Source organism: Arthrobacter sp. 260 (assembly GCF_013116745.1).
Taxonomy (GTDB): Bacteria; Actinomycetota; Actinomycetes; order Actinomycetales; family Micrococcaceae; genus Arthrobacter_D.
In genome coordinates this window covers 57,159-114,829 of record NZ_JABFOE010000009.1, presented here as the reverse complement: position 1 = coordinate 114,829, position 57,671 = coordinate 57,159, and the positions used below count along the sequence as shown (strand labels likewise).

Genomic DNA, 57,671 nt, shown 5'->3' with positions numbered 1-57,671 from the left:
GGCTGACCTTATTGATCGCGCGCCCTCCCAGCTTTCGGGAGGCCAGGCGCAGCGGGTGGCCCTGGCCCGCTCGTTGGCTCCGCGCCCGGACCTGATTCTCCTCGATGAGCCCTTCGCCGCACTGGACCCCCAGCTGCGTTCGACGCTACGGCGCGAGGTCGCCGACCTGCTGCGCGGGCAAAGCAATACCAGTCTGCTCGTCACCCACGATCAGGAAGAGGCGCTGTCGCTCGCCGACTATGTAGCGGTGATGCGCGACGGCCGGATCCTGCAGTGGGGTACGCCGTGGGAGGTGTACGAACGCCCGGTCAGCCGCTGGGTTGCGGCATTTGTGGGAGACACCGTGGAACTTGATGGCCACTGGAGCGGTGGGCAGGTGCTGTGCGGCCTCGGGCGGGTGGACGCAGAGAGCGCAGACGGCACCGAGCCGGTGGAGGGGGCGCCGGTTACCCTGATGCTGCGGCCGGAATGGCTGCAGGTCGCCTCCGGCGGGTCCGATGCCACAGTCACTTCCGTTGCCTACGCGGGCCACGACGCCCTGGTCAGCCTGGAGCTTGTCTCAGGGGCGACGGTGCGGGCGCGGATCGCAGCCCCCGACCTGCCCCGGCGGGGTGAGAGCGTGTCGATCGGGATCAAACACCGCGCGCTCGCCTACCCACGCCCGTCCGCCGCCGGGCAGGTGGCGCCGGCAGTCACCCGGTAGCTGGCTTCAAGGATCATCCAGGCCTGCAACTGCGTGGACAGTTGGGCGCCGTCGGACCTGGCAGACTCCCCCGTCCCGGTCGGGAAGCTCAAGAGGTCAAGGCCACCGCCGGGACGACCTTCGAAAGGGTTGGCACTTCGCCCGGACCAGAGATCATCCGCCGTCGCGGTCACCAGGGTCGCGGCGGTCCGCCGGGCGGAATCCGGGAGCAAGGGGCTCAGCGCTGCGAGGGCCAGATATCGGGTAAGGATGCCGGTGAACAGTCCGCCGTCCCCGGCTCCGTGGGTCAGTAGGACACCCTCCGAGGCCAGCTGGCTGTCGACGGCGGCCACCAGGTTCGCAGCGTCGGCAAGGTTGGTCGTCCCTCCGAGTTCCAGCAGTGCCCCCAGCACCGGACCCTGGTTGTAGGTGTAAACATCCGGGACCACCGTCTCTTGCCCGGCGTTGACCCTGATCCCGTCCAGGTAGAGACCGGTCGCGCCATCCCGCAGGCGCTCGCCGAGCCAGTCCACGAGCTCCTGCGCACGCTCCGGCTGTCCACGGCGAGCGAAGAACAACGCGGCGGGACCGGTGGCCGGGGTGTTCTTGAAGTCGCGGGAGGAATTCCAGTAGAGTCCGCCGCCCAGGTCAGGGGTGTGAGCTGAGCACAGTGCCCTGTCGAGCGACGCCAGGGCTCGTCCGCCTCCGTCCCGGACCTGGGCCAGCCGGTCGACGGCGAGGGCAAGCCAGGCCATGTCGTCGTAGTAGGAGTTGGTCCACCGCAGCCCATTGCGCAGGCGGATTCCCCGCAGCAGCCGACGTGCCGTGAGAGCAGACCGGTCCGCAGCGCGGGACGATCCCTGCCCTGCCTCACGGAGCGTCTCGTCCACCAGGACGTCCAGGTAATGTGCCTGCCACCAGTAGTGCCAGGGGGAGCCAGCACCCTCCCGCGGGTGGTGCACGGCTCCAAGATGGGTAAAGGGAAGCCCGAACAGGCGGTGACCGAACCGGGACCTGACGGATTCCGCCGCAGCCCGTGCACGATGGTCAGCCGTGTGGACGGGGTCATCCTGGCGCGAAGTGAGCATAATTCCACCCTAGCCGGACGGCCCAGCGCCGGTATTGAGCACTCTGCCAACCCCCGTGGGCCCCGGATGCGGTATGGGCTGGGTCACAGTAATGTTTGGTGGGCACCAGGTTCACGCTGCGCACCGATTACCTGCAGATCGGCCAACCCCACCAAGAAGCTCAAGGAGACACCATGGACATCACCAACACTGTTGCCCTGATCACCGGGGGTGCCTCAGGGTTGGGACAGGCGACCGCCAGGAAACTCTATGACGAGGGCGCGACGGTGGTCCTCGTCGACCTGCCCCACTCGTCAGGCTCGGAGGTTGCCGCCGAACTCGGCGACCGGGCCGTTTTTGCCCCGGCAGACGTCACCGATCCGGCGCAGGTCCAGGCCGCCGTCGACACCGCCGTCGCGCTGGGCCCCCTCCGAACCGTCGTCAACTGTGCGGGGATCGCCACCCCCGGCAAGGTCCTCGGACGTGACGGTGTGCTCCCGCTGGAGGACTTTGCCAGGGTCATCAACATCAATTTGATCGGCACCTTCAATGTGATCCGGTTGTCTGCGGCGGCGATCGCTGTGACCGAGCCGATCAGCCCGCCCGACGGGTCGCAGGAGCGCGGGGTTATCGTGAACACTGCGTCGGTGGCGGCGTTCGACGGCCAGATCGGCCAGCCAGCCTACGCGGCGTCCAAGGGGGCGGTGGCGGCGATGACCCTGCCAATCGCCCGGGAGCTCGCCCGCTCCCTGATCAGGGTGGTTACCATCGCGCCGGGGATCTTCGAAACCCCGATGATGGCGGGGCTTCCCCAGGAGGCACAGGACTCCCTGGGAGCCCAGGTACCGCACCCGTCCCGGCTCGGCCGCCCCGATGAATACGCTGCCCTCGTCTCCCACATTGTGCAGAACCAGATGCTGAACGGCGAGACCATTCGCCTCGACGGCGCCATCCGCATGGCACCGAAATAGCTGCTCCCGCAGCCCACGAAAGGAACAGCTCAATGGAGAGCACCCTCCCCACCGCCGACTTCATGGGCTTCGAGTCCCTGCTCAGCCCGGCCGAGAGCGCCAAGCTCGCCGATGTCCGGGACTTCCTCGACAAGGAGGTGGCACCGGCCGCCGAAGACTGGTGGAACCGTGCCGAGTTCCCCATCGATGTGCTGCCCAAGCTCGCCGCCCTGAATCTCAGTACCCCGGTGCAGCAGGGGTATAGCTACCTGTTCGGTGGCATGGTGATCGCCGAAATGACCCGGGCTGACACGTCACTGGCGACCTTCTTCATGGTCCACCACGACCTGTTCGTCGAGGCCCTGCACGAGTTCGGATCCGAGGACCAGAAGGCGCGGTTGCTGCAGGACGCCATGGACCTGAAAATCACCGGCGCGTTTGCGCTCACCGAGCCCCTGCACGGCTCCGACGTCGCTGGCGGCCTGGCCACCACCGCGACCCGCGACGGCGATAGCTGGATTCTCAATGGGGCCAAGCGGTGGATCGGCAACGGAACCTTCTGCGACTACATGCTGCTGTGGGCACGGGACACCGCCGACGGGAGCATCAGGGGGTTCATCCTCGATGCCACCCTGCCCGGAGTGACCAGGACCCGTATTGAGAACAAGATCGCGCTGCGTACCGTCCAGAACGCTGACATCGTGCTGGACGGTGTGCGGGTCCCCGAAGCGGACCGGTTCGCGGGGATCAACACGTTCGCTGACACCCGGACGCTCCTCCGTGGGTCCCGGATCCTGGTGGGGTGGCAGGCGGTGGGCCAGCAGCTTGCCGCGTTCGACGTCGCCCGCCGGTACGCGGTGGAACGGCACCAGTTCGGCCGCCCCATCGCCGGGTTCCAGCTGGTGCAGGACCAGCTGGTGCGGATGCTCGGCAACACGACGGCGAGCCTGGGAATGATGGCGCGGGTCGCTCAGCTGCAGGAGGATGGTGGCGGGGACATGCCGCAAGCGGCACTCGCCAAGGCGTACACCACGGCACGGATGCGTGAGACAGTGGCACTGGGCCGAGGGATCCTCGGAGGGAACGGCATCACTACCGACTTCCGGATGGCCAAGATCTTCGCCGACGCCGAAGCCATCTACACCTACGAAGGCTCCTACGAGATCAACACCCTGATTGTCGGGCGTGCCATCACCGGGCTCTCTGCCATCAACTAGAGCCCACCACACCGGTACTTCCCCGGGTGCGGGTATATCCTCAGGGCCGTTCGAAGACCCCACCACGGCGGTCCAGGCCATCGACCGGATCCATGACATCCTGCGGCAGATCAGTCGCCGCCCCCTGCATTCGGGGCACTACGACGACGACGGCGGTACCCTCCGGCTGACGGTCCCCACCATGCTCTGGGACGGGTACGTCCGGCTCGGGTTCGGCGAAATCCGGATCGCAGGGTCGGGCTCCCCCCAGGTGGCCAGACGGCTAAGGCTGGCCCTGGACGACCTGAGGGCGGTGGCCCCCGCCGACCGTCAGCAGCCGTTGACGTACCAGCACGAACTGCTGGCTGGCAGCGCCCGCGCCGCAGCCGCGTCGAAAGCGGAGGGAAAAGCGGCACTCGTGCCCGACGCGTCCGGAATCGGGTCCGCGGAAGACCTTGTGACCGCTCCACATCAAGATCGGCGTTGAAGCAGGCCTGACCGGACCCGACGGCGCCGTCGATGGCAGACTGTGGTCATGCCCTCCTTTCGCGCCCAACTCGACATCCTTGGTCTCCTTCCAGGGCACGCACCCGGAGCCGTGATGGAGTCCGCGGAGACGGCCCTTGGCGCAGCCCACCTGGTGGAGGCCAAGCAACTCGATGTGGTCGCGGGGGTTCCCCGGATCACCCTGCGTTTCCTGGTGGAGGAAACCGACTACGAGACCGGTGCCGGTCAGGCCGTGCAAGCGGCCGTGAACATGCGGCACGCCGTCGAGAGGGTTGCTACTGTCGGGCCGTTGCGGGTTCTTCGTCGTCGAAGAAATCGATGGGAGCGACTGTAGCCATCTGGCGGGCCCGCAACGCGCGGCGGTAGGCGTGGTCCACCCGGTGACGACGCGATCCGGCGGAGATGATCAGCAAAAACGCGCCCAGCCCGGCAGCGAACGCCACTGGGATCGACTGGGGGTCACCGATCAGCCGCGCGGGAACGATCAGGATCAGCCCCCAGAGGACGGCGAGCGCGACGGCGATCCGGCCCCGGTCGGTCATGCACACGGCCATCGCGGCGAGGGTCAGCAGGACCACCCCGATGATCGCCCAGCGCTGGGCGCCGAACTGCAACCAGTCAACGCCCTGGATGGTCAGTACCGCAGCGGTGTGCATGGTCGCGGTGACGCCGGTCCAGCCGAGAAAGAGGCCCAGCGGTATGTCCACGAGGAGGCCTTCCGACCGGGTCTGCGCCGGGTAGTCGTTAAGCCAGCGCAGGGAAGCCAGCAGCGTGGCCAGCAGCAGGAAGATCAGGACCAGGCTCATCGTGGGCATGCCCCGCTGGACGGCAACCGCCCAGCCGAGGGTCAGCAGGACGGCGGCTGCCACGATCCAGCCAAGCCCCCGGTGCCGGGGGCTCCGGTGATGGGCGGGTAGCCACTGGTGGATGGTGTACCCGATCAGGCCTACACCAATCAGCAGCCAGGCATAGGCGGCCGGGGTGGCCGGCGAGACCAGGGTGGCGGCTGGGTCAAAGGTCCCCAGGGCAGCCTCCCGGAGGTCCGGTCCGCCGAAGGCGCCCGCGACGTGTGCGGTTCCCAGGGTCGCGCCGAGAATCACCAGGGTGACTACGATCCGCCGCACCAGATCCGGGTCCCAGGAACCGATCTGCCGGATCATTGACGACCCACCCCCTGCTGCGCGGGAAGCCGTCACGCGCACCGCCGTCGTCGTGCGGGTGGGTTTCGCTCCGGCCGGTTTCGGTGCGGGATGTGGTGGTGCTGCACGTGGTGTCTCGGGCGGTGTCCTAGCGGGGGAAATCGAAGCTGGGGAGGCACTGGCTGCCGTGGCAGGTGGTGGCGTAGGGCGGGAGCTGCCGGGTCTGGCGTCGTCGGAAGGCGCCGCTGGGCTGGCCTCTTTCGGTCGCGCGGCACGGAGCCGCTCCAGCACGGGGGAGGGCGCCTCAGCTGGTGCATCGGATCCGCTGGGCGCGGGTGTCCCGGCAGGCAACCTAGTCGGTTTGTCTGGCAGCCGGGGGGTGGGCGGCGTCGGGGTGCTCATCAGTTGTCTTACCCTTCCGGCGTTGCTTGAGCGCGAGGAATGCAGCAATTACAAGTCCCACCAGAGTACCTACCCCCATTCCGAGGAGGGCACTCACCCACAACGGGAAGCCCGTGGTGGCATCGGTGACATACCCCAACATCACCAACCAGCAGGACCATAGAATACCGCCGACGGCGGCGCACGCGAGAAAGGGCCGCAACGGAAGGTTGGCGATCCCGGCCGCCGCGACTCCGGCGGTCCGGCCCGCGGGAAGGAATCTGAGGGCGATGAGACCGGCGTAGGTGGGGGACTTGCCCGCCTTTTCCACTGCGGTGCGGATGCTGCGGTGGACGGCACGGCCCCATTTGAATTTGTCCAGCCACGAGGTCAACCGATTGCGGAACAGCAGATACAGGATGATGTCGCCCAGCCAGCTTCCCAGCGTGGCCGTCAGCAGGGCGATGGGCAGGAGCAGTGTCCCCTCGGACGCCATGGTGCCCGAGGCGATCACCAGGAACTCGGAGGGCACAGCAGGGATGAACACGTCGACGACAACGACTATGAAAGTCAGGGGATGGAACAGCGGCGACCATGCTCCGAGATCGGTGAGATCCACTTTTCCAATCTACAGGTGACCGGTGGGGTGCGGTCTAGGGGCCGGAATGGCTCCTAGCCGAAGTCCTGGAGGCTCAACCGGCTGTCGAAGCGCCGGTGGACGCCGCTCAGCGGGTCGGTGAAGGCGATGCTTTTGGCCAGGAGCTGCAGCGGCTTGTCGTAGTCGTCAGGGGCCTGGGGGAGCAGCACCGGGTAAAAGGGGTCGTTCAGGATCCCCAGTCCAAGCCCGGCCATGTGCAGGCGCAGTTGGTGGGTCTTTCCGGTGTGCGGAGCGAGGCGGTAACGGCCCCGGCCGTTGCGTTCCTCCACCAGGTGCACCAGGGTTTCGGTGTTCGGCTCCCCGTCCACCTCCTGGGCGAGGAGGTAGGTACGGCTTTTGACGATGCGGCTGCGGACCACCCGCGGCTGTGCCATCAGGTCCAGACTCGGGTCCACCGGGGCGGCAGCCTCATACTCCTTGGAGATGAGCCGGTTCTCGAAGAGCAACTGGTAGTTTCCGCGGGTCGCCGGGTTGGTGGAGAAGAGCAGAATCCCAGCCGTCAGCCGGTCCAGCCGGTGCATGGGGATCAGGTCGGGCAGGTCCAGCTGGACGCGGAGCCGGACCAGCGCCGATTCCGCGACATACCGGCCGCCCGGTGTGGTGGGTAGGAAATGCGGTTTGTCGACCACCAGCAAGTTCTCGTCCTGGTGCAGGATGCCCACCTCGACGGGGAGCCGCTCCTCAACCGGGAGCTCCCGGTAATACCAGACGAACGTGTGCTCGGTAAGGGGAGTGGTCCGGGTCAGCCGCTCTCCGTTCAGGGCGACGACCTCCCCGCGGTCGAACCGGGTGGCGATGCCTTCCGGGTCCACGTGGTCCCAGCGGTCCAGGATGTAGTCGAGCGCGGTCCCCCAGGGGCCCTCGGAGGGCAGGCGCAACCGGGTGGCGTTGACGCCGTTGCGGACGGGAAGGGGGGATTGCATCACCTATCTAGGGTACGCGTGCGCTGTCCCCAGACTGCCAGCCGTTAGTTGCACCCCACAATTCGGTACAGTGACGCGTTGCCTTCCTGGTCCACCAACTCAAAGCCGGCCGCCAGGGAGAGGTCGTTCAGGCCAGCGAAGGGAACCGCCCGCCCGCCGTGGACGGAGGCGGTCCCGAAGTCCAGCACATAGGCCGTGTTGGTGCTGCGCACCGCTTCGCAGACCGAAGGGTTCAGCCGCATGGTGTCCAGATAGTCGAAGACGACGCGGGCCTCCTCGGTGGCGGGATTGGTTCCGTAGGGGAGCAGTGACTGCCGGCCGGCGAAGGCGTAGGACAGTGAGGCGCCGGTCAACGGGTTGCCCGCGATCACCGCGTCTGCTGGCACGTGCTCCGGGAGCCGTTCCAGCAGGGTCAGCTCGTCGATGGTCAGCAGCCGGGAATCCTCGGTGTACCGGTAGTGGAAGGCCGCCTCATTGACTCCCCGCTGCACCGCGAACAGCGGCGCGACGGCCAGGCCGATCACCACCAGGACTGCTGACGCCGCTGGCAGGAACCAGGCGGGTTCGGGGGTGCCCCGCCGGGCACGCAGGCTCTGCAGACCCAGGATCAGGGTCTGCGCCAGGGCGACGCCGCCGATACTGGCCACCAGGATTCCGGCTGGTGCGAGCATCGCACTGATCCGAAAGTAATCGTTGTACCAGGCACCCGCGACAATCCACCGCAGCGTGGGGACTTCCTGCCAGCTGCCGAGCACAAACAGGGCGCCAGCCACGAGGTACATCGCGATCACCCACCGGTGGCTGCGCAGGTAGAGGACGACGGCGGCACCGACCGCGGTGAGCACCGTGACCAGGAGCGCGACCGGGCGGCCCAACGGGCCGTGGAACAGCACCTCCGAGACGGCTCCTCCGGCATCGCCCATCTGTGCCCAGTTGTCGGCGCTGCTCCGGGCGGGGCGTACCGTCATCCACAGCACGGCGGCGAGCACCAGGAACGCCGCGGCGCCGGACACCGCAACCAGCCGACGTCGGCCGCCGCTGGTGCGAATCCTGGCGAACGTCACCGCCAGAACGGCGGGGGCCGCCAGGGCGAGGAGCCCGAGCAGGGACGAGGGGTGGGCCAGCAGCAGTCCCGGCAGGAGACCGAGGAGTAACAGGGCACTCCCGGAACGGGTCAGTGACACCTCGGTACCGGCCCGCACCAGCTGGATCACCAGCCCAAGCGCTGCGGGAAGGATAGCAATGGACAGCATGAACGGGTAGACCACGCCGAACTCGAGGAGCAGATAGGGGAAGGAGCTGTACGCGGTGGACAGCACGCCAGCGACCAGGAGAGGCAGCCAGCGTTCGCCGGTGAGACGGCTGACCAGGAACAGGCAACCGACGCTCCAGATCCCGGTGATGAGCACCAGGTTCGTGACATTGATGGCGGCGGTCAGGGGGATGCCCGCTGTGGCGATCACCAGGGAGACCACGGCGTGCCACCCTGCCGGATAGAACGTGCCCTCCCGGGTCCCCAGATACCCCAGGGTCAGCGACGACGAATTGCCCGTCTCGGCAATGTAGCGCAGGGCATTGAGGTGAAAAATGTTGTCGTGGGACTGGGCGATGTTTTCGGGTACACCGAACATCCAGAACATCACCGCTGCCACCGGCACTGCAGCAACCGCCCACGCGGTGAACACCAGACGCCAGCGGGCCGGCGGCTCGGCAGGCACCGGGGCGCCGTGAATCAGGTGCCCGAACTGGCGGCGCAGGATCCAGAGGGCTCCGGCGACCACCGCGGTAACCGCCAGCACCGGCGGTAGCGACCACCGCACCCCAGCGAAAGCTGCGACCTCGGCGGACAGCACCACCGCTGTGACGCTGAAAGGACCGGCGAGGGCCAGCAGGGTCAACCGTCGCAACCCCAGCGCGGCACCCCAGGCCAGGCCGGGCCCGAACACCACCGCGAGTGCCACCACGAACGCAGGGAGGGTCGCTGCCCAGCTCATAGGCCCCCTCGGGTGATGGTAGGTGAAATCATTCGGCGGCCAAGGTGCTGGCGGGCTGACAGTACGGGCAGTAATACAGGTCGCGCAGTTCCAGTTCGTTGTCCCCGAGCTGTTCCAGTGTGACCCGGGTGCCGCAGCGCAGGCAACCGCGGTGCTCCCTGCCGTACACCCACAGGGTGTCGCCCCTCAGATTCCCGGTGGTCGCCCGGGTGGACCGCGCCTTGTTCGCTTCCAGCAGTTTCTTCGCCAACGTCACCATCCGGGGGAGGTTCTTGACTTCCGCCACCGGGGTCAGCGGGTGCGCCCCGGCGAGGAAACACAGCTCACACCGGTACACGTTTCCGATCCCCGCCAGGTTCCGCTGGTCCAGCAGGGCCAGCCCAATCGGGCGGTCCGGTTGGGAGCTGAGCCGTCGCAGTGCCTCCTCGGGATCCCAGTCCGGTCCCAGCAGATCCGGGCCCAGGTAGCCGACCGCTTCTTCCTCCCCGGAGCGGGGCAGGACCTTCAGGAAACCCAGTTCAAAACCGACGGCGGCGGCGTCGGGGGTCTCCAGGATGCAGCGCGCCTTGAACGCCGGACGCCGCCACTTGGCACCCTTGGCGTAGATGTGCCACAGGCCCTCCATCTTCAGGTGCGAGTGGATGGTCCACCCGTCATCGCCGCCCACCCGGATCAACAGGTGCTTGCCCCTGGCCACCACGTTCTGCACTGTTTCGCCGGTGAAATCCACAGTCGCGAACTTCGGAACCCGGATATCGCACCGTGTCAGGGTGCGGCCGGCGAGGGCCGCGTTCAGCTCCCGGGCCGCCCGCCAGACGGTATCCCCCTCAGGCACGAATCCTCAGTCCCCGCGGGGTGGAGTAGAACCCCGCAGCGGTCAGCGCGCGGCCCACCTCCGAGTCCAGTACCGGTTCCCCGTTCACCTTCTCGATCGCCATCTTTTCGGCCGCGCCCCGGCGGATAATGGCAACCAAGGCGCCGGCCGCGGCGTGCAGCGCCGCCGAATCATCGGTGAACGCCAGCACAGTCTTCCCGCCCCGCTCCACATACAGGGCCAGGTGCCCGTCCTGAAGAATCACCAGCGCGCCAGCCTTCCGGCCGGGACGGTGCCCGCCGTCGGAGGAAGGCCACGCCAGCGCGGCCCCGTAGGGATTGGCTGGATCCGTTGCGGCGAGGGCGATCGAGGACCGCACGACGCCGGGGTCCTCACCGGGGCGTCGTTCCTGTTGTGCGTCGGCGCCGAACGAGCGCAGCCGGTCCACCGTCGCGGGGACCGCGAACTGGGCGGCGCCGAGGTGTTCGATGAAGTACCCGCGCCGGCACCGGCCCATCTCCTCGAGCCGGGCCAGGACCTTGTACTGCAGGCCGAACCCACCGGGGGTGCCCTCGCTGCCCACCGAGCCCCGGGTGACTACTCCATACCGGTCCAGCAGCAGTTCAGCAGTGGCATGCGCGTGGACTGTGGTCTCCGCCTCCACGGGCGGCAGCATGGTCCACCGTCCCGCCGCCATCGGCGGGGTGCTGCGCTGGTAGCCGCGGGCGCCGTCGTCGGCCCCTGACATCCGCATTGAGGAACCGGTCAACGACGCCCCGGGGGCACGGCCCAGCCGGCCCAGCCGGGAGGAGCGGGCGCGGGGTGGGGCGGCACGCTGTTTGTGCGCGGTCTTGCCGCCAGCGAGCAGGCTGCGCACCGGCGTGAAGGTGTCATTGCTGATCCGCCCGGCCCACACCAGTTCCCACAGGGCGCTGACCACCTCGGTGTCGTTCAGCGGCGCCGCGGAGTCCAGGGACTCAACGAGTTGCCGGAAGAAGTAGGCACCGCCCCGGTCCAGCAGTTCGAGCAGGTTCAGTTGCAGTGTTGACGGGTCGAACACGGGATCGGGTCGGAGGGTGAGCGGCGCGTTCTCCGCCAGGTGCAGCGCGATCCATCCGTCGTTGCCGGGCAGGGATCCGTCTCCGGACCAGACCACCTCGCCGGTCGCCGTCAACTCGTCGAGCATCGCCGGCGTGTAGTTGGCCACCCGGGAACCGAGAATCAGCGGTTCCCAGGCGGATGCCGGGATGGGTACCCCCGAGAGCTGGTCGACGACGGTGGCCACACCGTCGAGTCCGCGCAGGGTGGACCCGACATGCTGCCAGGCGGGAAGGAACCTGCCATAGGCGGCCGGATCCACAGGTTCCACCTCCTGCCGGAGGGCGGCCAGGGACCGGCGACGGAGCCTGCGGAGCACTTCGACGTCGCACCACTCGCTGGGCGACGCGGTATGGGTGGTCTCCGAGGTTGTTTCCGGGAGGGAGGCAACCGGGCGGAACTCGCCCTCCACCACCCGGCCGTCGGCGGCGAGCCGCTGCAGGGCGGTCAGCACCACGGCAACGCCAAGGCCCAGGCGCTGGGCCGTTTCGACGACGGTGAACGGCCCATGGGTGCGAGCGTAGCGCCCCACCAGGTCCCCGAGGGGATCCGCGACCGGTTCAATGAATGCAAGGGGGATCCCCATCGGCAGCGGGACCCCGAGTGCGTCGCGCAGCCTGGCGGCATCCTCGACCGCTGACCAGCGTTCCTCGCCGGCGACGAACACCTGCAGTGCCCGGTTGGCTTGCACCAGTTGGGTGAGTAACGGGCCCACCAGGTCGGTGGCCGGGGTGTCGCCGGAGTCTTCGGGTGTTTCGAAGCGCTCCGCCACCTCGCGGGTGGTCAGGGGCCCCAGAAGCCTCAGCAGGTCCGCTACCCCCTCAAGCCCGCGCACCAACCGGTCCGGGGCGAGGCGCTGCAGTTCGCTCTCCGTGGAGGCGATGACCCCCGGATCGAGAAGTTCACGCAGTTCGGCCCGCCCCAGCAGTTCGTTGAGCAGGGTGGGGTCCAGGGAGAGGGCGGCCGCCCGCCGTTCGGCCAGCGGCGAGTCCCCCTCATAGAGGAACGAGGCCACGTAGCCGAACAGCATGGAGCGGGCGAACGGCGACGGCTGGGAGGTGGTGGTCTCCACGATCCGCAGTTCCCGGCGTTCGATGCTCGCGGCGATGTCCTTTAGGGCGGGCAGGTCGTAGACGTCCTGCAGGCACTCGCGGACCGTTTCGAGCACGATCGGGAACGTCGGATACTTCCGGGCGACGTCGAGCAACTGCGCTGAACGCTGCCGCTGCTGCCAGAGCGGGGACCGTTTTCCCGGGTTCTGGCGGGGGAGCAGGAGAGCGCGGGCCGCGCATTCGCGGAACCGTGAAGCGAACAGTGCCGAGCCACCCACCTCGGTGGTGACAATTCCGTCGAGTTCCTCCGCGTCGAACAGGAACAGTTCCGCCCCCGGCGGCTCGTCCTCCATCAGTGGTACCCGCAGCACGATCCCGTCGTCGGACGCCATCGCCGAGCCGTCCATGCCGTACCGCTGCTCGAGGCGGGCTCCGACGGCGAGGGCCCAGGGAGCGTGAACCGGCATGCCGAACGGGCTGTGCAGGATGACCCGCCAGTCGCCGAGCTCGTCGTGGAACCGTTCGACCACCAGCGTCCGGTCGTTGGGCACTATTTCGGTAGCTGCCCGCTGCTCCGAGAGGTAGGTCAGGAGGTTGCCCGAGGCCCAGTCGTCCAGGCCGATCGCTTTGCACCGTGCCTGCGCGTCCTCGGGCGAAGCGAGGGACGTTTCGCGGACGAAGGCGCCAACCGCGCGGCCCAGTTCCACGGGACGGCCAAGGGAGTCTCCTTTCCAGAACGGCAGTCTGCCCGGCTGACCGAAGGCGGGGGAGACGAGCACCCGGTCGTGGGTGATGTCCTCGATCCGCCAGCTGGTGGCGCCGAGGGCAAACACGTCGCCCACCCGTGACTCGTAGACCATCTCCTCGTCGAGTTCGCCGACCCGCCGTCCGCCCTGTTTGCCGCCCGTCCCAGGTTCGGCGGAGCCCACCAGGAAGACCCCGAACAGTCCGCGGTCGGGGATGGTGCCGCCGGAGGTGACAGCCAGACGCTGGGCACCGGGCCGACCAGTAATGGTGCCCTCCACCCGGTCCCAGATGATCCGGGGGCGCAGCTCAGCGAACTCGTCCGAGGGGTACCGGCCGGCCAGCAGGTCCAGGGTCGCGTCGAACGCCGATCGGGGCAGCGTGGCAAACGGTGCGGAGCGTCGGACGACGTCGAACCATTCCTCCACGTCGATGGTGCCCAGGGCTGCCGCTGCCACCGTCTGCTGCGCCAGGATGTCCAGCGGATTCGCGGGAATATACAGGGGCTCGATCTTCCCTGCGAGCATCCGTTCCACAGTGACCGCAGTGTTGACCAGGTCCCCGCGGTGTTTGGGGAAGAGCACGCCCTGGGATACCTCACCCACCTGGTGGCCAGCGCGGCCCACCCGTTGCAGGCCGCTGGCCACCGAGTAGGGCGATTCGACCTGGACCACCAGGTCAACGGCACCCATGTCGATGCCCAGTTCCAGCGAGGACGTCGCCACGACGCAGCGCAACCGGCCGGATTTGAGGTCATCCTCGATCAGCGCCCGCTGGTCCTTGGACACCGAGCCGTGGTGGGCCCGAGCGAGGAGCGGCTCGGCGCCGTCGGTCTGGCCAGCCTGGCCCATCAGCTGGGCGGGGGGCGCCTGCCCTGCCCGCTGCCCAGCGGGCTGTCCGGAGACGGGGTCCGCTCCGTCTGGTCCTGCCGCCCGCAGCGCGGCAGCCTCCAGTCGTTCGGCATGGATTTCGTTCAGGCGGGCGGTCAGCCGTTCGGCCAACCGACGGGAGTTGGCGAACACGATCGTCGAGCGGTTCGCCTGAATCAGGTCGACAATCTTCTCCTCGACGTGGGGCCAGATGCTCCCCTGGGGGACTGCTTCGGCGCCGTAGGTGTCACCGTCGGTGTCATCGCCACCGTTCTGGGTGGGCGGTCCGCCCAGCTCGGTCATGTCCTCCACCGGCACCGTGACAGTCAGGTCCCACTGCTTCTTCGACGGCGGGGCGACAATTTCCACCGGCGCATTGCCGCCGAGGAAGCGGGCGACCGTTTCCTGGGGTTCCACGGTGGCCGACAGCCCGATCCGCTGCACCGGTTTTTCCAGGAGCGCATCCAGCCGGGCCAGCGACACCGCAAGGTGCGCGCCGCGCTTGGATCCTGCCACCGCATGGACCTCATCGACGATGACCGTGTCGACGTCGGTGAGGGTTTCCCTGGCCTTGGACGTCAGCATCAGGAATAACGATTCCGGCGTGGTGATGAGAATGTCCGGCGGGCGGGTCAGCAGAGCGCGCCGGTCGGCCTGCGAGGTATCACCTGAGCGCACCCCCACCGTGATGGAGGGGGCTGGCAGTCCCAGTCGTTTTGCCGTTTGGGTAATCCCGATCATGGGTGCGCGCAGGTTGCGTTCGACGTCGACGCCGAGGGCTTTCAACGGCGATATGTACAGGACCCGGGTGCCGCGCTTTTTCGCCGGCACCTCCTTGCCCGCTGCCTTTCCCTTGGCTGTTGTCCCCTTGGCGAGGAGACCCGTGTCGTCGGCGCCGGCGGCGATGAACTTGTCCAGGGCCCAGAGGAACGCTGCGAGGGTCTTGCCGGAACCGGTGGGTGCGATCACCAGGGCGTTGGAGCCCGCCGAGATGGCGTTCCAGGCCCCCTCCTGTGCGGAGGTGGGCGCGGCGAAGGCCCCGGCGAACCACTGATGAGTCGCGGGGGTGAACCTATCCAGCACCGAAGTCACCGGTTTATCATCTCGCAGCCTGCTGACATTTTGTGATTCAGCGGGCGTAGGCTCCCGCGCCGCGGGCGAATGAGGGGTAGCTTTCAAGGTAGAACGCCCCGCTGCAGGAGGAAAGGCGCACGCATGAGTGGCCAGGTAGGCAACAACTGGGTCCCATTGGCCGGAGTGTCGGTGCTCTTTGTCGGTGGTGCCGTAGCGAGCCTGCTCGCGGGTGAAAATACCGGTGCGGTGGCCGCCTACTTCGTGGTGGCCACGCTGGTGCTGATCCTGGTGGCCGGCCCGTGGCTGGTGCGCAACCCGCCAGCGATCAACGCAAACTCGGGCACCTACCTGGTGCTGGCCGTCGCGTTGGAGCTCGGAGCCTTGCTCGGCGGGTCAATCGGGGTACTGCGTGGCTTGGGTGGGTGGATTGTGCTGGGCCTGGGCCTGGTGGCGTACGGCCTGCTGGAACGCGGTCGGGTCATGGTGACCGCGGGGGTCTTCGCGTTTCTTGCCGGGGTGGGGGCCGTCGTGGCGCACCAAACCTGGCTGACCCTCACGCTCCAGTTGCTCACCGCCGCTGTCTTCGCGCTCGCAGCTGGCCGGCTGCGGCACGTGCTGCTCACCCAGCGGCACGCTACAGAGTCCGTTCCGGCTACCGCCGCGAGGTAGCCCACCGGTTCGTCCGCCCCGGCCGGATGGTTCCCGGGACGGGATGGGAAGGATCCCTACATGGCGACCATGGGGCCGACGGTCATCAGGACAATGTCCTCGGCAGTGCACCCTACTGATTCCTGGAGCGCGATCAGCGAATCGGTGGCGCCCGGCGGATAGATGCGCACTCCGGTGGTATCGGTAAGGTTGCATTCGTCCCCATAGTTCTGGGCGTTCGTCTGCAGGAGGGTGGCAATCGCCGACTGCCCCGGTTCCAGGACTACCGTGGGAACCTCGACGCCGGGTTCCCGGTCAGCGGGAGCGCCAACCTGAGCCTCGGCTGCATCCACATAGGACACCCCCGGGTAGCCGGTCATGGTGCATTCCGCGTCCGAGGCATTCGAGAGGATGAGGGTGCGCTCCACCGTTCCGGCGCCGCCCGCACCCATCGGGGTCTCCACCACCGCTGAGAGATCTGCTGCCGTGCACATTCCAGCCTCGGCGGGCTCGGAGGCTGTCGGCTCCCCGGAAGGTTCGCCGGTGGGGGTGGTCGAGGTGTCGGGCGCTGGAGAGGCCGCCTCGCTTTGTTCCTCGGTGGGTTCTTCAGTGGCCGGGGCCGACGCGCTGACCTCAGCCGCGGGTGTAGTGGTGTCCTGGTCGGTGGGATCTGAGGTTCCACAGCCCGCGAGTAAAACGATGGTGCTCAGGGCCGCGAGGAGGGCAGCGGCTTTGGACGAAGTCCGAGTGTGGATACGCATGGACTCACCATCGCCGTTGATCGACCCTGCGTCAATCGGCCGCCGTGCTTCGCAGCCGATTGACGCAGGGATCGTTACAGACCGCTACTTGGTGTTGCGGGTCCGGACCAGGGCCAGTGCGCCTGCGACCAGGCCAAGCAACCCGGCGGCAAGAGCCACCCAGATGACCGGCTGAGTGGAGGTGGACTCGGTAGCTGAAGCCTGTTCGGCGTCAGCTGCCTCCGCCTCGTCGGTTGCTTCCGCGCTGTGATGGCCGCCCGCTTCGGTCTCGGCAGTGGTGACGAAGGACGGAGCGGGGCTTTCGGGCTCCTCGGCACCTTCCTCGGCGACCTCATCCCAGCTCGACACGCTACCGTCAGAGTAGGTCTGGATGGCAGGCAACGTCACGGTGGTTCCCTCTTCAGGGAGGCGCCCCACCGACAGGGAGAAAATCTGGTACTCGTCGGCCGTGAGCTGGTCTTCCTCACTGTCCGCCGTCCAGATGACCGACAGCACGCCCTCCGTAATGGTGGCGCCGTCAATCTCGACGGGCTCCGGAAGCTCGCCGCGGACTACTTCGGCGGTCCAGCCCTCGACCGGCTTCGCCCGGACCGAGGTGAAGGGCGAATCCGTTGGCAACTGGACCTCGATCTTCTCGGTCAGCGCGGTGTCAGATTCACTGGGCACTGAGAAGTTCAGCTGCGTGTAACCGCCGGCGGTGGTACTGGCGGGACTGACGTTCACGTGTGCTGATGCTGTGCCGAGGCCCAGTGCCATCAGGCCGGCGGTGGTGACGGCGAGCGCGGAGGTGGTGACAGTGCGACGTGTCGAAGTTTTCATGGGAATACCTTTCTGGGTGCTGGCCGGGCGCATGGCGCTCTCAGGCAGCGAAAAATGGGTGGGGTGTGTGAACCCCGGCCGTCCGGTGGATCAGGCGGGGGAAAGAGCGGGGGCGTGCGTCGACGGTGGACCACGCAGCGGTGGAACATCACGGAAGGCGCGGGCGGACCGGCGGATGGGGGCTGGGGGAAACAGTGGGATCCGTGGTGCTGGGACAGGGCCGACGACGTCGGGAAGCCTCAGCAATGGAACAAGCCAGGACGCCGCCAGCCGTGCGGCGGTCTCACCCCGTTGCAGCATGAACCCGGTGACGATGACGGCGAGGGCGTGAAGCGCAAGCATCCACACGTCGGCGTGGGCCGAGGCGGCGTGGGTGTGCTCACCACTGGGGAGGCAACTGACGGACTGGACGGCATAGTGCCGGGCCGGGGCGGCGACACAGGCTGAAGCAGTGGAGGTGAGACTGAACCCGGTGTGCAGGAGCCACTGACCCACTCCAAGCACCAGAAGGAGGGCGGGTAGCGTTAGAGCCTTCCTGGCAATGACAGTCACTGCTAAGAGCGTTGCCGAACCCAGCACGGCAACGATCAACGGGGCGGGGAGATGCCCCCCACCGATCACGTGCGCCCCGGCAGCAAGGGAGAGGATAACCGCTGACGTCGCCAGGGAACGGGCCAGGCGAGCAAAAGGCGATGCGCTGCTCATGGTCCTCCCTGGATCAAGTAGTTGTCCGCACTCGTACTGCAGCTGTTGGGCTACCCGCCCCACCTAAGAGTATTCGACGCGGTGGGGTGCTCGGCTTGGTGGAACGGCGTTACTCGTGATGGTAGGGCCGACCACCGGCGATTTCCTGCGCACGGTAGAGCTGCTCAGCGAGGATCAACCGCACCAGCTGGTGGGGAAACACCAGCGGGGAGAGGGACCACACCAGATTGGCCCGGGTGTGCACTGACGGGTCCACACCGTAGGCACCACCAATAATCAGAATCACCGTACGGGCGTTGTCGATGGGTTGCTGCAGGGTGCGGGCCAGGCCGGGAGAGTCAAGAGCTTTGCCTCGTTCGTCGAGCAGAATCACGAAGTCGTCGCCCGTCAGCTTTGCCAGCAGCCGCTCGGACTCTTCGCGGCGGGCTGCATCGTTTTCCCGGGAGGAGTGGGGAATTAGTTGCCAGCCCAGGTCGAACGGCTTCTTCAGGCGCTTCTCGTACCGCGCGATGCCGTCGCTGACCCACGCCTCATGCTTCTTGCCAACCGCCAGAATCCTTAGTGCCACAGCCAAACCCTACAAGGAGGGGCCCGCCCGTGGAGAATGGGGTGATGGCCCACCGACAGCGCGGAACGGCTCGCACCCCGAACGACAAGACCTGCGTATCCTGTGGGCGACGGATTCAATGGCGGGCGAAATGGGCCTCCACCTGGGCCGAGGTCCGTTACTGCTCCGCCGACTGCCGACGCCGCGGAGTGACCCGGGTGGATCGGGAGCTGGAAGCCCGGATCCTCACCCTGCTGACGGCCGGATCAAGTATCGGCTCGGCCGACGCTGCGCACGCCGTGGGTGGTGCCGACTGGCGGGACCTCATCGAGCCCGCACGGCGGGCAGCCCGGCGGCTGGTCACGACTGGTCAGGTCCAGATCGTGCAGAACGGGTCAGTGGTCGATCCGTCCACTGCGAAAGGACTCTTCCGTATCCGGAGGACACTGTAATCGCCCGAGACATCGAAAGTTGTCGATGTCATAGCGTATCGTTGCTTTCACATAGACCACCCTTATCAAGGGCATAAAGCTAAGGGCGACCATGATGAACCATCCGGAGAAGAATGCAGACCGAGTGCTTCCTGCTGTGCTGTTTGTGTGCGTCAAGAACGGCGGTAAGTCCCAGATGGCTGCCGGTCTGATGAAGCATGAGGCGGGTGCCCAGGTCGTCGTCTCATCGGCGGGCACCAACCCGGGTGCGGCAATCAATGGCCTTTCGGCGGAGGTCCTGCTGGATCTGGGCATCGATATCACTGGCGAGGAACCCACGATGCTCACCGAGGACAACATGCGAGCCGCGGGACTTGTCGTGGTGTTGGGGGCCGAGGCCCGGGTGCCGTCCGTGGACGGGGTTGTAGTGGAGGTGTGGGACACCGATGAGCCCTCACTGCGGGGAATTGAAGGCCGCCAACGTATGGAGTTGGTCCGTGACGATATCCATGCCAGGGTCCGCGAGTTGAAAGGTCGCCTGCTCCCGGCAGGCTAGCCTCAGGCGCAAGGGGTAAGTCTCGGATTCCCAGCCTTCCCGACACCCGAACACGGGTGTACGCTCAGCGCAGGTCTCAGAATGAATGGCGTTTCACCGCTGTTCTGCCAGATGGAGACTGTGAGATGGGAACTGCCAAACTTATTACCGGAATTGTGGCCAGCGCAGCACTGGTAGTGGGGTCGGCGGTGATTCCCCAACTGGTCCCAATGGCCCCGGCCGCTGATTCGTCAGTGCACTTCACCGCCAGCGGCGATTTTTCCGCCAGCCCCGCGGCAGCCTCCGTCTTCAGCCAGATCGGCGCCCTGCAACCGGACCTGCATCTGGCTCTAGGAGACTTCTCCTACGGTGCCACCGGAGCCGAACAGGCCTGGTGCGACTTCGTCACGTCGCGGGTGGGTCCCGGCTTCGCCTTCGAGCTGCTCTCCGGCAACCACGAAAGCAACGGACAGAACGGCAACGTCAACGACTTCGCCGCCTGCCTGCCCAACCAGCTGCCCGGGCTGATCGGGAGCTACGGCCGCCAGTACTACGTGGATGTGCCCCGGGAGAACCCGTTGGTACGCTACGTGATGATCTCGCCGGGGATCCCGTTCACCGACGGCGGCGTCTGGTCTTACGCGGCGGGGACGACACGCTATAACTGGACCGCTGCGGCCATCGACGGCGCACGGGCCAGCGACATCCCCTGGGTGGTGGTGGGGATGCACGCGCCCTGCCTGTCCCAGGGACAGTACGGTTGCGTTGCCGGTGCCGATATCACCAACCTGATGCTGCAGAAGCGGGTTGATCTGGTGCTGAATGGGCACGAACACCTCTACCAGCGCACACACCAGCTCGCCCACAGCCCCGGCTGTCCCGCGCTGGTGCCCGGCACCGCGTCGTCGTCGTGCATTGCCGGTACGGGGAACGCCATGAGCAAGGGCGGGGGCACAGTCTTCGCCACCATCGGCACGGGAGGTGTCACCCTGAGGGACGTGTTCCCCGCCGATCCCGAAGCCCCCTATTTCGCGACGGCGTCGGGTCTGAATGCCAACCCGACATTCGGTTCACTGGATGTGACGGTCACGCCGGACCTGCTCAGCGCGGGATTCACCGGGGCATCGGGCGGGACCTTCACTGACGCATTCACCCTCAGTGTGGGGGCGCCGCCGTCGAACCTTCCGCCAACCGCTGCCTTTGCCAGCTCCTGTACTCTCCTGGACTGCACCCTCAATGCTGGCACGTCCACCGATTCGGATGGAACGGTTACCGGCTATGCGTGGAACTTCGGTGACGGCACCACTGGATCCGGCGCGCAAACCAGCCACGCCTACGCAGCCGCTGGTGCATACACGATCACCCTCACGGTGACCGACGACGACGGCGCCACCAACAGCACCACCCGGACCGTCACGGTCGCACCCGCCCCACCACAGGGGTCGTTCGCCGCAGACACCTTCGGCAGGACTGTGGCATCAGGCTGGGGAACGGCCGATCAGGGCGGGCCGTGGACGGTAACCGGTGGAGCGGCGTCGTACTCGGTGGGGTCCGGGACCGGCACCATCAGGCACACCACGGCAGGGTCCGGACGAACCGCTTACCTTAATCCACCGCCATCCTCGGCCACGGACCTGACCTTTGCAGTGGGCGTGGACAAGCGGCCGGCCACCAGCTCGCTCTACGTGTCAGCGATTGGCCGCCGGGTGGCAGGGGTGGGGGAGTACCGCGCCAAGGTCAGGCTGGACGCCAACGGCCAGACGGCGCTTTCGCTGCACCGCACGAACGCCAGCGGCACCGAGGCGTCGCTGCAGGGTTCGCTCACCCTGCCGGGGCTCACCTACGCTCCCGGCGACCGGCTACTGGTACGGACCGAGGTGACGGGGCTCAGCCCGACGACGATCCGGGCGAAGGTCTGGAAAGCCGGAACTGCCGAGCCGGCCGCCTGGCAGCGTTCGGCAACCGATTCGACGGCAGGGCTGCAAACCGGAGGAACCATTGGGCTCTTCACCTATCTGTCGAGTTCAGTCACCAATTCGCCAGTTGCGGTCCTGATCGACGACGTTGCGGCCACATGATCGCGGGCCGGAGGTTCACAGCCCGAGAGCCCGCATCATGTCGTCCACTGCGTCTGTAGTTGAACGACTCGCGTCGATGATGGTGAACGCCTGAAAGTCAGGGAGCTCCCTGTAGGCCCTGTCGAACATCGTCAGGTGCTCGAGTGACTCGGTGTCCGAGGCGCGGCTCTTGATCCGGTTGTAGGCAACCTCGGCACCGACATCGAAGTAGATGATTGCCTCGGGTGCGGGCAGGACTCTGAGCAGCAGGGGCAAGAACCAGCCCCGGCGAAGTCCCCGCACCCGCCTTAGCGCGAGCTGGCAGTACAGGTGACGGTCCATGATCACCACGCGGGAGCGGTTTCCCGCCCGGAGGTGGGAGATGGCGACGTTGAGACAGCGAATCACAGTTTCCACGGCATCCAGCCGTACTGCCGGGGGATGAATGTGATGACGTTCGCACCAGGTGCCGATGCTTCTGCGCCCCGATGGGTTGGTGGTGAACGTTGCCGGGTATCCCTTTTCGGACAGTCGGAGAGTGAGCAGTTCTCCGGCTGAGGTCTTCCCTGCACCGTCGATGCCGGTGAGGACAATAATCCTGGCCGATCGCCGAGATGAGGTTGCCATGAGCTCCGTTTGTCACTGTGTCTGTCGAGACAATAGTACGAGGAAGAAGCCAGGGCTGACACGCTGATTGGGACGGGTTATCTTGGTGCCATGGCAACGAACCCAGTTCGTCACGCGCTCTCCCGCATGGGAGGTCGAGATCCCCATGAAAGGTCCGTTCCGCGACCCCGCTCGAACTGTTCTTTGACCTGACCTTCGTGATCGCGTTCGGAGTGGCCGGCAACCAGTTCGCACACGCCATTGCGGAAGCCCACGTCGGTGCCGGCCTCCTCGGGTTTACGATCGCGATGTTTGCGGTGATCTGGGCCTGGGTGAACTTCACCTGGTTCGCTAGTGCCTATGACACCGACGACTGGGTGTTCCGGCTGGTCACCATGGTCCAGATGGTGGGAGTCCTCATCCTCGCGATGGGCATCGAGCCCCTGTTTCATTCGCTGATTGAGGGCCACCACGTGGAGAACGTGACCATCGTCAGCGGCTATATCATCATGCGTGTCGCCCTGATCTCGCAGTGGCTTCGGGCCGCGCGTCAGGACCCGGCTCGGAGGGAAACGTGTCTACGCTATGCCAGGTATCTGGCCCTGGTGCAACTGGGCTGGGTCGCTGTGCTGTTGGTCGAAACCGACATACCGACCACGATCCTGATGATTGCCCCGCTGGTGGTCCTGGAAATTGCAACCCCCACCTATGCCGAGCGCAAGGGGAAGACCCCCTGGCATGCCCATCACGTCGCGGAACGCTACGGGCTGTTGGCGATCATTGCCCTCGGCGAGTGCCTGATCGGCGCCATCGAGACGTTGCGGGCCATCGTGGCAGCACACGGGTGGTCTATGGACGCTGCCCTGGTGGGTCTGAGTGGCACCGGCCTGGCGTTCGCTATGTGGTGGATCTACTTCATCCTCCCCTCCGGCGCGGCCCTGCACTTTCAGCGGCACCGGTCCTGGGCCTTCGGGTACGGGCATATGTTCGTTTTCGCGGCCATCGCGGCCACGGGGGCAGGCCTTCACGTGGCCGCCTACTTCATCGATCATGAGACCCATATCTCAGCTGCTGCCGCTGTGGCCTCGATCGCGCTGCCGATCATTCTGTTCAAGATCTTTGTCACCACCATTTACAGCTTCATGCTCGGCACCGATCGCCTGCTCCTGTTGAATACGGGGCTGGTCGTCCTCGGCCTGGCTGCGAGTGTGCCCTTGGCCGCCGCGGGGGTGTCGGTCCCGCTGTGCATGCTCGAAATGGCGCTGGTGCTCGGTCTGGCAATTGGCTTTGACGAACGCCGTGGTCAGCAGTCCCGAGAGGATGCGCTGAGGCGGCTGGAGTCCGCGGCAAGAGACTGAGATCTCGTGACGGCGCTGGCGAAGGAATATCGCGTCGCGCACAACAGGCACAACAAAGCCCCTGCCTCCCTGATGATCAGGGAGACAGGGGCTTTGCCAACTGGCGGTGACGGTGGGATTTGAACCCACGTTGGCTTTCACCAAACAACATTTCGAGTGTTGCACCTTCGGCCGCTCGGACACGTCACCAACGCGTCCACACTACCGGCTGGCGGCCCCCAGTCCCAAAACGCCCACCGACAGCCATGCTCTTCTGGCCGACGGTTACGATGAGCGCATGGTGAACCGGGGCGCAAAAAGGACTGATCGCGAGTGGGTGGAGCTGGTGGGACCGGCTGGCGCCAATCTGGCGGTGGTGTCGGAAAGCCGGCAAGCCAACCTGCGCCGCGCCGTCACAACAGCCATCCGGGGACGCAGGGGCGCGGCGCTCGCTGACGAGGCGCGCCGCCTCGCCATGGAGGAGTGCGAGCCGGAGCTCGCAATCAAAATTGCCCACCTCACGAAAAAGCCCCACCCTCCCGGTCGATCAGGGAAGATGGGGCTTTCGGTGTTCGTACGGGGCGGTTTCAAGCCCTCAGCAGACTAGAGATCGACGACGTCGTTCTTGCCTGGATCGGCGCGTTCGCCGGTGATGAGGCCCTTGGCGATCTTGAACGCCGAGACGATCTTCGGGGAGTCAAGCGTCCAGTATTCGGCAGTGTCGGCGTCGACCTTGATCAGGGCGACAGAGGTGTCGTCCTTGCCGTTCTCGAACCATGGCTCCACCGACGCGCTCCACAGCTCGTCGATCTTCGCCCGGTCCTTGGTCACAGACGCCGTGCCGGTGATGGAGACGTAGCCCTTGCCGCTGCTGACCGAGACGTTTACCTGGGGGTTGGTGCGAATCTCGGCGGTCTTCGGTGACGGGTCCTCGGTGAAGAACCACAGATCGCCGTCGAACTCGGTTTTCTGCACGGCGAGTGGGCGGCTGACCAGCTGGCCCTCGCCGTTGATCGTGGTGAGGATCGCGATATCCGCGTCCTTCAAGACCTTATGAAGTTCTTTCATGCCATCCTGCTGCGCGTTCATCAAGTGCTCCTTAAACTTTGCGGCTATACCGGAATTAGTCAGCCTACGCACTACCTCCGTTCAGCGACACCAAGTCAGCGGGGAGCGAAATCGATGACCGGTGCCGCGGCCTACCGTTCCCGGCGCTGCGCAGCGAAAAAGTCCCGCAGCAGATCGGCGGACTCGGTCTCACGAACTCCGGGGATCACCTCGGTCCAGTGGTTGAGCCGCCGTTCCCGAAGGATGTCGAAAACCGACCCGGACGCCCCGGCCTTGGGATCCCACGCCCCGAACACCACGCGGGGGACACGCGCCAACACGGAGGCCCCCGCGCACATGGCGCAGGGCTCCAGGGTGACCACCAGGGTGCAGTCGTCCAACCGCCAGCTCCCCGCGGCCGTTGCTGCACGCCGCAGGGCCAGTACCTCTGCATGGGCGGTCGGGTCGCCGGAGGCCTCCCGCTCGTTCCAGCCGGTACCCAGGACCGTCCCGTCAGGGCCGACGACCACGGCGCCGATGGGTACGTCAGCCGTCGCCAGGGCCCGTCGGGCAGCGTCCAGGGCGAGGCCCATCCATTGGGAATGGAGGAGGTCGGCTCCGAGCGGGATTCGCGGCATGCCCCCAATGATACTTTTGAGCTATGCGCGTACTGGTTGTAGATCATCCCCTTGTAGCCCACAAACTCACAGTCCTCCGGGACAAGGACACTGCGTCGCCCGTGTTCCGGCAGCTGACAGAGGAGCTGGTCACGTTGCTCGCCTACGAGGCGACCCGCAACGTCCGGGTAGAGCCTGTCGAGATTGAAACTCCGGTGACTACCGCCATCGGCACCGGACTCGTGAAGCCCACCCCCCTGGTCGTCCCGATCCTGCGGGCGGGACTGGGCATGCTGGAGGGAATGACCCGGCTGGTCCCCACCGCTGAGGTCGGATTCCTGGGCATGGCCCGCAACGAGGAAACCCTCGAAGCCATCACCTACGCCGAACGGCTGCCCGATGACCTGACCGGGCGGCAGGTCTTTGTTCTGGACCCGATGCTGGCTACCGGCGGCACCTTGCGTGAAGCCATCAAGTTCCTCTTCAAACGCGGCGCGGCAGATGTCACTTGCATCTGCCTGCTGGCTGCGCCGGAAGGACTCGCAGCGCTGCAGGCCGAACTCGAGGACGCGAACGTCACCATCGTTCTGGCCTCTATTGACGAGAAGCTCAACGAAAACGCCTACATCGTGCCGGGCCTCGGTGACGCTGGCGACCGTCTGTACGGCGTGGTCGGCTAGCCCCTTCCACTCCGGAATCCATGGCCCCGGGTGGGGCTATGCCGTGGGCGGACCATCCCTGCGTAAGGGACGACCACCTCCTGTCGACAGGGCCTGCTCTGGACGAATGTTGCGTTTCAGGCTGTTTATGTGGACGAAGACGATATTCGCAGTGTACTTAGTGTTATTCGTGAACAGTCTGTCCAACCTCTTTTTGGGCAGCGCTACGCCCAATAATGCTTTGTTACTTGTGCGTAAAGGAATGTGACGTGCAATAATTAGTAACGTGTTTACCCACTCATCGGCATCCCCAGCCGCATCGTCCACAGCAGGCGTCCAGCCTGTCCGCGGGCCGCGCTGGTGTCGAATGCACGCGTAACGGCTTACCCCCACCCGTACGCACTCCTAGCCCAACGGCGGGCTCCATTGAAGCCATCTCGACCGGGCACACCCCCGCATTCGTGCCGTGATGACGGCCATTCACGTAGAGGCAAGCAATATGTCAGTAGCATCTGGTTACGTCCACATCTCACTCCGCAACGCTCAGAGCCGCGCCATCCTTCAGGCCCGCTCCTACCAGCCGCGACCGTCTTTCGTCCCCTACGGTGAACTCCCGACACAGGACCAGCCGACGTCGAAATATCGGCCCCTTCAGGCGGTGCCGGGCTCGGCCGACGGCTCACACCCCGACACGGCACCCACCGCCGTGGTCACGCCCAACGGGATCCCCGGCCCCCAGTCGGTCAGCGGCGACACGACGGCCCGCGGCTTTGTCCTGTACGTGGCGCTCAACGAGGAAACCGCCGCAGCGAACGGGACGACCTTGACCAAGCTGGCCCAGGACGTCAGGGCCCATGTCCGGTCCCTCGTGCCGCAGGCCCAGAGTCACGCCGCAGTCGCGCTTGCCCCGGCGGACGCCGTCGGGAGCGATATCGACGTCGTCAGGCAGGCCCTCGGTGATCCGACAGTCACCCGCCGGGCACCCGCGACACCTGCCCAGCCCGCCGCGCCTCGTCCTACCGGGGTGCTGATCGACTTGTCCCGCCGCGAGGTCCACCTCGACGGTGAGACCCTGAACCTGACCTTCAAGGAGTTCGAACTCCTCAATTACCTCGTCGAAAATGCGACGCGCACCGTCGGTCGCGAGGAACTCCTGAGCGGGTTGTGGCGCAACGCCGAAGAGGTGCCCAACGAACGGACAATCGACGTTCACATTCGTCGGCTCCGGTCCAAGCTCGGCCGGCTCGCGAACACAGTCCGCACCGTTCGGGGCCAGGGTTACCGGTTCTACGAGCACCCCGAAGTTATCGTCTGGGCCGCCCCCGAATACTCCATCTAGGACACCAACCGCTAGGGCTCCGAGCAGGGGTTCCAAACCCCCGTCGTTAGTGGTAGCCTTCGACCATCTTGTCATCGGGGCGACTGTTGGGAGTCAATCGCCCGCATAGATAAGATGAGCCGGGTAACCAGTGGCTGCAGAAGCGGAAGATTTCACTATTCCCTGCGCCCGGCGGGCGTGGGGGCCAGTGTTTAAAGAGGCGGTAGTAGCTGCCAGTTCCCTGTTAAGCACACGCCACATTGGGGACAAGAATGACTGGGGACAGCACCCGAGGCCAGTTGATGAAGCAGCTGGAAGACTACCTCCGGCATGGAGTCTCGGTGGTCGTCGAGGGACAGTTCGGGTCCGGAAAAACCGAATCTCTGCGTGTCGCATCCCTCTCTCTTGAATCCGACAGCCACATTGTCCGCCTACGCGGGACACCCCGGGGTAGCGGAACCGCCTACCTGGCGCTGGGAGATCTTGTCCGGGTGCCTCCGGGTTCAACCCTCCACCCAGCGACCGTTTTCGCCCAGCTCTCGGCCAGGCTACGGGAGCTTGCCACCGACCGTCCTGTCATCCTGCTGATCGACAATTTCGATTTCCTTGACCCCGAGAGCCGGGCACTATGCACCATGGTGCTCGGACTGTCATCGGTCACCCTTTTGGTGTCCTGCAACCGGGTCGATGACAGCCCGGAACTGCGCGCGGCGGTCAACAGCCGATCCATGGAACCCCTGACCCTGACGCCCCTATCGGTCGACGAGGGGCGGGAAGTGATCACCCGTGTCTTGGGTGGGGAGGTCTCCACCTCGGTGGCGAACTCCCTGCACGCGCACTCTCGGGGGAATGCCCGGATTCTGGCCATGCTGTGCGCCCACGCGCGGGAGAACGGCAACATCGCCCTGATCGACGGACGATGGCGGACCACACCACACTACGCCGAACCATTCACCAGCGGATCCCTGCGCAGCGGTCTGGCCGTACTGCAGTCACGGCTCAACAGCGCCGAGCGGGCCGCGCTGGAGATCCTCGCCGCCGCAGGATCCGTTCACATTGACGTGCTTGCCCAGCATTGCGACATGAGGGCGCTCGAACGCCTGCAACGTGAGGGCATGGTCGAGGCGCGTGACGGCGGGAACACCTACTGGCTGCACAGTAAGGGGCTCGCCCACATCCTGCGGCAAACCCTGGGTAATGACCGGAGCCGCGAGGTGTGGTCAACGATTGTTGAGCCCGGCATGGCGCAGCGCGGGGTGCGGCCGCCCGGCGCCAATATCGTCTGGGCACTGCAGCGCGGTATAGAAGTGAACGATTCGGCATTGCTGGCCGCAGCGGATGACGCGCTGCGGGCCTACTCGCCCCGGATAGCTCTCGACCTTGCCTCGGCGGTCACAGCCCAGACAGGTCCAGCCCGGCGCGTCCAGGCCGAAGCGCACTGGTTCCTCGGGCAGCCCGGGGAGGGCATGGAGGTCCTGACTGCGGCTGCCGCTGACGCCGGGTCGTCCACAGCAGCTGTTGCGGACGAGGCCGCGGTCGGAGAACTGGTGCAGTCTGTCTTCGCAGCCCACCAGGCTTCGCTGGAAGAGGTGGCGGGCGACACCGTGGCGCAAATGCTGGTGCTGCGGCGCACCGGTGAGTACCGGGCTGTGCTTGATCTCTTTCACTCGATCACCCTTCCCGCGTGGCCGGACGCCCGCTACCTGGTAACCATGCTCGCCGCCGAGGCTTTCGCGGTCTGCGGGGATCCGGCCCGGGCCCGCCTGCTCGCCATCGAATGCGGGCTGGTGTACCGCAGCGTGCGCTCCGCAGTGGTGCGGGAGATCGGGGAGACCGCCCATTATCGGGTGCTGTTCCTCAATGGTGAGTGGCGCGGCCTCTCTGACATCCTGGGCCAGAATGTGCTGCGGCGCCCGGGGAGGCTCCTCTTCGGGGAACAGTCCACGCTGCTGCTGCCACGCCTGATTTCCCGGGAACCAGGCGACGTGATGATCGGGGGCGAGCGTGGTGGTCGGACCCCCACCGATATGTTCGGCTGGTTCACTGCCCAGTGCGCCGGCCTGTTCGCTGAACCGGACGACCAGGGCAGGGTCGCCGCCGACTTCAAGGAATTGGCGGGTCACCCGAGACTGTCCGGGCTGTTGGGCCTGCAACTTTTTGCGCTTGGATCCATGGTGTTGACGCAGGGCCAGCACAACGCGGATGCCACCCCCGACCACGGCTTCAATGAGCTGGACCTCAAGCGTCTCGAACGGTGCGCCAGATCAACCACCGGACCGCTCGCCCGCCAGTTGGGCCTGCTCGCCGACGGCGTGCTGACCGGGGAACCGATCACCCTGGTCAGGGCTGCGCAGGCAGCAGCCCGGCAGGGGAACACCGCGTTGTCGGGAGTTGCCGCCACTCTGGCATCGCGTGCAGCGGGCAGGGTCAGACAGCCCGATGTCCAGCGCGCCGCCCAAGAGCTGGTCCCCGGGCCCGAGCTCCACCTTGACCTGCCAGCGGAGATCGCGGCGCTCACGCGTCGGGAGCGCCAGGTGGTCGACCTTGCCGTGTCCCGCAGCAAGAACTCAGAGATAGCGGCCCTGCTGGGAATTTCCCCCCGAACCGCCGAGCGTCACCTGCAGAATGCATACCGGAAGCTGGGAGTTTCGACGAGGGAGCAATTGCGGCAGGCGCTTCAGCCTCTCGATGATGCTGCAGAATCGGGCGGTGCATGACCAGCCAGCCCCGAGCTGACCACCTCAAGCGAAGCATTCTCGACGAGGTACTTCACGCAGCGGGGCGCGAATTGGTGACCGCCCAGGGGGGTGGGCTGATCCTGACCACCTCCACCGTCTTCGGCGGAGACTTCCTGCTCGCCCGCATCCTGGCGTCCGCCGAGCCCGGCTGCACGGTGAACGTGCAGGGCACTGAACCTTTCGCGGATGTCGCGTACGCCCCGCTGGCCCCACTCCTCCTTGATTCTCCTGACGTCAACTTCCAGTCGGAACTTGACGTGTTGTCAGCCGTCCGGGACCGGATCAGGCGGCTGGCCGAGGGCGGGAGTTGCGTGGTGGTGGTGCGGGGGCCCGAGCACCTCGATTCGTCGAGCATCGCCGTCCTGACCAGGCTGGCTGAGTCACCGGAGATTGGGCTGCTGATCCGGAGCGGACCCCGCAGCCAGCTTCCGCTGGACCTCGAACTATCGCTGGCGGACGGCTTCATCGAGGAGGTCAAGATCCCGGTACTTTCCCCGGCAGATGTCCGGGAGTATTTCGGAAGCATCCTGGGAGCGACGCTGCCGATGCTCTCCAGCACCCTGGTGTGCGACGTGATCGGGGGAAGCCCGGTCCTGCTGGAAATGGTCTCCCGGGATGAGGAACTGCAGCACCTGATCGAGGTCCGGGACGGCGTCTGGATACTTCCCCGCGAGCTCAGCCTGACCGATCGAATGGCTGAGAGGATCTTCAGCCTGATTGCCGACTACGGTCAGCAGGAAACCGATGTTCTCCTGACGGTCGCCCTGGCCCACCAGATTCCAGTGGAGGTGGTCGTGGACCTGTGGGGGGTGAATACGGTGAACGACCTGTTGCTGGAGGGTGCACTGACCCGGGTGGAGGACGCCGGGCAAATCTGGCTGCGGGCCTCCCCACCCATTCTGGGAGCGGCCATCCGGCAGCGGATCGAACCTTTCCGGTCGCGGCGACTCTGGGAGAACGTCAACCAGTACCTCTCTGACCTCTCCAATACCCCTGGCGTTATCCACCGGGTGATGTGGAAGCTGTCGGTGGGAGTGGCCGTCGACGACCGGGAAGTCCTGACCGCTGCCACACTGGCCAACCGCCTAGACCAACCGGATACCGCCGAACTGCTGCTGCAACTGCTCCCCTCTGACCTGACCGTCGACGAGGAAGGGATCGTCGCAGCTGCCGAAGTGCAGCGGGCGCGGACCGAGTTCTATGACGGCCGGACAGACCTCGCCCTGTCGCGCCTCCGCCGACTCCTGATGGGGGACCCAGGCCCGGAGGTGCTTGCCTCGGTGGTCCACTTTGTCTTCCAGATCAATCTCGCCACCGGGATGGGCGCCTCCACGCTGGCCCAGGCAATCAGGCGTCGGTCCGCCGCGGCCTCGACGGGAGAGGTCTATGAGAGCACGCTGATGATGCGGCTCGGCAGCGACCTGCAGCAGCTCATTGGCGGCGCCATTCCGGAGGTACCGGTTGTGGAAGCCGGCGGTCCGCCCGATGATCCGAATGAGGCGATGTGCTGGCATGTCGTCGCGGGCGAACTGCACTACCGCCGGGGGGATCTTCGCGCCGCGGCCACCGAGTTTACGCAGGCCCTGGACATCATTCTCGAGGAAGAGCCGCTGCGGAACTACGGCGGGTACGTGGTGGTGCGGCTCATGTTCCTGTTGGCTGGCGGCGGCTTCTGGGAGGACCTGGCGGCCCTCCAGGCCAAACTCACCCATGGCAGGGCCCCGTGGGTAAAACGGTTTATCGGTTTTTGGGAGCTGGTAGTTGGCCTGACCGAGCTGCGCCGGGGACGTCCGGTGACGGCCCTCGTCCACCTGCGGACTGCAGTGGTGGTGCTTCGGGGCAGGGATATCAAGCGGTTCAGGCCGCTGGCGACCGCCCTGGCCGCCTACACAGCCTGGCTCATTGGAGACCCCAGCCTTGAGGGGTACGTCGCGGAGTATGAACGTCTCACTCACCTGGGCCCTCCCGAACGCCTGCTGTTGGCCGAGGCCTACATGGCGGTGGTCAGGGAACCACCCGATTCCGCGTTGATCCCTCAGCGCAACGAGATGACGGCAGAGGTGGCAAATCCCCAACTCCGAACCGAACTAGCTGTCCTGGGCGTGCAGGCGGGTGCGCCCGATGCCATCTCCAGGGCAATCACTTGTTCGACCGGGCTGGCCGATCCCCGTGCCCAAAGCCTGCACACAGTGTTGACTGCGCTGGACGAGGGAGATCCCGCCCGGCTGATTGGTGCTGCCGAGTTTTGCCTCGCCCACGGCCAGGAACTCCTGGTTCCCGTTTGTCTAGGGGTGCTCCTTACCCAATCCGCTGGCTCGAATGGCAAGGTGGTCAGGAGCGCTTCGAAATTATTGGGCCAGCTCGATCCTGAGCTTCAGCGGGCGCACCCACAACTGGCGGCGCTTCGCCAGGCCACGCGTCTCACGCCCCGCGAGACAGTTGTCGCCGCTGATGTCGCCGCAGGAAAGACCGCCCGGCAGATCGCGAAGGAGCAGGGAGTGTCAATCAGGACCGTCGATGGCCACGTGGAGAGCATCCTCACGAAGCTGGGTTTGTCCTCACGTAGGGACATTGGCAAGCAGGATCGCTAGGTACCCGCAGCCGGATTTCCAAAACTACGTAAGCGCCACGAAAAGTCGGGTAGTACCTGCGTAGAGAAGGTAGCCCATTCACGGCATACATTGTTTTCAGGGAAGAAATTCCCAGGTCGGTGCAGACACCAGCACTGAAGCATAGAGCCGGGGGCGGCTGAGGGACTCCCCAACGAACCTCCCCGCCTCCGTCTCCGCCAGTGCGGAGAGCATCGACCGAGCGGATAAACCGACCGCTGACCCACAGATCGGGGCGGTTTCCCGGGGCGAGAGCCGGGAAGCCGCTCTTTCTGTTTTAACCTGGCGTCCTGTCGGCACCGCCACACCCCATAGACTTCAGGCCATGGCATCCCATCACCTGAAACGACTTATGCTGCTGCGGCACGCCAAATCGGACTGGCCCCGCAACGTGGAGGACTTCGAGCGCCCCCTGAGTTCGCGCGGCCACCGGGACGCACCGCTGCCCGGCAGGTGGATGGTGGAGAACGACGCCGTCCCGGACCTCATCCTCTGTTCCTCAGCTTTACGGACCCGCCAGACCTGCACCTGGATTTGCCAGGAACTCGGCGACAAGGCGCCCACCCCCAAGCTTGAGGACCGTCTCTACTCCGCGACCGCCACTGAGATCCTGGCACTGATCAATCACGTGCCGGCAACGGTCACCAGCCTCCTGGTCATTACCCACATGCCGGGAGTCCAGGAGCTGGCCATGCGGTTGGCCTCAGCTGACTCCGATGAGGACGCGGTGATGGAAATGGCTACCCACTACCCGACGTCGGGGCTGTCCGTGCTGGAACATGACCGGCACTGGAGCGAACTGGATGGCCGCGACGCGGTCATGACCGATTTCGTGGTGCGGCGGGCCTAGAGCCCGTACTTCTCGAGCAGGCGCAGCCAGACCTCGCTGATGGTCGGGTAGGCGGGCACCGCGTGCCAGAGCCGGTCCAGCGGGACCTCGCCCGCAATAGCAATGGTGGCTGCATGCAGCAGCTCGGCCACGTCGGGCCCAGCGAAGGTCACTCCGACGAGGATCCGCCGATCCTCGTCGACGACCATCTGGGCCCACCCCTGGTAGCCATCCGAGTGGAGGGCCGATCCGGCCACGGCGATTTCCAGGCTGGTCTCGCTGACGGTGAGACCAGCTTCGCGTGCCTGTTCAATGGTGCGCCCGGCCATAGCGATCTCGGGGTCTGTGAATACCACCTGGGGGACTGCGTAATGGTTTGCTGTTGACGCGTAAGGACTCCAGTCCTCGACGGCGTCCCCAAGGGTTCCCGCCGCGCGGGCTGCGATTGCCGAGCCCGTAATGCGGGCCTCGTACTTACCCTGGTGGGTCAGCAGGACTTTCCCCGCCGCGTCGCCCACGGCGTACAGCCAGTCCGCGCCCTGCACCCGGCCTGACTGGTCCGTCACCAGCTTCCCGGGGTCGAGGTCAAGGTCCTCAAGGCCCAGATTGGCCAGCGCCGGGCGCCTGCCGGTGGAGACCAGGAGCTTCGCCGCGGTCACCGTCTCGCCATCGCCCAGCGTGACCGTGACCGAACCGTCAGCCTCCTGCCGCACGGACTCGGTGGCAGTATCGGTCAGGACGACGACGCCGTCGTCTTCCAGTCCCGCCCGAACCAGATCGGCGGCTGGCTTCGGGTAGTTGGAAAGCAGCCCACTCCGGGCAATGATGGTGACCTTCGCACCCAACCGGGCGAAGGCCTGGGCCAGTTCGGTGCCCGCGACGCCGCCGCCCAGGACTGCCAGGGAATCGGGCACCTGGGTGGCGGAGGTGGCTTCCCGTGTGCCCCAGAACTCGATGGCGTCCAGGCCGTCAATGGGTGGGGTGGTGGGGGTGGACCCGGTGGCCAGCACTACTGCCACGCGTGCGGTCAGAAGCGTGACGTCGCCGTCGTTGTCCCTCACCTCAACCAACCGCTCACCCGTGAGTCGCGCCGTTCCCCGGACCAGGGTGATGCCGCTGTCCTTGACCCAGACGGCCTGCGAGGAATCGTCCCAGTTGGAGGTGAATTCGGTGCGACGGTCCAGGACCTTTTGGGCATCGAGGGAGCCGCTGACTGCCTCCCGCGATCCGGCGACCGACGAAGCGGCCTTCAACGCGGTCCCGGGGCGGAGGAGGGCCTTGGACGGCATGCACGCCCAGTAGGAGCACTCTCCACCCACCAGCTCGGATTCCACCAGCGCCGCGGAGAGGCCAGCCTGCACCACACGATCCGCCACATTCTCGCCGACAGCGCCGGCGCCAATCACGATTACGTCAAAGTCCTGTGAGTCACTCATGCCTTGAGCTTTTCACCGCCGGTCCCGCGGGGCAACCTCTGGCGTATTTGGGCAAAAGAAATGCCCTCCACCAGTGGGGAGGGCATTTCATCAAACCGTGCGCGCGAAGGGACTCGAACCCCCAACCTCCTGATCCGTAGTCAGGTGCTCTATCCATTGAGCTACGCACGCATCGCCGTTAGCTAACCTTGTGTCTGCCATTTTCAGGCGAACCACGCGGTTATTGGCCGTAGATAACTTTACAGCTATTGAGGACCTACGCCTAATCTGCCCGGCCTGCGGGGAGCGGTCGGGCGGCCGGAGGCCCTCGATGCTGATTCATGACTAGACCGGTCTACGTGACCTTAATCACATTACGTAGTCTTGACACTGTCTAGCCGCCGTAGATTCTAGGGAAATATCCTAGGAGACCCCACCGCAGCCCACTTGACGGTGCTAAGCCCCTTAGTGACATGGACCATAGCATCGTTACACCACCCACCCAACGAAGGGACATGTTATGGGCGATCCCGTACGCCAGCTGGTTGATGACAATAACCTGAACGCAACCGATCAGGGCACGCAGACCCCTGCGCCGACCACTCACGCTGGCTTGCTCGCGTGGGTTCAGGAAGTTGCCGAAATGGTTCAGCCTGAGCGGGTGTATTGGGTCAACGGCTCCGAGGAGGAGAACAAGGCGCTCACCGACGAACTGGTGGACGCTGGAACCCTTCGGCGTCTCAACCCCGAAACGTTCCCCAATTCCTTTGCGGCGTTCTCTGATCCAGCGGACGTGGCACGGGTAGAGGAGCAGACCTACATCTGCTCCCAGAACGAGCGCGACGCCGGGTTCACCAACAATTGGATGGACCCGGACCAGATGAAGGAGAAGCTGCGGGGTCTCTTCACCGGCGCCATGCGCGGACGCACCATGTACGTGATCCCGTTTGTGATGGGACACCTGGACGCCGCGAACCCCAAGTTCGGCGTCGAAATCACTGACAGCGCCTACGTGGTCAGCTCCATGCGCATCATGGCCAATATTGGCACCGGGGTGCTGGAACGGATGACCGAGCTCAACGCCGAGTACGTCCCCGCCCTCCACTCCCTCGGCGCACCCCTCGCCGAGGGAGAGACTGACGTACCCTGGCCGTGCAACGCCGAGAAGTGGATTGTCCACTTCCCGGAGGAACGCTCCATCTGGTCCTTCGGCTCCGGGTACGGCGGCAACGCGCTGCTGGGCAAGAAGTGCTACGCCCTGCGGATTGCCTCGGTGATGGCACGGGACGAGGGATGGCTGGCGGAGCACATGCTCATCCTCAAGCTCACCTCTCCCGAGAATAAGACCTACTACGTGTCGGCGGCCTTCCCCTCCGCCTGCGGCAAGACCAACCTGGCTCTCCTGGACCCCACCATCGAGGGCTGGAAGGTCGAGACGCTGGGCGATGACATCACCTGGATGCGGTTCGGCGACGAAGGAGAACTGCGGGCCATCAATCCCGAAGCTGGCCTGTTCGGCGTCGCACCCGGCACCGGTTGGCTCACCAACCCGAACGCGATGCGCGCCATCGCGAAGGGCAACTCGATCTTCACCAATGTCGCCCTGACCGACGACGGCGGCGTGTGGTGGGAAGGGATGACGGCCGAAGTGCCGGAGCACCTGACCGACTGGCAGGGGAACGAATGGACGCCCGCCTCAGAGAAGACAGCTGCCCACCCGAACGCCCGGTTCTGCACCCCGATCGACCAGATCGACATGCTGGCCGACGAGTTCAACCACCCGGACGGCGTGGAAATCTCGGCTATCCTCTTCGGCGGGCGCCGGAAGACCACCGTTCCCCTGGTCACCCAGTCACGCGACTGGACCAACGGCATCTTCATGGGCTCCACCCTGTCCTCCGAGACGACGGCGGCGGCGGCCGGGGAGGTCGGTCGGGTACGGCGCGACCCGATGGCAATGCTCCCGTTCATGGGATACGACGCTGGCGACTACCTGCGCCATTGGATCACCCTGAGCGCTAAGGCCGATCAGGAACGGTTGCCCAAGATCTTCCTGGTGAACTGGTTCCGACGGACCGCTGACGGAGGATTCGCCTGGCCGGGCTTTGGTGAGAACTCGCGGGTGATGAAGTGGGTCATCGAACGGCTGGAAGGGACCGCCGACGCCGTCGAAACCCCCATCGGTTTCGTGCCGACAGGAGATTCGCTGGACCTCACTGGCCTGGACATGACGCCGGAGGAGGTCGACGCAGCGGTGCGGGTTGACCCCGAGGAGTGGGCGGCTGAACTGGCCGGTATCGAGGAGTGGTACTCACGGTTCGGTGAGTCGCTCCCCGCCGAGCTCCAGGATCAGTTGACCGGGCTCAAGGAGCGGTTCGCCGTCTGATCGGCAACATCCAGTGACTGAGTAACTGACTGAATAACTGAGGGCACCCGGTGGAGAAATCCACAGGGTGCCCTCACCGTCTTACAGGTCTTCGTCGATCACGGGTTGCGGGGTCCGGGGCGGCGTCCCCTACTGGCGAACCTGCGCCAGCACCTGCTCGGTCAATGTTTCCAGGACCTGGGGGTCGACCGCTTCAGCGTTCAGGCGGAGGTAGGGCTCGGTGTTGGAGGCACGGAGGTTGAACCACCAGGAACCGTCATCTGCTGTGAACGTCAACCCGTCGAGCTCGTCCACAGTGACGCCGTCGCTCTCGAATTCCTCGCGCACCCGGGCAACAGCGGCGGGGACGTCGTCCAGCCGTGAATTGATCTCACCCGAGGAGAAGTACGGCTCATACTCGCGGCCCAGGTCGGACAGCGGCCCCGGCTGCTCGCCCAGTGCGGCCAACACGTGCATGGCCGCCAGCATTCCAGTGTCGGCGTTCCAGAAGTCCCTGAAGTAGTAGTGAGCTGAGTGCTCACCGCCGAACACGGCACCCTCCTTGGCCATCACGGCCTTGATGAAGGAGTGTCCCACCCGGGTACGGACCGGACGCCCGCCCAGGCGTTCCACCAGCTCGGGCACCGCGCGGGAGGTGATGAGGTTGTGGATGATGACGGGAGTATCTTCCCCGGCAGCCTGCGCCCGGACTATTTCCCGGCGGGCCACCATTGCGGTCACGGCGCTGGGCGAGACCGGGTTGCCCTGCTCGTCGATGACGAAGCATCGGTCGGCGTCGCCGTCGAAGGCGATTCCGATGTCCGCCTGGTTGCTGACCACTGCCGCCTGCAGGTCCCTGAGGTTCTCCGGTTCCAGCGGATTGGCCGGGTGGTTCGGGAACGATCCGTCGAGCTCGAAGTACAGGGGGATGATCTCAAGGGGAAGTTTGGGGAGCAGCGTGTCGCCCAGGACGGCGGGCGTGGTGAGCCCTCCCATCCCGTTGCCTGCATCCACGACCACTTTCAGGGGGCGTGATCCGGACAGGTCCACCAGGGAGCGGAGGTATTCTGCGTACCCGCCAAGCGCGTCGCGGACGCCGATGGTGCCGGTCCGTTCCGCGACGGGGATGGACCCACTGTTCAGGTACTGCTCGGCGAGGGCCTGGATCTCGACCAGGCCGGTCTCCGAGGACACCGGAACGGCTCCGGCGCGACACATCTTCATGCCGTTGTATTCGGCAGGATTATGGCTCGCGGTAAAGGTGACGCCCGCTGCGTTGAGGGCTCCGCTGGCGTAGTACAGCTCATCGGTCGAGATCAGGTCCAGCAGTACGACATCGGCGCCCCGGCCCGTGGCGCCGCGCGCGAACGCCTGGCTGAACTCGGGCGACGACGGACGCATGTCGCCGCCCACCAGAACGATCTGCCCGCCGAGGCCGAGCACGTCCACGAAGGCGGCGCCTACGGCCTCGACAATCTCGGCGGTGATGCTCTCGCCGACGATACCGCGGACGTCGTAGGCCTTGAAGGATGCTGAAAGATCGAAGGATTTGTTCACTCGGAGAGTCTAACCGTTGCCCCCTGCCAGACAAGGCGTGTGCAGGCGAAGGCGCGTGCGGTATCCACATTCTCGACCCGCCCGCCCAGGCTGTCAGCGGGGGCTGCAATACTAGGGCTCATGGTTGACACCACCACACTCCATGACCAGGCAGCCGAAATTCTGCGGACCCTTGTAGGGCGCGACGACGCCGAGTTTCATGATGGCCAGTTCGAGGCGATCGAGGCCCTGGTGAACGGTGGGCGACGGGCACTGGTGGTGCAGCGCACCGGCTGGGGCAAGTCAGCGGTGTACTTCGTCGCCAGTCTGCTGCTGCGCTCGCGCGGCGCAGGACCCACCCTCATCGTGTCGCCCCTGCTGGCGCTGATGCGCGACCAGGTCGCGGCAGCGGCACGCGCCGGTGTCCGGGCTGAAGCGATCAATTCGGCCAACCAGACGGACTGGCAGGAGATCACCGCCAAGCTCGACGCCAACACTGTCGATGTGCTGCTCGTCTCGCCGGAGCGTCTGAACAACCCGGCGTTCCGCGAACGCCACCTTCCCGAGTTGATCCGGCGCACCGGCCTGCTGGTCATCGATGAGGCGCACTGCATCTCCGACTGGGGACACGACTTCCGCCCGGACTACCGCCGGCTCCGCGACCTGATCACCCAGCTACCGGCAGGGGTGCCGGTGCTGGCGACCACGGCAACCGCCAACTCGCGCGTGGTCAGCGACGTCGAGGAGCAGTTGGGCACCGACGGCACCGAGGTGTTCACGCTGCGCGGCACGCTGGCTCGGGACTCCCTGCGGCTCGGCGTGCTGCGGTTGCCCAGTCCCCGGTCCCGGCTGGCCTGGCTGTTGACCCACATCGAGGAGCTGCCCGGAAGCGGGATCATTTACGCGCTGACAGTAGCGGCGGCCGAAGATACAGCCCACCTCCTGCGGGCAAACGGCCATCAGGTGCTCGCCTATACCGGCCGCACCGACCCGGCGGATCGCGAAGCTGCTGAGGCTGCCCTGAAGAACAACGAGGTCAAGGCGTTGGTGGCCACCAGCGCACTGGGCATGGGGTTCGACAAACCGGATCTGGGGTTTGTGATCCACCTTGGAGCGCCCTCCTCCCCGGTCGCCTACTACCAACAGGTGGGGCGCGCCGGGCGTGGCACCCCCAACGCTGACGTCCTGCTCCTGCCGGGTACTGAGGACCGGGAGATCTGGGAGTACTTTGCCACCTCCTCGATGCCGTCCGAAGAAAAGGCGACCCGGGTGCTCGACGCGCTCGGCTCCGGAACGGTTCTGTCCACGCCAGCCCTCGAAGCCCAGGTCAACCTCAAGCGCACCCCACTGGAACTGCTGCTTAAGGTGCTGGACGTGGACGGCGCCGTCCGGAAGGTACAGGGCGGCTGGGAGAGCACCGGCACGCCGTGGCTGTATGACAGCGAACGGTATGGGCGGATCGCCCAGGCGCGGGTCGCCGAACAGAAGTCAATGCTGGACTATGAGAACGCGACGGGCTGCCGGATGGAGTTCCTGGCCGCCGCCCTCGATGACCCGACGGCGGCGCCCTGCGGGCGGTGCGACAACTGCGCTGGCCCCTGGTACTCGGATGAAGTGGCGCATGACGCGTCCGACAGCGCCCAGAAGGCGCTCAGCAAGGTCGGTGTGGAGGTGGATCCGCGGGGACAGTGGCCCAGCGGCATGGACAAGCTGGGTGTGCCGGTCAAGGGCCGCATCCCCGCAACCCAGGCCAACGGGTCGGGAAGGGCACTGGCACGGTTCACCGACCTCGGGTGGGGGAGCCGCCTCCGTGAGATGCTGGCTGAATCCACCCCCGACCAGCCGCTCGGCCCGCTGGCTGTTGAGGCCTGCGTCTCGGTGCTGGCCCAGTGGGGATGGGCCACCCGTCCGGTCGCCGTGGTCAGTGTGCCGTCGCGACGGCGCCCGCTGCTGGTGCGATCCCTGGCGGAAGGACTGGCCGGAGTGGGCCGCATCCCGTACCTGGGCGCTCTCCAAACACCGCACGGCTGGCCCACCGGGGCTCCCGGTGGCAACAGCGCGTTCCGGCTGGCAGCGGTCTGGGACCGGTTCGCCGTCCCGGAGGAGGGTCAGGAATGGTTCGCGGCCAACCCGGGGCCGGTGCTGCTGGTGGACGACCTCGCCGACAGCCGCTGGACCATTACCGTCGCCGGGAAGGCGCTGCGGGACGCCGGTGCGCACGAAGTTCTGCCGTTTGTCCTGGCGCTAAAGGCCTGAGCCGCCCCAGAACGACGAAAGCACCCCCAACCGAGGTTGGGGGTGCTTTCGTCGTTCTGCGCGGAGACGGGGGGATTTGAACCCCCGGTAGGCTTTAGGCCCACACTTCATTAGCAGTGAAGCCCATTCGGCCGCTCTGGCACGTCTCCAGCGGCTATTACTAGCCACCCAAGGCTACCTGTAAGAACCGGGCAAGAGCAAAACCACCCACGGCTACAGTCCGCCGGTCAGCGCCTTCCACAGAAACTCCTGCGACATGACGTGCATGCGGGCCGCCTGCCGGTTGTCAGACGCGCCCGCGTGACCGCCCTCCAGGGCCTCGTGGAACCACACATTGCCAATCTCCATTGCCTTCATCCGTGCGGCCATCTTCCGCGCCTGCACGGGCCCCACCCGGTCGTCGCTGGTAGCGGTCCAGATCAGCGTGCGCGGGTAGGTGACCCCTGGGCGCAGCTGGTGGTAAGGGGAGAAGGTCTTGACGTATTCCCATTCCTCAGGCTTGTCGGGATCACCGTACTCGGCAATCCAGGAGTAGCCGGCGGAGAGTTTCGTGTAGCGGCGCATGTCCAGCAGCGGCACCCCGCAGGAGATCGCGCCGAACAGGTGCGGGTAGTGGGTAAGCATGTTGCCCACGAGCAGTCCACCGTTACTGCGACCGGTGCACCCGAGCAGCTCGGGGCGCGTGACCCCACGGGACACCAGGTCCATGGCGATGGCAGCAAAGTCTTCGTAGGCGCGGTGGCGGTTGGCGTGCAGCGCGGCCTGGTGCCAGGCCGGGCCGTACTCACCGCCGCCGCGGATATTGGCCAGTACGTACACACCATGCCGGCCGCCGTCGGTGGTGCGCTCCAGCCAGCCCCTGCCGATGACCCCGGAATAGGCGGGGACCATTGCGTTCTCAAATCCGCCGTAACCGGACAAAAGGGTGGGATTCTCGCCGTCGAGCACCAGGTCCTTCGCCCCCACCTGGAAATACGGTACGCGGGTGCCGTCCTTGGACACCGCAAAGTGCTGCTCAACGGTGAACCGGTCGTCATCGAAGAACGACGGCGTGGATTTCACAGGGGCATGCTTTCCGCCGATGGTGCCGCGCAGCAGGGTCGACGGAGTCAGGAAGCCGCTGATCACGAGCCAGTAGTCGTTTCCCGCGTCGTCGTCCTCGTCATCGACGGCGTAGGCGTCGACCGAATGCAGCGGCGGGCAGGCATCAAGGATCTCGGACCGCCAGTTGTCTGCCGGCTTCAGGACCCGGATTTCCGAGGACACATCGTTGAGAAGGTTGATCAGGAGGTAGTCCCGCGTCCAGCTCCAGGACTGCAGGGAGGTGGTGGCATCGGGCTGGAACAGGGTGATCAGTGAGCGCTCACCGGCCAGGAACGCGTCCAGCTCCACGCCGAGGAGGGACCCTGCGGCAAACACCGTGCCGTTCACGTTCCAGTCCGTCCGGGGCCGAAGGACCAGCCACTGCCGGTGGAACGAGACGTTCACGTCGTCGGGCACATCCAGCTGCACCCACCCGTCGGCGCCGCGCAGGTGCGTCCGGCTGGTGTAGAAGTCGATGGTGTCCACGGCGATGTCCCGCTCATAACCGGGGGTCTGGTCCCGCACCACGAGGGCCATCATGTGGGTTTCAGGGATCTCGAAGTCCAGCTCGGCGGCGGTCAGCGGCTCACCCCGGCGCACGGTGCGCACGGTCCGTGGGTAGGAGCTGGTGGTGATGGACCCGGGGCCGAAGTCGGTGGCGACGTGAAGCGCATCGGGTCCGGCCCAGCTGATCCGGCTCTTCGCAGCCGGGATGTCGAAACCGTCCGCCACGAAGGTCCGGGAGACGACGTCGAACTCGCGGTAGCGGCGCGCGTCGCCACCATCGGGGGAGAGGGCTACCAGGCAGCGCTGGTAGGGCGCTCCGTCCGCCGGGCGAAGGAACGTTGCCCCTCCCCAGACCCATTCGGTGCCCTCGTCGGCGCTGAGCGCGTCAAGGTCCAGAAGCACCTCCCATTCGGTCTGCGCGGCCGTGTAACTGTCCCACGTGGTGCGGCGCCACAGTCCCTTGGGATGTTCCTGGTCCCGCCAGAAGTTGTAGTAGTGACCGCCCCGTTTGGAGACCAGCGGGATGCGCTCCGTTGAGTCGAGGACTTCCAGGATTTTGCGCTCCATATCCTGGAAATCGTCGGTGACCAGTTGCTGCTCGGTGACAGCGTTCTCGGCCCGCACCCAGTCAAGGGGTGAATCACCGTAGATGTCTTCGAGCCAGATGAACTCGTCGTCGGAGGTCGGACCGGATTGCTGGTCTGTGGTGGAGGTCATATTTCTATCCTATGCACGCCCCGCGCAGCCCCCGAACCGAGACGGCCGGAGGGACGCCCTGCTTGCCGGCGTCGGAGCAGATACCCTTATCTGATGCATACGGGTCGTAACCAACTGGTAGCTGTGGTGGGCGCCGGCCCCCGCGGCACCTCAGTGACGGAACGGCTCATCTCCCAATGGGACGCCCTTCCTGATGGCCAACGGCGACCGCTCGAGATCCACCTGATCGACCCGGAACCCCCCGGGCCAGGCCACGTGTGGCGCCCAGACCAGTCGAGACTGTTCCTGATGAACACCCCGTCGCTGTTCCCGTCGGTCGTGCCCGTGGGGCGCGCGGCTGACGGGCTCGCACCTTCAGTGGTTGACCGGTCATTCAATGATTGGCGCACCGAGATGACCGCCACTCCGGCGCCGTCCCTCTCGGCGGGTGACCTGGAGGAACTGGCACGGCTCGGCGGCTCCGACTTCCCCAGCCGGGCGCTGTACGGCAGGTACCTGCAGTGGACCTACCAGCGGCTGGTGGCTCACTGCAGGGACGGCATTACCGTCACCCACCACGCCACCGACGCGCTGAAGCTGGCACGGGCAAGCAGCGGGTACCGGGTCGCACTGGCCGACGGGACCGCCCTGATCGCAGACGCCGTCGTGCTGGCTCTCGGCCACCTCCCCGCGCAACTCAACCCCGAACAGGATGCCCTGCGCGACGGCGCCGCCCGGTACAGCCTCAACTACTGGCCCCCCGCGGTCCCGGCAGATATCGACTGGACCAGGATTCCCGCCCGGAAGCCCGTCCTGATCAGGGGCCTGGGACTTAACTTTTTCGACGTGATGATCCAGCTTTCCGAGGGGCGCGGCGGCCACTTCGCCCCGGACGAGACCGGCCGGCTGCAGTACCATCCCACCGGCCGGGAACCGCTCCTCATCGCGGCATCCCGCCGGGGCGTTCCCTACCGGGCCAAGGCCCAGCTGGATAGCTATCTACCCCGCAGCGTCTCCCTGCGCCACTGCACGGTTCCAGCGCTGCGGTCCTTTGCCGGGCAGGGTATCCGTCCGGGCTTCGACCATGACATCTGGCCGTTGCTGCACCGTGACGTTCTGGGCACCTACTACGCCACCATGGCCCGGGTGGCGGGGGCCGGGCCGGCCGACCCCGACGCGTTCCTGATCCGGCTCCACGCGGCCCTGGACGTCCCCGGCCCGGGATGGGCCACCGCCCTCGAGGAGCTTCTCGCCGAGGAGATGCCAGCAGCGCCACGGCTCGACGTCGAAGGGCTCGCACGCCCGTTCGCTGGCCGCCGGTTCGCTGACGCGCAGGAGTACCAGGAGGCGGTGCTCCCTTTCCTGGACGCCGATGTCGACGAGTCGGTCCGGGGTGAAGACAGCCCCCTGAAGATGGCAATCGGTGCAATGAACGCGGGACGGACCGTCATCAAGACGGTCGTGGCAGACGGTGGATTGACCGACCAGGCCTGGATGTCCGAGCTCCGCGGCTGGTTTGAGCCTCTTGTGGAGGGCCTGGCCAGCGGTCCGCCGGCGGTGCGGATCGCACAGCTGGCCGCGCTGGCGCGTGCCGGCGTCGTCCGGTTCGTGGGCCCGAACCCCCAGTTCACCATCGACGCGGGGACCGGGCGGTTTGTGGCCTCCTCACCGTGGGTCGACGGCGAGGAGGCTACAGCGAGTCATCTGGTCGACGCCATGATGCCGCCGAACCGTGCGGTGGACAGCCTGTCCCCGTTGCTGCGGCAGCTGCTCGAGGACGGGTTGGTCCGGGCCAAGGTGATGATGGCCGAGGACGGTGCGCCCGTCACCTCAGCCGGGCTGGACGTTACCCTCCCGCCCTACCGGGCGATCGACGGGGCCGGCCGGGAGCAGCCGGACCTGTACGTGATCGGATTGCAGCTTGCCTCCGTCCAGTGGGGGACCGCCATCGCGGCCGAGGCGCATGCACCCGCTGACGCCGGGGGACGGACCCTGCGCGACGCCGACGGTATCGCAGCGGCGATCCTCACCTCCGGCAGGTAGAGCCCGCCACCGGGTGGCTACGGGGTCGGGTAACCACCGGGTGGTTAACCGCAAGCGGCGGGCCCCCGAGGGGACCCGCCGCCTGACTGTCAGTGTGGTTGGTTCTGACTACCCACTGCAGGGTTACCTGCCGCAGGATCCAAACGTGTCATCGAACCGGTTGACGAATGCTGCCATCGCATCACGGGCAACCGGGGTGACCGGACGGTAGGTGCCGTCGCCCCAACCCTCGGAGATTCCGTTGTCCTTCATCCAGGAAATCTCTTCTTCGAACATCTTGCCCTCAGGAACGTCCGAGAACGGAGCGCCACTTGGGTCAACATATTCGATCGTTTCCTCGTCCAGGCAAATCTGCCCGGCGAAGCGCTTCAGGAATGCGGCCATGGCGTCCCTGTTGACCGGGGTGACCGGACGGAAGGTCCGGGTGCCGTCGGCTTCGGGCCAGCCGGTGGACAGGCCCGTGGCGTGCATCCACATGATCGCGTCGAAGTGCTCCACCCGATCAGCTTCATCGGCTGGGAAGTCGATGTCACTGAACGGCGACTCCGCGGGCAGGCGGTACTCCGGTTCGCCGGCAAGGCGGTACAGGAATGCTGCCATCGCGTCGCGGTTGATGTTCGACAGAGGGCGGTACGTACGGGTGCCGTCTGCTTCGAGCCAACCGGTGGCGAGGCCGTTCTCGGCCATCCATTCGATGTGGTCCTGGTGCTCGTTGCCGTCGATGTCGGTGAACTCAACGAGTTCGACGCCGATGGGCAGGCGCACCATGGTGCCGGAGTCAGGCGCATTCAGACGGAAAGTTGCACCGAAGGCGTCAGCCGGAACGGTGAACGCGATCCGCGCGGCACCGTCGGTGACGGAGAAGGTGTCGATCTCCACTGGATCGCCGTCGCCGACTGAGTAGGACAGGACGATGCTGGTGTTGGCGGGGCTTCCCAGCGAGGTCAGGTCCAGCCTGGAAACGTCGAATGCGACCTCCTGGCCTGGTGCCACGATCTCCGGAGTGCCCTGAACCGCCACAGCGCGGCGGTCAAAGGTTGGAGACAGTGGAGAGTTGGCCTCGATGTAATCGAACCAGGCATCGCGGTCCACCAGACCGGAATCCAGGGTGTCGGTGCCTTCGCCAAAGACGGGGAAGTCATCGCCGCCCTGTGCCAGGAAGCTGAAGGTTCCAATCCGGTAATCCCGGGCAGGATCCAGCGGCTCCCCATCGATGCTCACCGAAGTGATGCGTGAACCCTGGGCTGCCTCAGGGTCGTAGGTGTATGTGACGTTGTCCGACAGTCCCAGATGCGCGAACGCGGTACGGGAGCCGCCCTCGCGAGGCCACTGCTGTTCGAGCAGGTCGGTGAACTGTTCGCCGGTCAGCGTGGTGGTCCACAGGTTGTTCAGGAATGGCAGCACCGCATTGGCCTCAGCCACCGTGATGTCACCGTTCTCGTCGTAGTACAGCTCGGCGCGGAGGCCGCCCGCGTTGGCGACACCGATCTCGGCCCCACCGCGATCGGCAGGAGTCAGTGAGGACAGCAGCGAATCGGCAACCAGGTTGCCGAGGGTCGACTCGGAGGTCCGGTCATCGCGTGCATCCCCGACGAACGCCGTGGTGATGTCATCGGTAACCTTGCCGAGAACCACGCTACCGAGTTCCTCAGCAGTCTCCAGTGCCTGGTTGACAATGGTCTGTACCTCGGCGACCCGGGGGTACGCGGTGGCCAGGACGTCGTCGGCGACGGTGGTGCGCGGCACGTTGCGCGCCTCGTACTCGACCACATCGCCCGTTGCGATATCGACGGTCAGTTCGATCTGACCGATGAACTCGCCGTAGGACCCGGTCTGCACGATCGGACGGGTTTCGCCTGCTTCACCCGGTACTGGCGCATCAGATGCGTAGAACGAATGGGTGTGGCCGTTGAAGATCGCGTCGACGAGGGGAGTGGTCTCGTTGACGATCGCCTCGAACTCGCTGCCGGGAATGATTTCCGGGAGGGCTGCCGAGTCTTCGCTGGAGCCGTCAGCACCAGCGTGGAATTCGGCGATGATGACATCGGCCAGGCCGTCGTCCTCAATCTCCTGCGCAACCCGGTTCACTGCTTCCACTGGATCTCCGAAATCGAGGTCCGCGATGCCGCCCGGGCTGACCAGGGTGGGAGTTTCAACGGTGACCGCGCCGATGACTGCAACATCAATGCCATCTACGGTGAAGATGTCGTACTCGTCCATCGCTGCATCTTCGGTGCCCTTGGTGTAGACATTGGCGCCGAGGTAGGAGAAGTCCGCGAGGGGTTCCACGCGGTCCGTGAGGTCAGCGAAGCCGCCGTCGAACTCGTGGTTGCCAACGGCTGAGGTGCTCAGTTCCAGAGCGTTCAGCACGTCGATCGTTGGCACGTCGCCCTGCGATGAGGACGCGTACAGTGACGCTCCGATGTTGTCGCCAGCGGAGATGAACAGGGTGTTCTCTTCGCCCGCGGCTTCACGCAGCTGCTCGACTGTTCCAGCGAACTTCACCGTGTTGGCGTTGATCCGTCCGTGGAAGTCGTTGATGTTCAACAGGTTGATCTCGGCCGTCGTGCTGGGCTCGGTGACCTCGGCGTCGAGATCCAGGCCAACAATCACGGGGTCGTGGTCGCTGGCTCGGTACTGGTCCGGGGTGTAGTAGTTCACCGGGGTGTAGTTGAACCGGCTGTACTCAAGCGCCAGCGATTCGACTGCATTGATGTTCCAGATGTCCACACCGGTGACGGTTGCAGCCGCCTCGGGTGAGGCGAGGATGTGGTCGAGCGACCCGGACTGTCCGCCGAAGACGTACGAGTACTTTCCGGTCTCCAGTCCCTGGTTGATGTAGCCAGCCTCGTAGAACACCTGCATGGGGTCTTCGGCCGAGTAGGAGTTGAAGTCACCCGTGAGGAAGACCTTCTCGGTGCCGGCTTCCTCCTGCATGGTGTCGGCGAACGCCACCAGTGCGGTTGCCTGCTCCACGCGGTCAGCGTTCGAGGCGCCCTGGCCATCACCTTGGTCAGCGTTCTCGCCCGAGCCGGAACCCTTTGACTTGAAGTGGTTCACAATGGTGAGGAACTTGGTCGACTCGTCGCCGTCTGCGGCCTGGAAGGCCTGGGCCAGCGGCTTGCGGGCGTTGGAGAACGCGACGTCGTCATCGAGGATGACTGACTCGCCGACGGTTTCCACGGCTGCGGTCTTGTAGATGAACGCGTTGCGGATGACGTCTTCGTTGGCAGGGATCTCGGCGGGGGACGGAACATAGTCCCAGACGCCGGGCTCGGCCTCGTTCAGTGCGGCGGTCAGGGTAGCGAGGGCTTCGTCGCGGTCCTTGCCGAAGGCTGCCGAGTTCTCGATCTCTTCCAGCGACACCATATCGGCGTCGAGGTTGGTCAGGGCGTCGACAATCTTTGCTTCCTGACGCTCGAGGCTTTCAGTGTTGGCCGCGCCGCGTGCATCACACCCGCCACGGACGGTGATCGGGTTGCCCGCGCGGTCGTTGTAGTAGGTGCAGCCCTGAAGTTCAGCGCCGGTGGTGCTGAAGTAGTTCAACACGTTGAACGAGGCGATCTTGATGTCGCCGCCCACATCGATGGGGGTGGCTGGACGTTCGCCCACGAAGGTCGCTGGCTGGACCGTCTCAGCGTTCTCAGCGGTCAGCTGAGTCACCGGCTGGAACCGCCACACGCCAAAGTCGAAGTCGACAATGACGTCGGAGGTGAACGTTGCGGTGCCGTTGACGCGGACGGGGTTGTCGAGCGTCAGGTAGGGCAGGGCCAGGTCCATGTTCTGCACAAAGTCCACTGTGGCGCCGTCGTCGAGGGTAACCCCGAGGGCGCTGTTGGTGGCCTGCACGGCGAGGTTCTCGGGTGTGCCCGGTGGCGCAACCTCGGTGGGCTGGACCAGGGCGTCCGGCCCGGCGGCCAGATCGATTTCGCCGTACCGGTTCAGGTCATAGTTGTCGGAGACGGTGAAATCGCCGTCGGGCCTGATCAGCATGCTTTCGAGCAGCTCACGCTCGGCGTCGGTTTCGGGCCAGGGGGTGACGAGGGACTTGACCTCTTCGGCCGGCTCGCTGAGGACGCTCGCGGCTCCCGCGATCACCTCGATCTGGGTGACTCCGAAGTTCTCCGAAACCGCACCCGTGACCTCAACGTGGTCGCCGATCTCTACCTCGTTGACGGTCCCGGGAGAGTAAATGAAAATACCGTCGGAGGCGGTGCGGGCTTCCGAGGTTGTCGTCCCGGTGCCTTCGGTCTGGATGACGTAGCCATCGATGCCCCCGGTGGGGTAAGCGGCGGTGACGACGCCCCGGGTGGTGAGGGTGTCGCCCACGAACGGTGATGTGTCTGTGGTGCCCTGGATCTCGGCGATCGGGACTACCTCCCCCGCGGTAGGGGGTTCGGGCTCGGGCTCCGGCTCGAACGTGCCGGTCTCGCCGTCGGCGTTCGTCGGGGTCACAGCCTCGCTCAGCGTGAAGTCGACCGAGTTGTCGTTGGTGTCGATGAAGTCGGTCCGGTTCAGGGACCGTGGATCGGAGTTGCTGTCAGGCTTTTGCGCAACTGCGGTCTCGAAGGTGTTGGACGATCCATACCCCAGAAGATCCTCAACGGCGGGATTATCAACAACCGAACCCACCCCCAGTGGGTCGACTGCCGTTGAACCGTTGGATAGGATCAGCGTTCCGCCGCCCCCGGCGAAACTCGCCCCGATTTCGGCATCCGTTGCAGGAAGCGCGACTCCGTTGTCAGCATTGCTGGAGCCGCCAATAAGGTAGTAGCCATTTGCCGGGATGATTCCACTTAGCGATGACACCCCCGTTGGCGCCCCGGTACTCCCCGCCGCGCGGTACTGGAGGGACCAGCCGCTGATGTCGACCGGTTCGCTGGTGGTGTTGTGCAGTTCGACAAATTTGTTCAGATACGGGGCGTTGGCGCTGCCCCCGTTGACGTACGCCTCATTGATGACGACGCCGTTTGGCGCCGCATAGGCAGGTAGCGCAGCGATCGGTGAGGCAAGTAGCCCGACCGTGATCACGGCGCCAAGCCCGCCCTTCCATGACGAATGTTTCATCCGGTGGTTCTCCTTGGCTTTTGGCTGCTGACAGCCGCGAGTGAGTCCGCAAAAAGACAGAATCTTCGAACGGTTATTGGCCCGAAATCTGGACAATTGTGATCCAGATAACTAAATGGGTCAGGTTCGAGCCAATCAGACAATAGTGAACGAGAGATTACGGAAAGTGAAGGGCCAAGGGGATTGTGGTTAACAAAAAGTTGGCCCCGGCAACTACCGGGACCAACTTTTTCTTACGGGCGGAAGGTAAGAGATTCGAACTCTTGGTACGGGGTTACCGCACACTGGTTTTCAAGACCAGCTCCATCGGCCGCTCGGACAACCTTCCCAAGTGAGTAGTGTTTCACGTAGCTTCCAGTTCAGCCAAAAACCATTCCCCGGAGGATCCTTTGAGAGCAGCAGTCATCACTGAACCAGGTGGGCCGGAGGTGCTCTCCGTGTCGCAGGTGGAGGCACCCCGTGTGGAGCAGGGGGAGGTGCTGATCGACGTCGTCGCCGCCGGACTGAACCGGGCCGATGTCCAGCAACGTCAGGGCCACTATCCTCCGCCGGCCGGGGCGCCAGAGTATCCAGGGTTGGAGGTCTCCGGCCGGGTTGCCGACGCCGGCGGGTCGGGTTTCGCCGTCGGGGACGAAGTGGTGGCGCTGCTGGCTGGCGGAGGTTACGCGGAGCGGGTGGCGGTACCCGCGGGACAGGTGCTGCCGGTCCCCGCCGGCGTGGACCTGGTGGCTGCCGCGGCACTGCCCGAAGTCGTGGCGACCGTCTATTCGAACCTGTTCCTGACAGCACGCCTGCAGCCGGGGGAGCGGGTGCTCATCCATGGGGGCTCCGGCGGGATCGGCACCATGGCCATCCAGTTGGCTCTAGCATTCGGAGCTATCCCCTTCGTCACCGCAGGCTCGGCGGCGAAGCTTGAGGTTGCCCGCAGCCTCGGCGCCGCGGTCTGCATCAACTATCGGGACCAGGACTTTGTGGCCGAGGTGGCTGCCGCCACCGGGGGTAAGGGGGTCGACGTCATTCTCGACGTCGTCGGCGCAAAGTACCTGGCGCGGAACGTGGAGGCACTCGCTACTGGTGGCCGTCTGGTGGTGATTGGGCTGCAGGGCGGCGCGACGGCCGAGCTGAATCTTGGCGCCCTGATGACCAAGCGCGCCTCGGTGGCGGGCACCACCCTCCGGGGCCGACCCGTCGCCGAGAAAGCAACCATCATGGCTGCGGTGCTGGACCACGTCTGGCCCCTCATCGCCTCCGGGGCGGTGACAGGGATGGTGGACCGGACGTTCCCGCTCGACGACGTCGTCGCGGCGCACCGGTACTTCGATTCCGGGGAGCACACCGGGAAAATCCTGCTCACCGTCGATCCGTCCCACTGACCGGCGTCCACCGGTGGGATAGTCCAGACAGTCCCACTGGTGGTGCTGGTTCGATGGGACAGCATTCCTTACTTGCGGTGCATTCGCAATACCTTTCGGCGCATAAAGGCGACCGCCTGGCGATTGGGATGCCTGCCGGGGCACTACGCGGTGGCGTAACCGCGGTCACATTGCTAACTTCGGCAGGTTCAGACACTCAAATCCAAGGGAGCACCATGAGTGAGCATCGCAATAATCACGGTCAGGCTGGCCGCACACCAGCTGACCGTGATGGCCAGGACGCAGATGTCCTGGTGCAGGACCCGGATCTGCCACCCACCGCCCTCGACCCCGCAATCGCCGAGGCCGAAGAGGGACGCTGGACACCCGCCAAAATCGCCCTCTGGGTCGGTATTGCCTTGCTCGGCGGTTTCAGCTGGACCATGCTCGCGCTGGTGCGCGGCGAAACCGTCAACGCCATTTGGTTCGTCTTCGCGGCGGTGTGCACCTACTTCATCGCCTACCGGTTCTACTCAAAGTTCATCGAGCGGAAGCTCCTGCAGCCGGATGACCGGCGGGCCACTCCCGCCGAGTACAAGGCAGATGGCAAGGACTACGCGGCAACTGACCGTCGCGTCCTCTACGGCCACCACTTCGCGGCCATCGCTGGCGCCGGGCCCCTCGTCGGACCGGTCCTCGCCGCCCAGATGGGCTACCTGCCTGGCACCCTGTGGATCATCTTCGGTGTCATCGCTGCAGGCGCCGTCCAGGATTACCTGGTCATGTTCTTCTCCATGCGACGCGGCGGGCGCTCCCTCGGTCAGATGGCCCGCGAAGAGCTCGGCCTGATCGGCGGCACCGCAGCCCTGATCGCCACGCTCGCCATCATGATCATCATCGTCGCGATCCTGGCACTCGTCGTCGTGAACGCCCTCGGCGAAAGCCCCTGGGGTGTCTTCTCGGTCGCGATGACCATCCCCATCGCCCTGTTCATGGGTGTCTACCTGCGGTACCTCCGCCCCGGCAAGGTCACCGAAGTCTCCATCATCGGTTTCGTACTGCTGATGCTCGCCATCATCGCCGGCGGCTGGATCGGTGAAACCGAGTGGGGCGTCGCCATCTTCGGTCTCGACCGGGTGGCAATCGCCTGGGGCATCATCATCTACGGCTTCATCGCCGCAGTCCTCCCGGTCTGGCTCCTGCTGGCCCCCCGGGATTACCTGTCGACGTTCATGAAGATCGGCACCATCGTGATGCTGGCCGTCGCCATCATCATCACCCGCCCGGAGATCAGCGTCCCCGCGGTGAGCGAGTTCGCCAGCCGTTCCGACGGACCCGTGGTCCCGGGCACGCTCTTCCCCTTCCTGTTCGTGACAATCGCCTGTGGCGCCCTGTCCGGGTTCCACGCCCTGATCGCCTCGGGCACCACCCCGAAGATGATCCAGAAGGAACGCCAGACCCGCTTCATCGGGTACGGCGGCATGCTGATGGAGTCGTTCGTCGCGATCATGGCCCTCGTCGCCGCCCTGTCGATCGACCGGGGGATCTACTTCGCCATGAACTCGTCGATGGCAGCCACCGGCGGCACCATCGAAGGAGCCGTTGCCTTCGTCAACGGGCTGGGATTGGCTGGGGTGAACCTCACCCCCGAAATGCTGAGCCAGCTGGCCAACAACGTGGGCGAGGAATCCATCGTCTCCCGCACCGGCGGTGCCCCGACGCTGGCCGTCGGCATCGCGCAGATCATGCAGTCCTTCATCGGCGGTTCCGGCATGATGGCCTTCTGGTACCACTTCGCCATCATGTTTGAAGCGCTGTTCATCCTGACCGCCGTCGACGCCGGAACCCGCGTTGCGCGGTTCATGCTGCAGGACAGCATCGGCAACTTCATCCCCAAGTTCCGCGACACCTCCTGGAGGACCGGCGCCTGGATCTGCACAGCCATCATGGTGGCTGGCTGGGGGGCGATCCTGATCATGGGGGTCACAGACCCGTTGGGCGGAATCAACACGCTGTTCCCGCTCTTCGGTATCGCCAACCAGCTGCTCGCAGCGATCGCGCTCGCCGTCTGCATGGCGATCTGCGCACGGAAGGGAGCCTTCAAGTACCTGTGGATCCCCGCACTGCCACTGGCATTCGCCGCCGTGGTGACCATCTCGGCGTCGTTCCTGAAGATCTTCTCGCCGGTCCCTTCGGTGGGTTACTGGGCCAATCACTTCGCCTTCCGCGACGCGCTCGCGGCCGGTGAGCAGAGCTTCGGAGCTGCTGCCTCCGTCGAGGCGATGGAAGCGGTGGTACGCAATACCTTCATCCAGGGTGTGCTGTCGATCGTGTTCGTCACGCTGGCGCTGATTGTGATCACCACGGCCGTCGTCGCCTCGGTGAAGGCCTACCGCAATGGCGGTGGCCCCAACACCGAGGACAAGGCAGTCCCCTCACGGATCTACGCGCCGTCTGGCCTGATCGCCACGCCGGCGGAGAAGGACCTGGAGAAGCAGTGGGACGCACTTCCCGCAGCCCAGAAGCCGGCGAGGACGGGTCACTGATGACCGTTCTGGAGCGGGCACGGCACGCGGTCTGGCTGTTCAAGGGCGTGATGGGGGAGAACGCCTATCAGGCCTACCTCGACCATCACGCGGCGACCCACGAGAGTGAACCGCCGATGACCGAGAAGGCTTTCTGGCGGGACAAGACGGACCGCCAGGACGCCAACCCCGAGGGTCGCTGCTGCTAGGCGGAGCCCCCTGAACCACCACTGCCCGCCCACCGGGTGTTTCTGCTGCGCATGAACATTGATGCTCAGCGAACCGCACCGGTGGGTGGGCAGTTGTGCGTGGACCTCAGCTATCCCAGAGGCTGCTGCGGCTGACGATCACCCACCCGGCAAGCAGCACGACGGCGAAGGCCCCGGCCAGGATCGCCACCGATCCGGTCCCCAAACCCACTGCAATGCCACCTGTCCCGGCGAGCAGTGTCACCCCGGAGGCCGTCCCCACGTCTTCGCTAAGACCGAGCACCACCCCGCCGTGCGCACGGTTCGTCCCGTTGCCACCCCTGAAGCCTTCGAACGCCAGGGTCATGACCCTCGGATAGACGGCACCCATGGTGATGCCCACGAGCAGGGCAACGAGTCCGAGTACCACCGCCCCCGCTGGCGCACTCATGCCCGGGAGTAGCGCCCATGCCACAACTCCCGCTGCTGCGGCCGGGAAGCTGGCGGCCGCGAGTCGGTGTATCCGGCGGGAGGATAGCCGGGCGCCCAGACCCCCGGCACTCATCAACGCCCACGCCAACGGGCCGAGCGAAACCAGTACCGCGCCCAGGACACCGGTTGCATCGATATAGGTGAATGCCAGCAGCGGAACGAGTGAGTTCACCCCGAAATAGCCCCCGCAGATGAGGGTCAGGACCCAGCCTCCCGCCCGGGTGCGGGGTTCGGTGGGGACCATGACGAGCAACGCCTGCCGGAACGGTCCCACCAGTACCAGCCCGAGCAGGACGATCGCACCGATCACCCATCCAGGTTCGGAGGTGGCGATGCTGACCTGTGCCAGGAGGAGCCCAACGGCGATCGCCAGGAGCGGTCCAACTCCTCGCACCCTGCCAGGGGCGTCGGGCCGGTCGAAGGGAATCCGGCGGAGGTAATAGGAAATAAGTGCGCGGGCGAAAAGGATCAGTACAGCGGGCCACGCCATGGACGGGCGCCACCCGACGGTGGCCAGCAGGACCCCGTTGATCACGGGCCCCACCAGCGACGGCGCCACCCACATGAGGGCGTAGAGGCCGAAGGCCCGCTCCCGCTCACCGGCGTCGGGGTAGAGCTCGCTCAGGATGCCCATGCCAAGGCCGCCCATCAAACCGGATGCGACGCCCCGCAACGCCAGCCCGGCCACCAGGACCTCCATGGTGGGTGCGGCGACTGACAGGCACACCCCGAGGACCAGCACCAGGCTTGAGAGGCTGAGCTGGGCCTGCGGGCCGATTCGGGCATACAGGTAGGGACCGAGGGCAAGAAAGGCGATTCCCACCACGCCGGGCAGGGCCACAGCCAGCCCGTACAGTGCCAGACCATCCAGCTCGGCTGCGGCGACCGGCAGTACCGCCGCATAGCTCAGCCCCGTCATGCTGGCCGCGAATTCAGCCATCAGGAAGGCAGCCAGCAGCCGGCCACGGGGACCCGCAAAGATCAGTCGGAGGGGTGGTCGTCCAGCCTGGGCCATGACTGGCATGCTAGCAACCCAGTGGTCCGTCCACGCTGGCAAGCCTGCCGTGCTGCTGGCTCGCCAGCGGGGCGGCTACTTGTCGAAGTGCGTGGTGGTGGGCGCCTGGTTCGCCGAGGCGACGACGGCGCTGGCGACGTCGCGCAGTTTGATGTTGCGGGCGCTGGAGGCGGCCTTCAGAATTTCGACTGCCTCGTCCTGGGAGCACCGATTCTGGGCCATGATGATGCCGGCCGCCAGATCGATGACGGTGCGTGACTGCATCGCCGCTTCCAGGTGCTTGCTGGCGTCGCTGAGTTGGGCCATGCGTACTGCCAGCCGCAAGGATTTGGACGCTTCAAGGGCGAAGGCCTCGGCGGCGGCCACTGCGTCGTCGCCGAACGCGTTCGCCTCGGTGGAGTAGAAGTCGAGGCCAGCGCGTGATTCGCCGCCCAGGGGCACCGGGATGCCCAAGGCCGAGCGGATACCGTGTTCGGCCACGGCGTCCCGGTAGTCGGGGAACCGGGTGTCGTTGGGGACGTCGCGCACATGGACGACGACGTTCTCCCGCGCCGCCCGCAGGCAGGGCCCGTCGTCGAAGGCGTACTGGATTTCGTCGGTGCGCTGGGCGAGTTCGCTGCTGCTCGCGACAGTTCCCATTGTGCGGGGCCGCAGCAGGGTCAGCCCGCACAGGACCTCGCCTGCGGCCTTGGACGAAAGGGTAGCGGCGGCCAGCTGGGTCAGCCCCGTCAGGAAGGTGCTTACATCGTCGGTGTCCATCACCATGTCGATCAGGACGTTGTGAACGTCCGCTTCAACGCGCGGGATCTGTGACATGCTGTCCTCCACTTCCGGGCGTTGCTGAACAACCCCCTAACCTGACGAACCCAACTCTAATCGTTGGGACCGCTCTGCGGGGTGCATCGACCTCCCGGGGTGGCCGATGTGACGGCGGAAGGCAGGCCCGGATGGGATATAGTCGTAGACAGGTTGAGCAGACAGCCACGGGAACTTCTCCTCTTAAGCAGGATTTCAATGGCTTCAGTGCTGCACGGATTGCCCCTCTGGGCCCCGGTCAAGACATCCCCTTATCCCCGCACTGCGGGCATCCTTCACGCGCCCAGCCCACTGGCTATCCCGCGCCTGTAGACGCCCAGCCCTGCGTCCGGCCAACCGGTGACCCAACCGCCTGGCCCTGCTGCCGAGTCAGCACCTCCTAGCACACAGTCATTTGGAAGGACCCCTATGAACGACACCACCCGCCTGACCCCCGATCAGCCGTTTCCCGAAGACCTGACCCAGCTCGAGAACATTGAGGTCGAGGTCCTCAACAGCAGGATTCATCGGGAACTTGATGCCGAGTACGTGCGCTACGGCCTGCCGGACCCGGAGACGGAGGGCCGCCTCGAGGAGCTCACCGAGGAACTCGACCGCCGGGAGCACGAAGACTACCGGGCCAATCTGGCTCCGAAAGAGCGTGCCGGCGAGTAGCAAGCGCCGGACGGCAAGAGGCCCGGGGGACCGGATGGGGGGATTCCCCGGGCCATCAAGGATTGGTCCACCGTGAGACCATAATTTTCATGGGATTTTTTACTGCTGCCCGTCAAGGACGGAAGGACGACGCGGAACTCGGTACCGGCGTCTGGCGTCGCGCTCACGACCGTTTCCGGCGAAGCCTGGACCGCTACCACCAGATCCTGGAGGGAGTGGCCGACGACGACGTCTACAACCAGCTCGCCCT

45 protein-coding genes and 4 tRNA genes (2 of these 49 cut by a window edge) are annotated in these 57,671 nt (G+C 65.8%); 24 read left to right on the top strand and 25 right to left on the bottom strand.

All coding sequences use genetic code 11. The features are described from left to right. A protein-coding gene (locus HMI57_RS11730; RefSeq protein WP_171586192.1) for an ATP-binding cassette domain-containing protein crosses the window boundary here: on the top strand, window positions 1-703 show its 3' portion. It extends 368 nt beyond the left edge of the window; the window shows 703 of its 1,071 coding nt (coding positions 369-1,071); its start codon lies beyond the left edge, outside the window; it ends in the stop codon at window positions 701-703. Here HMI57_RS11730 and HMI57_RS11725 read toward each other — a convergent pair. Further along, entirely contained in the window at window positions 652-1,770 is a 1,119-nt protein-coding gene (locus tag HMI57_RS11725; RefSeq protein ID WP_171586191.1) for a glycoside hydrolase family 76 protein, read from the bottom strand. The genes HMI57_RS11730 and HMI57_RS11725 overlap by 52 nt on opposite strands. Window positions 1,771-1,943: 173 nt before the next feature. Here HMI57_RS11725 and HMI57_RS11720 point away from each other — a divergent pair, with 173 nt between their 5' ends. The 4 genes from HMI57_RS11720 to HMI57_RS11705 are packed head-to-tail and all read left to right on the top strand — an operon-like array spanning window position 1,944 to window position 4,736. Beyond that, on the top strand, window positions 1,944-2,720 hold the full coding sequence (locus HMI57_RS11720) for a 3-hydroxyacyl-CoA dehydrogenase (RefSeq protein WP_171586190.1): 777 nt from the start codon (window positions 1,944-1,946) through the stop codon (window positions 2,718-2,720). Window positions 2,721-2,752: 32 nt separating this feature from the next. Next, on the top strand, window positions 2,753-3,916 hold the full coding sequence (locus tag HMI57_RS11715; RefSeq protein ID WP_171586189.1) for an acyl-CoA dehydrogenase family protein: 1,164 nt from the start codon (window positions 2,753-2,755) through the stop codon (window positions 3,914-3,916). Continuing rightward, window positions 3,885-4,382, top strand: a complete 498-nt coding sequence (locus HMI57_RS11710; protein WP_171586188.1) for a DUF2254 family protein — start codon at window positions 3,885-3,887, stop codon at window positions 4,380-4,382. Before HMI57_RS11715 ends, HMI57_RS11710 begins: the two co-directional genes overlap by 32 nt. Before the next feature lie 48 nt (window positions 4,383-4,430). Further along, on the top strand, window positions 4,431-4,736 hold the full coding sequence (locus tag HMI57_RS11705; RefSeq protein WP_171586187.1) for a hypothetical protein: 306 nt from the start codon (window positions 4,431-4,433) through the stop codon (window positions 4,734-4,736). Here HMI57_RS11705 and HMI57_RS11700 read toward each other — a convergent pair. The 6 genes from HMI57_RS11700 to HMI57_RS11675 all read right to left on the bottom strand — a co-directional run bounded on the left by HMI57_RS11700 (window position 4,678) and on the right by HMI57_RS11675 (window position 15,166). Further along, a complete protein-coding gene (locus HMI57_RS11700; RefSeq protein ID WP_171586186.1) occupies window positions 4,678-5,598 on the bottom strand; it encodes a hypothetical protein in 921 nt (306 codons plus the stop codon). The two genes, HMI57_RS11705 and HMI57_RS11700, sit on opposite strands and share 59 nt — an antisense overlap. A gap of 295 nt (window positions 5,599-5,893) precedes the next feature. After that, window positions 5,894-6,541, bottom strand: a complete 648-nt coding sequence (locus HMI57_RS11695) for a VTT domain-containing protein (protein ID WP_318779092.1) — start codon at window positions 6,539-6,541, stop codon at window positions 5,894-5,896. A gap of 53 nt (window positions 6,542-6,594) precedes the next feature. Further along, complete coding sequence (locus HMI57_RS11690) at window positions 6,595-7,503, bottom strand: RluA family pseudouridine synthase (protein WP_171586263.1); 909 nt, start codon at window positions 7,501-7,503, stop codon at window positions 6,595-6,597. A 44-nt stretch (window positions 7,504-7,547) separates the two neighbouring features. Next, window positions 7,548-9,497, bottom strand: coding sequence for a DUF6541 family protein (locus HMI57_RS11685; RefSeq protein ID WP_171586185.1), 1,950 nt, complete (start codon window positions 9,495-9,497; stop codon window positions 7,548-7,550). Between the two features lie 28 nt (window positions 9,498-9,525). After that, a complete protein-coding gene (locus HMI57_RS11680) occupies window positions 9,526-10,332 on the bottom strand; it encodes an Fpg/Nei family DNA glycosylase (RefSeq protein WP_171586184.1) in 807 nt (268 codons plus the stop codon). Then, on the bottom strand, window positions 10,325-15,166 hold the full coding sequence (locus HMI57_RS11675) for an ATP-dependent helicase (RefSeq protein ID WP_171586183.1): 4,842 nt from the start codon (window positions 15,164-15,166) through the stop codon (window positions 10,325-10,327). The genes HMI57_RS11680 and HMI57_RS11675 overlap by 8 nt, the downstream gene beginning before the upstream one ends. A 123-nt stretch (window positions 15,167-15,289) precedes the next feature. Between HMI57_RS11675 and HMI57_RS11670 the strand changes: the two genes are divergently transcribed. Beyond that, window positions 15,290-15,817, top strand: coding sequence for a hypothetical protein (locus HMI57_RS11670; protein WP_171586182.1), 528 nt, complete (start codon window positions 15,290-15,292; stop codon window positions 15,815-15,817). Window positions 15,818-15,873: 56 nt separating this feature from the next. Here HMI57_RS11670 and HMI57_RS11665 read toward each other — a convergent pair whose 3' ends face one another. The 4 genes from HMI57_RS11665 to rlmH all read right to left on the bottom strand — a co-directional run bounded on the left by HMI57_RS11665 (window position 15,874) and on the right by rlmH (window position 18,649). Then, a complete protein-coding gene (locus tag HMI57_RS11665) occupies window positions 15,874-16,557 on the bottom strand; it encodes a DUF4232 domain-containing protein (RefSeq protein ID WP_171586181.1) in 684 nt (227 codons plus the stop codon). Window positions 16,558-16,641: 84 nt separating this feature from the next. After that, a complete protein-coding gene (locus HMI57_RS11660) occupies window positions 16,642-17,376 on the bottom strand; it encodes a YcnI family protein (RefSeq protein ID WP_171586180.1) in 735 nt (244 codons plus the stop codon). Window positions 17,377-17,466: 90 nt separating this feature from the next. Next, the gene (locus tag HMI57_RS11655; RefSeq protein WP_171586179.1) at window positions 17,467-18,081 is read right to left on the bottom strand and encodes a hypothetical protein; all 615 of its coding nucleotides are present in this window, start codon (window positions 18,079-18,081) and stop codon (window positions 17,467-17,469) included. Between the two features lie 109 nt (window positions 18,082-18,190). Continuing rightward, window positions 18,191-18,649 (bottom strand): 23S rRNA (pseudouridine(1915)-N(3))-methyltransferase RlmH, encoded by a 459-nt coding sequence (gene rlmH / locus HMI57_RS11650; RefSeq protein WP_171586178.1) that lies wholly within the window; start codon window positions 18,647-18,649, stop codon window positions 18,191-18,193. A gap of 44 nt (window positions 18,650-18,693) precedes the next feature. Between rlmH and HMI57_RS11645 the strand changes: the two genes are divergently transcribed. The 3 genes from HMI57_RS11645 (at window position 18,694) to HMI57_RS11635 (ending at window position 21,672) form a co-directional block, all read left to right on the top strand. Next, the gene (locus HMI57_RS11645) at window positions 18,694-19,080 is read left to right on the top strand and encodes a DUF3253 domain-containing protein (RefSeq protein WP_171586177.1); all 387 of its coding nucleotides are present in this window, start codon (window positions 18,694-18,696) and stop codon (window positions 19,078-19,080) included. Between the two features lie 91 nt (window positions 19,081-19,171). Further along, complete coding sequence (locus tag HMI57_RS11640; protein WP_228721076.1) at window positions 19,172-19,615, top strand: low molecular weight phosphatase family protein; 444 nt, start codon at window positions 19,172-19,174, stop codon at window positions 19,613-19,615. Between the two features lie 125 nt (window positions 19,616-19,740). Continuing rightward, window positions 19,741-21,672, top strand: coding sequence for a PKD domain-containing protein (locus tag HMI57_RS11635; RefSeq protein WP_171586176.1), 1,932 nt, complete (start codon window positions 19,741-19,743; stop codon window positions 21,670-21,672). 15 nt (window positions 21,673-21,687) lie between these two features. Here the strand turns inward: HMI57_RS11635 and HMI57_RS11630 are convergent, their stop codons facing one another. Beyond that, window positions 21,688-22,278: an AAA family ATPase gene (locus tag HMI57_RS11630; RefSeq protein ID WP_171586175.1), complete on the bottom strand. Its 591-nt coding sequence runs from the start codon at window positions 22,276-22,278 to the stop codon at window positions 21,688-21,690. Between the two features lie 197 nt (window positions 22,279-22,475). On the opposite strand from HMI57_RS11630, the gene HMI57_RS11625 reads away from it, so the two are divergent. After that, the gene (locus HMI57_RS11625; RefSeq protein ID WP_346655197.1) at window positions 22,476-23,615 is read left to right on the top strand and encodes a low temperature requirement protein A; all 1,140 of its coding nucleotides are present in this window, start codon (window positions 22,476-22,478) and stop codon (window positions 23,613-23,615) included. Window positions 23,616-23,716: 101 nt separating this feature from the next. On the opposite strand, the gene HMI57_RS11620 is transcribed toward HMI57_RS11625, so the two are convergent. Then, window positions 23,717-23,804: transfer RNA gene (locus HMI57_RS11620), tRNA-Ser, on the bottom strand. Window positions 23,805-23,892: 88 nt separating this feature from the next. Between HMI57_RS11620 and HMI57_RS11615 the strand changes: the two genes are divergently transcribed. Next, on the top strand, window positions 23,893-24,201 hold the full coding sequence (locus tag HMI57_RS11615; protein WP_171586174.1) for a hypothetical protein: 309 nt from the start codon (window positions 23,893-23,895) through the stop codon (window positions 24,199-24,201). On the opposite strand, the gene HMI57_RS11610 is transcribed toward HMI57_RS11615, so the two are convergent. Both HMI57_RS11610 and tadA read right to left on the bottom strand, forming a co-directional pair. Further along, window positions 24,198-24,683: a pyridoxamine 5'-phosphate oxidase family protein gene (locus HMI57_RS11610; RefSeq protein ID WP_171586173.1), complete on the bottom strand. Its 486-nt coding sequence runs from the start codon at window positions 24,681-24,683 to the stop codon at window positions 24,198-24,200. The two genes, HMI57_RS11615 and HMI57_RS11610, sit on opposite strands and share 4 nt — an antisense overlap. 110 nt (window positions 24,684-24,793) lie before the next feature. Next, window positions 24,794-25,279, bottom strand: a complete 486-nt coding sequence (tadA, locus tag HMI57_RS11605) for a tRNA adenosine(34) deaminase TadA (protein WP_171586172.1) — start codon at window positions 25,277-25,279, stop codon at window positions 24,794-24,796. Window positions 25,280-25,302: 23 nt separating this feature from the next. On the opposite strand from tadA, the gene upp reads away from it, so the two are divergent. The 5 genes from upp (at window position 25,303) to HMI57_RS11580 (ending at window position 33,432) form a co-directional block, all read left to right on the top strand. Continuing rightward, a complete protein-coding gene (gene upp / locus HMI57_RS11600; RefSeq protein ID WP_171586171.1) occupies window positions 25,303-25,938 on the top strand; it encodes a uracil phosphoribosyltransferase in 636 nt (211 codons plus the stop codon). A 478-nt stretch (window positions 25,939-26,416) separates the two neighbouring features. Then, window positions 26,417-27,256, top strand: a complete 840-nt coding sequence (locus HMI57_RS11595) for a winged helix-turn-helix domain-containing protein (protein WP_171586170.1) — start codon at window positions 26,417-26,419, stop codon at window positions 27,254-27,256. A 281-nt stretch (window positions 27,257-27,537) separates the two neighbouring features. Further along, window positions 27,538-29,952, top strand: a complete 2,415-nt coding sequence (locus HMI57_RS11590; RefSeq protein ID WP_171586169.1) for a LuxR C-terminal-related transcriptional regulator — start codon at window positions 27,538-27,540, stop codon at window positions 29,950-29,952. Beyond that, window positions 29,949-32,564 carry a helix-turn-helix transcriptional regulator gene (locus tag HMI57_RS11585; protein ID WP_171586168.1) on the top strand — a complete coding sequence of 872 codons (2,616 nt, stop codon included), beginning with the start codon at window positions 29,949-29,951 and terminating at the stop codon, window positions 32,562-32,564. Before HMI57_RS11590 ends, HMI57_RS11585 begins: the two co-directional genes overlap by 4 nt. A 343-nt stretch (window positions 32,565-32,907) precedes the next feature. Beyond that, a complete protein-coding gene (locus tag HMI57_RS11580; protein ID WP_171586167.1) occupies window positions 32,908-33,432 on the top strand; it encodes a histidine phosphatase family protein in 525 nt (174 codons plus the stop codon). Here the strand turns inward: HMI57_RS11580 and HMI57_RS11575 are convergent. Next, a complete protein-coding gene (locus HMI57_RS11575; RefSeq protein ID WP_171586166.1) occupies window positions 33,429-34,847 on the bottom strand; it encodes an NAD(P)/FAD-dependent oxidoreductase in 1,419 nt (472 codons plus the stop codon). The genes HMI57_RS11580 and HMI57_RS11575 overlap by 4 nt on opposite strands. 98 nt (window positions 34,848-34,945) lie before the next feature. After that, a tRNA-Arg gene (locus tag HMI57_RS11570) sits at window positions 34,946-35,018 on the bottom strand. A 328-nt stretch (window positions 35,019-35,346) separates the two neighbouring features. Here HMI57_RS11570 and HMI57_RS11565 point away from each other — a divergent pair. Then, window positions 35,347-37,212 (top strand): phosphoenolpyruvate carboxykinase (GTP), encoded by a 1,866-nt coding sequence (locus tag HMI57_RS11565; protein ID WP_228721075.1) that lies wholly within the window; start codon window positions 35,347-35,349, stop codon window positions 37,210-37,212. Window positions 37,213-37,341: 129 nt separating this feature from the next. Here the strand turns inward: HMI57_RS11565 and HMI57_RS11560 are convergent, their stop codons facing one another. Then, complete coding sequence (locus HMI57_RS11560) at window positions 37,342-38,748, bottom strand: phosphomannomutase/phosphoglucomutase (RefSeq protein WP_171586165.1); 1,407 nt, start codon at window positions 38,746-38,748, stop codon at window positions 37,342-37,344. Next, entirely contained in the window at window positions 38,745-38,870 is a 126-nt protein-coding gene (locus HMI57_RS19395; RefSeq protein ID WP_267313545.1) for a hypothetical protein, read from the bottom strand. Before HMI57_RS19395 ends, HMI57_RS11560 begins: the two co-directional genes overlap by 4 nt. Here HMI57_RS19395 and HMI57_RS11555 point away from each other — a divergent pair. Beyond that, a complete protein-coding gene (locus tag HMI57_RS11555) occupies window positions 38,869-40,983 on the top strand; it encodes a RecQ family ATP-dependent DNA helicase (protein WP_171586164.1) in 2,115 nt (704 codons plus the stop codon). The two genes, HMI57_RS19395 and HMI57_RS11555, sit on opposite strands and share 2 nt — an antisense overlap. Window positions 40,984-41,044: 61 nt before the next feature. Here the strand turns inward: HMI57_RS11555 and HMI57_RS11550 are convergent. Beyond that, window positions 41,045-41,132 (bottom strand) — tRNA-Ser (locus tag HMI57_RS11550). A 64-nt stretch (window positions 41,133-41,196) separates the two neighbouring features. After that, the gene (locus HMI57_RS11545) at window positions 41,197-43,290 is read right to left on the bottom strand and encodes a prolyl oligopeptidase family serine peptidase (protein WP_171586163.1); all 2,094 of its coding nucleotides are present in this window, start codon (window positions 43,288-43,290) and stop codon (window positions 41,197-41,199) included. A gap of 93 nt (window positions 43,291-43,383) precedes the next feature. On the opposite strand from HMI57_RS11545, the gene HMI57_RS11540 reads away from it, so the two are divergent. Then, a complete protein-coding gene (locus tag HMI57_RS11540; RefSeq protein WP_171586162.1) occupies window positions 43,384-45,312 on the top strand; it encodes an FAD/NAD(P)-binding protein in 1,929 nt (642 codons plus the stop codon). A gap of 123 nt (window positions 45,313-45,435) precedes the next feature. Here HMI57_RS11540 and HMI57_RS19130 read toward each other — a convergent pair whose 3' ends face one another. Together HMI57_RS19130 and HMI57_RS11530 are read right to left on the bottom strand one after the other, a co-directional pair. Then, a complete protein-coding gene (locus HMI57_RS19130; protein WP_228721074.1) occupies window positions 45,436-50,379 on the bottom strand; it encodes an ExeM/NucH family extracellular endonuclease in 4,944 nt (1,647 codons plus the stop codon). A 240-nt stretch (window positions 50,380-50,619) separates the two neighbouring features. Then, window positions 50,620-50,707 (bottom strand) — tRNA-Ser (locus tag HMI57_RS11530). Between the two features lie 61 nt (window positions 50,708-50,768). Here HMI57_RS11530 and HMI57_RS11525 point away from each other — a divergent pair. From HMI57_RS11525 to HMI57_RS11515, 3 genes are all read left to right on the top strand, one after another. Beyond that, on the top strand, window positions 50,769-51,752 hold the full coding sequence (locus tag HMI57_RS11525; RefSeq protein WP_171586161.1) for an NAD(P)H-quinone oxidoreductase: 984 nt from the start codon (window positions 50,769-50,771) through the stop codon (window positions 51,750-51,752). Between the two features lie 215 nt (window positions 51,753-51,967). Then, entirely contained in the window at window positions 51,968-54,277 is a 2,310-nt protein-coding gene (locus HMI57_RS11520; protein WP_171586160.1) for a carbon starvation CstA family protein, read from the top strand. Next, entirely contained in the window at window positions 54,277-54,465 is a 189-nt protein-coding gene (locus HMI57_RS11515; RefSeq protein ID WP_171586159.1) for a YbdD/YjiX family protein, read from the top strand. The genes HMI57_RS11520 and HMI57_RS11515 overlap by 1 nt, the downstream gene beginning before the upstream one ends. Window positions 54,466-54,571: 106 nt before the next feature. Here the strand turns inward: HMI57_RS11515 and HMI57_RS11510 are convergent, their stop codons facing one another. Both HMI57_RS11510 and HMI57_RS11505 read right to left on the bottom strand, forming a co-directional pair. Beyond that, window positions 54,572-55,951, bottom strand: coding sequence for an MFS transporter (locus HMI57_RS11510; protein WP_171586158.1), 1,380 nt, complete (start codon window positions 55,949-55,951; stop codon window positions 54,572-54,574). A gap of 75 nt (window positions 55,952-56,026) precedes the next feature. Next, on the bottom strand, window positions 56,027-56,767 hold the full coding sequence (locus HMI57_RS11505; protein ID WP_171586157.1) for a GAF and ANTAR domain-containing protein: 741 nt from the start codon (window positions 56,765-56,767) through the stop codon (window positions 56,027-56,029). Window positions 56,768-57,175: 408 nt separating this feature from the next. Between HMI57_RS11505 and HMI57_RS11500 the strand changes: the two genes are divergently transcribed. Both HMI57_RS11500 and HMI57_RS11495 read left to right on the top strand, forming a co-directional pair. Then, window positions 57,176-57,421 carry a hypothetical protein gene (locus tag HMI57_RS11500; RefSeq protein ID WP_171586156.1) on the top strand — a complete coding sequence of 82 codons (246 nt, stop codon included), beginning with the start codon at window positions 57,176-57,178 and terminating at the stop codon, window positions 57,419-57,421. 89 nt (window positions 57,422-57,510) lie between these two features. Beyond that, a protein-coding gene (locus HMI57_RS11495; protein WP_171586155.1) for a hypothetical protein crosses the window boundary here: on the top strand, window positions 57,511-57,671 show its start. It continues 292 nt past the right edge of the window; the window shows 161 of its 453 coding nt (coding positions 1-161); the start codon lies at window positions 57,511-57,513; the stop codon falls past the right edge of the window.

Excerpts from the sequence above, each read along its gene's own strand:
- HMI57_RS11725 (WP_171586191.1), bottom strand. The coding sequence starts at position 1,770 with ATGCTCACTTCGCGCCAGGATGACCCCGTCCACACGGCTGACCATCGT.
- HMI57_RS11720 (WP_171586190.1), top strand. The coding sequence starts at position 1,944 with ATGGACATCACCAACACTGTTGCCCTGATCACCGGGGGTGCCTCAGGG.
- HMI57_RS11715 (WP_171586189.1), top strand. The coding sequence starts at position 2,753 with ATGGAGAGCACCCTCCCCACCGCCGACTTCATGGGCTTCGAGTCCCTG.
- HMI57_RS11705 (WP_171586187.1), top strand. The coding sequence starts at position 4,431 with ATGCCCTCCTTTCGCGCCCAACTCGACATCCTTGGTCTCCTTCCAGGG.
- HMI57_RS11690 (WP_171586263.1), bottom strand. The coding sequence starts at position 7,503 with ATGCAATCCCCCCTTCCCGTCCGCAACGGCGTCAACGCCACCCGGTTG.
- HMI57_RS11685 (WP_171586185.1), bottom strand. The coding sequence starts at position 9,497 with ATGAGCTGGGCAGCGACCCTCCCTGCGTTCGTGGTGGCACTCGCGGTG.
- HMI57_RS11670 (WP_171586182.1), top strand. The coding sequence starts at position 15,290 with ATGAGTGGCCAGGTAGGCAACAACTGGGTCCCATTGGCCGGAGTGTCG.
- HMI57_RS11665 (WP_171586181.1), bottom strand. The coding sequence starts at position 16,557 with ATGCGTATCCACACTCGGACTTCGTCCAAAGCCGCTGCCCTCCTCGCG.
- HMI57_RS11660 (WP_171586180.1), bottom strand. The coding sequence starts at position 17,376 with ATGAAAACTTCGACACGTCGCACTGTCACCACCTCCGCGCTCGCCGTC.
- HMI57_RS11655 (WP_171586179.1), bottom strand. The coding sequence starts at position 18,081 with ATGAGCAGCGCATCGCCTTTTGCTCGCCTGGCCCGTTCCCTGGCGACG.
- HMI57_RS11645 (WP_171586177.1), top strand. The coding sequence starts at position 18,694 with ATGGCCCACCGACAGCGCGGAACGGCTCGCACCCCGAACGACAAGACC.
- HMI57_RS11640 (WP_228721076.1), top strand. The coding sequence starts at position 19,172 with ATGATGAACCATCCGGAGAAGAATGCAGACCGAGTGCTTCCTGCTGTG.
- HMI57_RS11635 (WP_171586176.1), top strand. The coding sequence starts at position 19,741 with ATGGGAACTGCCAAACTTATTACCGGAATTGTGGCCAGCGCAGCACTG.
- HMI57_RS11630 (WP_171586175.1), bottom strand. The coding sequence starts at position 22,278 with ATGGCAACCTCATCTCGGCGATCGGCCAGGATTATTGTCCTCACCGGC.
- HMI57_RS11615 (WP_171586174.1), top strand. The coding sequence starts at position 23,893 with ATGGTGAACCGGGGCGCAAAAAGGACTGATCGCGAGTGGGTGGAGCTG.
- HMI57_RS11610 (WP_171586173.1), bottom strand. The coding sequence starts at position 24,683 with ATGAACGCGCAGCAGGATGGCATGAAAGAACTTCATAAGGTCTTGAAG.
- tadA (WP_171586172.1), bottom strand. The coding sequence starts at position 25,279 with ATGCCGCGAATCCCGCTCGGAGCCGACCTCCTCCATTCCCAATGGATG.
- upp (WP_171586171.1), top strand. The coding sequence starts at position 25,303 with ATGCGCGTACTGGTTGTAGATCATCCCCTTGTAGCCCACAAACTCACA.
- HMI57_RS11595 (WP_171586170.1), top strand. The coding sequence starts at position 26,417 with ATGTCAGTAGCATCTGGTTACGTCCACATCTCACTCCGCAACGCTCAG.
- HMI57_RS11590 (WP_171586169.1), top strand. The coding sequence starts at position 27,538 with ATGAAGCAGCTGGAAGACTACCTCCGGCATGGAGTCTCGGTGGTCGTC.
- HMI57_RS11585 (WP_171586168.1), top strand. The coding sequence starts at position 29,949 with ATGACCAGCCAGCCCCGAGCTGACCACCTCAAGCGAAGCATTCTCGAC.
- HMI57_RS11580 (WP_171586167.1), top strand. The coding sequence starts at position 32,908 with ATGGCATCCCATCACCTGAAACGACTTATGCTGCTGCGGCACGCCAAA.
- HMI57_RS11575 (WP_171586166.1), bottom strand. The coding sequence starts at position 34,847 with ATGAGTGACTCACAGGACTTTGACGTAATCGTGATTGGCGCCGGCGCT.
- HMI57_RS11565 (WP_228721075.1), top strand. The coding sequence starts at position 35,347 with ATGGGCGATCCCGTACGCCAGCTGGTTGATGACAATAACCTGAACGCA.
- HMI57_RS11555 (WP_171586164.1), top strand. The coding sequence starts at position 38,869 with ATGGTTGACACCACCACACTCCATGACCAGGCAGCCGAAATTCTGCGG.
- HMI57_RS19395 (WP_267313545.1), bottom strand. The coding sequence starts at position 38,870 with ATGAGCCCTAGTATTGCAGCCCCCGCTGACAGCCTGGGCGGGCGGGTC.
- HMI57_RS11545 (WP_171586163.1), bottom strand. The coding sequence starts at position 43,290 with ATGACCTCCACCACAGACCAGCAATCCGGTCCGACCTCCGACGACGAG.
- HMI57_RS11540 (WP_171586162.1), top strand. The coding sequence starts at position 43,384 with ATGCATACGGGTCGTAACCAACTGGTAGCTGTGGTGGGCGCCGGCCCC.
- HMI57_RS19130 (WP_228721074.1), bottom strand. The coding sequence starts at position 50,379 with ATGAAACATTCGTCATGGAAGGGCGGGCTTGGCGCCGTGATCACGGTC.
- HMI57_RS11520 (WP_171586160.1), top strand. The coding sequence starts at position 51,968 with ATGAGTGAGCATCGCAATAATCACGGTCAGGCTGGCCGCACACCAGCT.
- HMI57_RS11515 (WP_171586159.1), top strand. The coding sequence starts at position 54,277 with ATGACCGTTCTGGAGCGGGCACGGCACGCGGTCTGGCTGTTCAAGGGC.
- HMI57_RS11510 (WP_171586158.1), bottom strand. The coding sequence starts at position 55,951 with ATGGCCCAGGCTGGACGACCACCCCTCCGACTGATCTTTGCGGGTCCC.
- HMI57_RS11505 (WP_171586157.1), bottom strand. The coding sequence starts at position 56,767 with ATGTCACAGATCCCGCGCGTTGAAGCGGACGTTCACAACGTCCTGATC.
- HMI57_RS11500 (WP_171586156.1), top strand. The coding sequence starts at position 57,176 with ATGAACGACACCACCCGCCTGACCCCCGATCAGCCGTTTCCCGAAGAC.